The sequence below is a fragment of the Pseudomonas sp. GW821-FHT09A09 genome (assembly GCF_059418405.1).
Genome location: NZ_JBWKPU010000046.1, coordinates 1 through 45,320 on the forward strand (window position 1 = coordinate 1; position 45,320 = coordinate 45,320).

Genomic DNA, 45,320 nt, shown 5'->3' on the forward strand with positions numbered 1-45,320 from the left:
GCGGCCCACGGATTCAAGCCGGAGTGAGGGCATGCCGAGCCTAGGCGAGGCACCGAGTGTTGGGGCAAGAGCCCTTTGGTTACTTTGGGGCTCTTTTCCAAAGTGACCCGCCGTAAGGGCGGAACCAATTTCAGCCGTTACCGCAGCAACGGATATGTACTCACCCCCCACAATTCCCCCCAATCCCCTCCCCCCCAAACGCCCGCCGAACAAACCCCGTCGAATCCCCCAACGACCCATTCACCGTCCCCGAATGATCCAGCTCCGGATAAAAATGCCACTCCACCCGATCCCCCACCCCGCAAGCCTCCCTCACCAACGCCTTCTGCCCCGGCACAAACACATCACGGTCCTTACCCCCCGTCCCTAAAAACACCGGAATATCGGTTTTCAACGTGGGATACGCCGACTCACGATAAACCCGCTCCAACGCCACCTTGGGCGAACGCTTGAAACTGTTATTGAACGTCAACCCATCCGCCACCACCCGCTGCTCAATGGCATGCAAGCAATCCTCCTGGCTGGCCTTGAACGCCGGTAAAGCCTTATCAGCCAAGTAATCGGTGGGCACAAAGGAAGGATCAAGCAACGCCGCCGTACTCAGCCGCAACAGGTTGTAGGCAAACGTCGGCACCACCGAACGACGCGCCTCTTCAAGCTCAGGGCTTTTGCCGTGGGTGTGGGTCGAGGCATAAGGCGTGCCCGTCGCCACCACGCCGACAAGCTCCACCTCCGGCGCATAGGCCTTGGCCGACACCGCCGTGGCAAACGCCGCACGGCCGCCCTGGGATTGGCCAAACACCACCACCCGCCGAGACAGATTGAAATTCCCCGCACCCACCGCACGGATGCTGTCGAGCACGCCATAAGCCAACGGGCGAGTCAGCCCGTAAGGGTGCAAACCCGGCGTGCCCAACCCCTGGTAGTCAGTGGCGACAATCGCATAACCCTGGTCGAGCCAGTAGTTGAGGTAGCGCGTATCCCGCGGGCTGCGCGCGTTCAGTGACGGCGCGCACCGGTCAGCGCTGCCCACCGTGCCGTGGGCCCAGGCCATCAGCGGCCAACCACCGGCAGGCGGTGTGCCCTTGGGCACGAACAGCGCACCGGACACCGCGATGGGCGTGCGGTTGTCGAGCCCGTCGGTGGAGGAATAAAGAATGCGCAGGTTCTGCGCGGCCGACGCCAGGCTTTGTGGCGGCGTCAAGGCCTCGCTGCGTAGCAGCTTGCCTGGCACCGTCGGCACCGGGCCGTCCCAGGTGTAGAAACCCTCGGCAGCGCTGCTACCGCCCGCGATCAACACCCACAGCAACGCCCACCCACGCATCGACGATCACCAGCCTTCTTTCAACATGCGCAATTCCAGGTACTGCAACAGCATGAGGGTCTTGCCGTCGACAATCTCACCGCTCTGCACCATGGCCAAGGCCTGCTCGAAGCCCAGTTCCAGCACTTCGATGTCCTCGCCCTCCTCCTCGATGCCGCCGCCACTGCCGACCTGGTCGCCCGGCTGGTACTCACCGATGAAAAAGTGAATGCGCTCGGTGACCGAGCCCGGGCTCATGAAGGCGGAGTAGATTTTTTCCACATGATGGACGCGGTAGCCGGTCTCTTCTTCGGCCTCCAGGCGGATGCGTTCTTCGGGGCTGGCGTTGTCGAGCAAACCGGCTGCCGCTTCGATCAGGTAGCCGTGGTAGTCGTTGACGAAGGTGGGCATGCGGAACTGACGGATCAGCAGCACGGTGCGTTGCGCACGGTTGTACAACAGGATGGTCGCGCCATTGCCCCGGTCGTAGACCTCGCGGGTCTGGGCCTGCCAGGTGCCGTCCTGGCGGCGCAGGTCGAAGCTGTATTTCTTGAGGATGTACCAGTTGTCCGAGAGGGTTTCTTCGGCGTTGATGCGAACGGGGCTGTTGTCCATGGTCGGTCCTTAGCGCGTGGAAGGTGGAGCATGTGGTTGCGCCAAGGCCAGCGTCAAGCGGATCACTTGCGGCTACAATCGCGCTCCACGAAGGATCTCTCCAGGTTCAAGGAAATGATGCTGCACATCCCGACGCTACGGATAGTGGTGCGCGTCCAAAGCGCGGGGGCGCAATCGAGTTCAGGTGCCAGCAACCGTCGGAGCCGGCGCCTGCTTGATACGCGACCAGGCGGCCGCGACTTCCTCGGCGCTGTGCGCTTTTACCCGCGCCAGGTCCCGCGGGTAATCCACTCCGGGGTTTTCCGTGAACCGCGTCGCGGTGAATTGGCCATTGCTGGCGCGCAAGATATAGCCCGTGTCGTCGCACTGCGCACTGGCCAGGAATACCACGCCCGGTGTCACCCAGTCCGGCTTGAGTTCGTCCGGCTCTTCAGTCACGCCCCACATGCGGGTCTTGGCCACCGGCGAGATCGCGTTGACGCGAATACCGGCCGGCGCGCCCTCATGGCTCAGCGCATTCATGATGCCCAGTTGCGCCATCTTGCCGGCACTGTAGGCCGCCAGCCCCGTCTGCTCGTACTGCGCATACATGGCGCGGTCGGAGGTGGTGAGAATGATGCGCGGTGAGCGGGAGCGCAGCAGGTGCGGCCAGGCGTGCTTGCACAACCAGAGTGGCGCGTAGAGGTTGATATCCATGGCCCGTTGCAGGAACGCGGGGTCGAGGTCTTCGATGTTTTGGTAGCCTACCCAGCCAGCGTTGTGGATCAGGATATCGAGCTGCCCGAAGGCCTCGATCGTGTGCGCGATCAGTTGCCGGCAACCCGCTTGCTGGGATAAGTCGCCCGCTACGCCGATCACCGCCAGGCCTTCAGCCTGCAACGCCTGGGCAGCGAGCTGTACCACCGATGGGTCGGCACCTGCCCCCACCTTATCGGCCCCGATGTCACTGATTACCACCCGGGCGCCACCCATGGCCAGCGCTCGTGCATAACTGAGCCCCAACCCGCGTGCGCCACCGGTGACAATCGCGGTTTTTCCTGTGAAATCCATAGACGTGCTCTCCTGTTCAGCTGCCCACCCTAACAACCCGTGACGGGTCTGTTCAATGCTGTAACACTTTGCAAGCTATCGCCCCTGACGGTGGTCGAATTAATTCCTGCCCGCGCAAGCCATCTGGTAAAACCCGTGCTTCGCCTTTGTCCTGGAACCTTCATGTCATCTCGTTTTATGTCCCGCCTGAGCCTGCGCTGGTTTCCCCTATTGTGCATGGCGCTGTTGATCGTCGGCCTGCCGGTGGGCTGCGCCGTGCTGCAACACAAGGAGCGCGAGCTGGTGTTTCGCATCGAGCCGGGCACGGCGGGTTGGTACACCGGCTTGCCGAAAGCGGTGCAGGAGTTCGACCTCAAGCCCGCCAGTTTCAAGTCGGGGCAGAATATTCACGGCTGGTGGTGGCCGGCAGACAAGAAGGACGCCCCGGCGATCCTCTACCTGCACGGCGTACGCTGGAACCTCACCGGGCAGCTGTTTCGCATTGAGCAGTTGCACGCGCTGGGCTATTCGGTGCTGGCCATCGACTATCGCGGTTTCGGCCAGAGCCAGGGCGACCTGCCTTCGGAAACCAGCGTGTACGAAGACGCACGCATTGCCTGGGAACGCTTCCAGGTGCTGCAACCCGACCCAAGCAAGCGCCTGCTCTACGGCCATTCACTGGGCGGCGCCGTGGCCATCGACCTCGCTGCAGAGTTGAGCAAACAAAACCCGGTGCCGGTGCGCGGGCTGGTGATCGAGTCCACGTTCACCTCCCTGGCCGATGTCGCCACGGCCGTGGCCAACACCTCGTTGCCGGTGCGCTGGTTGCTGTCGCAGAAATTCGATTCGATCGACAAGATTGCCGAGGTACACATGCCGCTGCTGGTGGTGCACGGCCTCGACGATCGCTATGTACCGCCGCGTTTCAGCCAGCAATTATTTGATGCCGCCCAGGACCCCAAGCGGTTGTTGCTGGTGCCCGGTGCCAGCCACAACAACAGCATGAGCCTGGCAGGTCGCAGCTATGGCCAGGCGCTGGACAACCTGATGCGCGCGAAGGTGCCAGCACAGGTGGTGACACACTCCACAGGTCGCAACGGCGACTCCTGAAAGCACTTTTCGGCACCCGGTCTGCGCTTGGCTGTCAAGCGCAAACCCTGCCCATACTGGCCCGCGCCGGCAGTTGATCAAATATTAACCGCGGGTTAAATCGCCAACCCTGCCGGGCCTTCGTAAAGTTATCCACAGAGATACCCACGGTTTTCGTGGACAACTCTTTTTATTTTTTTACGATTTTTTTGCTCAATAAATGCTTTCGGGAAATGTACCCGACAGCAAAATTTCGCGGTTCACATCGCGTATATCGTTATAGCCGCACAACGCCATCGACACGTCCAACTCACGGGCGATGATGTCCAGCGCCTTGGTCACACCCGCCTCGCCCATCGCACCCAAACCGTACAAATGCGGCCGCCCGATCAGGGTACCTTTTGCGCCCAGTGCCATCGCCTTGAGCACGTCTTGCCCCGAGCGGATGCCACCGTCGAGCCACACTTCAATCCGTTTGCCCACGGCCTCGACGATTGCCGGCAACTGGCTGATGCTCGACGGCGCGCCGTCCAACTGGCGGCCGCCGTGGTTGCTCACCACCAATGCATCGGCGCCGGAATCGGCCGCCAGCCGCGCATCTTCCACATCGAGGATGCCCTTGATGATCAGTTTGCCACCCCAGCATTGCTTGATCCACTCCACATCGTCCCAGCTCAGGCGCGGGTCGAATTGCTGGGCGGTCCAGGATGACAACGAACTCATGTCGGCCACGCCTTTCACATGCCCGACGATATTGCCGAAACCACGGCGCTTAGTGCCGAGCATGCCCATCACCCAGCGCGGTTTGGTGGCCATGTTGAGGATGTTCGGCAAGGTCAGTTTGGGCGGCGCCGACAAGCCATTGATCAAGTCCTTGTGACGCTGCCCGAGGATCTGCAGGTCCAGGGTCAGCACCAATGCGTCCACGCCTGCGGCCTTGGCGCGCTCGATCAATTGCTCGATAAACGCGCGGTCGCGCATCACGTACAACTGGAACCAGAATGGTTGGCCGACGTGTTCGGCAATGTCTTCCAGTGAACAGATACTCATCGTCGACAAGGTGTAGCGCAGGCCAAAAGCGGCAGCGGCGCGGGCGGTGAGGATCTCGCCGTCGGCATGCTGCATGCCGGCCAACCCGGTCGGCGCCAGAGCCACCGGCATGGCCATGTCCTGGCCGATCATGGTGGCGCGGATCGAGCGCGAATCGATGTTGCGCGCCACCCGCTGGCGGAATTTGATCTGGGCAAAATCGCTTTCATTAGCCCGGTATGTGCTTTCAGTCCAGGAGCCGGAATCGGCGTAGTCGTAAAACATCCTTGGGACACGTTTTTGCGCGAGCTTGCGTAAGTCTTCGATGGTTGTGATCAACGACATCGGGGTCACCTCTCCCTGAACTGAACACAGAGAGTAAGCGTAGATCTGCGATACAACCAGCCATTGCGTTTACATCAGCCGAGGGCTAATCTCGCACAAACCCGCAAAAAGACGCATAAACATGCAAAACACCCATCAAGCAATCGACCTGCCTTCGTTGCGCAAACAGAAGATCCTGTTGCTGCTGGAGCGCGACGGCAAAGTCACCGCCGCCGAACTGGTGGAGCATTTTGCCGTGTCCCAGGACACCATCCGCCGCGACCTCGGCGAGCTTGCGGCAGCCGGTCTTTTGCAACGTGTCCACGGCGGCGCCCTGCCCCGGCCCAAAGACACCGGCAAGGATTTTTTCACCCGCGTCGGCGAGACCAACGACGCCAAGCGCCAGCTCGCGCAATTGGCCGCAGACCGTGTGGAAGACGGGCAGATCGTGCTGTTCGATTCCGGCTCGACCACCCTGAAAATCGCCCAGTCCTTGCCACGCAACATCCGCCTGACCGTGGTCACGCCGTCACCGATGATTGCCATCGCACTGGCGGATCATCCCAACATAAAAGTGATTGTGGCGGGCGGCCAGCTCAACCCGGCGACCCTGTCCACCAGTGGGCATGAAACCGTGCGGCTGATTGAGAGCGTCAAGGCAGACCTGCTGTTTACCGGCGTGTGCGCGCTGCACCCGCAGATCGGCATCAGCTCGCTGCATTTCGATGAAGTGGCGGTCAAGCAAGCCCTGCTCGACAGTGCTTCCCACGTGGTAGCCGTGACCATGGCAGACAAACTCGGCGCCGTGGAACCCTTTGTGGTGGCGCCGTGCAACCGCATCCATACGCTGATCACCGAATGGCATGTGCCAAGTGTGGAGGCCTACGAGCAGTTAGGCTTGGAAGTGTTGCGGGTAGAGGTCGAGTAGGCACAGCGCATCGGCCACCGCATGCCCGCTGGCGGTGTTATCAAAAATGCACCATGTGGGAATGCCATGTGCAACAGATGGGTCGAGCCGTCGCGCAAACGCCTGCACGCGCTCCGGGCCATAGGCGCTGTGATAGAGGTGCGGCGAACCATGCAGGCGCCAATAGCGCACGCCTTGCCATCCACTCGGGCTCACTCCGTGTTCGATCACAGGAGGGTCAGCAGCCACCCGCGCTACCTGGAAACGCTCCAACAATGCCTCGGCCTTGAGCCAACTGGCGTGACGCGGTTCAAGCACGACAGCGCCGGAAAAACGCTGGCGCAGTGTGGCGAAAAACATTGCGGCCACCACCGGTTCATAGCTCAGTGAGGGAGGCAACTGCACCAATAGGCAGCCCAGTTTTTCACCCAAGTGCAGGCATTGCCCAATGAACTCATCCAGCGCTGTTTCGCAGTGCTGCAAGCGCAGTTCATGGGTAATGTGCCTGGGCAGCTTGACTGAAAAACGAAACGTCGATGGCACCGACTGGGCCCAGCGCTCATAGGTCTTGGGCAGGTGTGGACGGTAAAATGAACTGTTGATTTCCACCGCATTCAAGCGCGCTGCATAACGTTGCAAATGCGTACCTTCGCCTTCAAAGGCTGACGCAGATTGCCGAGGCAAGCTCCAACCGGCGCAGCCCACTGACAGCGGCGCAATCAAAACAGCACCGCGGCTGCATCGCGCATGAAAATCTCAATGGTCTTGGGGCCCACACCATCGAATTCGGCAAGGCGTTTTTCAAATGACTGGCGGTCTTCACTGGCGTCACGCATCTGCGTGATGTTGCCCGCGTATTGCGCATTCAACCTGGCACTCAGGTCGAGCAGGCGTTGCGCCGTGGACTCGTCGTAACGCACGTAATGCGCACGCCCGAGCATCGCGACCAATTGAGCCGAGGTGCAATGCTGCAGCTTGCGCGCCGTATCGCAGCCCTCCTCCTCGACAATCACCCGATAAGCCTGGGCCGCGATGGGCGCTTGAATGCGCTTGCCCATGAGAAAGCTGGCGATAAACCACTTGAACAGGCTGTTGTCGTCTTCCGGCGTGAGGTCGATGCCCAGTTCTGATGCACTAATCGAACGGGCCATGGTTATTCCCCCTGCGTGGGATCAGGGCTTTTTTCATCACAGGCGAACGGGATCATGGCGATGGCTCCTGGCAGTTGAACGGCCCTTGAAACAGCGGCCTGTAAACAGCAGAGGCCCGCTCCCAGGTGATAGTTCAAGGAAGTTGCTCTGGCGGACCATCGGAGAAATAAACGCGAATTAATTTAAACCTTCGGCACACACGCCCGCTCAACAGACGGTAGTCACACCTTCCCATCCAACGTGCGCCACAGGAGACACCCCACCATGAGTTCCCGACTCACTGCCAAGAAGATCCTGATCATCACCTCCAACACCGGTATCGAGCGCGACGAACTGCTCAAGCCTCTGCAGCAACTGCGTGGCGATGGCGCGACCGTGACCCACGCCTCCAGCAAGGGCGGTACGACCCAGACCTTTGTGGGCGACACCGAGAAAGATAAGGCGGTGGAATCCGATGCCAAATTGTCCGAGGTCTCCAGCGCCGACTTTGATGCCCTGATCATCCCTGGCGGCACTGTAAATGCCGATACCCTGCGCCAGGACGCGGCAGCGCTCAAGCTGATCAATGAGTTCGTCAAAGCGGGCAAACCCGTGGCGGCCATTTGTCACGGCCCCTGGGCGTTGATCGACGCTGGCGTCATCAAGGGCAAGACCCTCACCTCGTACAAAAGCGTGCGCACGGACCTGATCAACGCCGGCGCGGCCGATTGGGTGGACGCACAGGTCAAAGAGTGCAAGGCCAATGGCTGGACGCTGATCACCTCACGCACGCCGGACGATCTGCCGGCATTCAACGACGCGATTGCCAAGGCCGTTGCCGGTTGATGGCCCACCGTTGAATGAAAACAGGCGCCCTGAGGCGCCTGTTTTTTTACCTGCTACTTCAGCTTCGACGCTGATCAGGCATCTCGCGTTTAGGCCCGAACATGGCCCAGGCGATGAGCCCGAACAGCGGCACGAAAATCAGAATGATCAGCCACAGCCCCTTGGTCTCCCAGCCACCGGTGCTGCGTAATACGATGTTGATTGCCCACAATTCCAACAGCAGCAGAATCACCGCCAAACCGATCCAGACATAGTCTATTTGCATGCGTCACCTCCTGAGGTCGTATGTATTAGGTCAAGGGATCGGCGTGAGGGTTCATTAAAACTGCCCGGCAATGGCCTTTCGTCGCGCACGGGGAAATTTTCCAAACTTTGGTTCCACACCATGACTCCCAATTAGTGAGCCGCCTTGAATTGACCCGGAGGCGACGAAACATGGAAAAGGGATCACGTCATGAAGACCGATATCTCGCGCAACATCGTGTTGATCATCTGCCTCGCCGGATGGCTGGGCAGCCCGGCCTACGCGGCCTTCGGCGATGACACCAGCCCACCGCCCAGCTTGAGCGGGGACAATGCCGCAGGCTCTGCCCTGCCGCCAGGCACCTACCCCAGCAGCCCCGCCGACAGCGACAAAAAAGCCGATTCGACGCCGAAAAAAGACAGCGCCAAACCGGCCCCCAAACCCAAGCACCGCAGCGATAAAACCCCGCCGAGCCGCACACCTCGCACCGGGAGTTAGCGGCTTATTCGCTGCCGTCGTAGTCGCCGATAAAGTCCAGGCGCTGGTCCAGCCACTGCCGGACAATTTCCCGCGCTGCCCTGCGTGCGTCATCGGCCGATAGCCCGCGCTCGCGCTGCAACCAGGTCGCCGTCACTTGCCGTGCAGGCTCGATGGCGGCCAGTGCCTGCTGACGGGATTTTTTTGGCCATAGCGCGTCATCGGTCCAGCTGCTTATAACGGCGGCGGGATCTTGCGCGGGCGCGGCCGGTGTGAGGAAGTCCCGTGGCGAGACCGTGGCACGAAGCCCCAGCACATTCCACGCGGCATAGCTGGCAAAGCGGATGGTGCCGGTATTGCCGCTGGCCTTGTCGATGGCGGGGTCGAAACCAGCTTCCAACTGGGTCCAGGGCGCCTGTTTGAACAGGTCACCCTGAGGCGCGCACACCGGGGCGAAGGTGTCGCGGGTGGAACCATACAACGGCCCGAACGCCGCGTAGGCATCAGCGCCGTGGCGACTGAACACAAAGCAGTGCACATAGGCGCGCTGGTCGCCGAAAAACGCGTACTGCGCACGCTCGATCATCATGCGCAGCAGGGTCAGCATGACCTGGTCGCGGCTGACCTTGGGGTCGTTGTCCAGGTCCTGGTAAATCCCCCAGGGGAAACTGTCGGTCTTGAGCACTGCCAACACCTGCTGGCGGTTGGCGTCGGCTTCTTCAGCGGTCACCCCGCTGGTGGGTTCGAAACGTTGCAGGTACACCAGCCACGCCGCCGCCAGCTCACTCGACGGGTAACCGCGCAAGCCTTTGGCGGCGTCGACCGGGCGGTCGGGAATACTCGCGATGATCGCGTCCAGCTCGGCAGTGTCCGGCTGAGTGAGCTTGCCCACTTCAACCACTCGCTGGCTCAACAAGGGTTGCAGGCAGGTGACGTCAACGCCGCAGGCATTGCGGGTTTGCAGCCAGGCGCGTTGGCCGTTGCGCAACGCCTCGCGTGGCGCACCTTCAAGCTTGCCCATGGCACGCCGGTAGTGCTCGCCCAGCATGGTGTCGAGGCGGCTCAATTCGGCATTGGCGCAGAGCGTCTGTTCGACGGGCGTCGTGGCTTTCCTGCAATCAAAGGAGGCGGCCCAGGCCGGTGTGCCGGCACCCAGCAATACTCCGGCAAGCCACAACAACGAAGCGTATTGTTTGACCCTGCAATCCATGGCAATCCTTGAAGGTGAGGCGTTGAAGGCGCGTAGTGTGCCGCGCCTGTTGCCGATTACAAAGCCTCATCTCGGGTGGCATCAAAGCGTTCCCGCGCCTGGCGAAACGCATCGGCGTTGTCCACCACCCAATTCCACAGCGGGAACATGTTCACCAGTAGCTGCGTGCCGAGGGATGACAGTTCGTATTCGACCTTGGGCGGCACTTCTTCGAAGTCATGGCGCAGCACCAGGCCATCGCGTTCCAACTGGCGCAGCGTGCGGGTGAGCATGCGCTGGGTCACGCCTTTCATGCGCCGGCCGATCTCGGCATGGCGCAACCGGCCGTTCACGCCCAGCACATGCACGATCCCCAGGGACCACCGGTTGCCGGCATGGGTCAGCAGCTCGCGCTTGAGGCCGTCATCGTCTGCGCTCAGGGCATCGCAGGCCGCTTGCGAGCGTCGGATGATCTCGTGGTTATCCATGCTGTTCTCCCGGTATCACTGGTGTGCCTTCTTATGCGTGGCGACTAATTCTGCAAGCATGCCACGACTTTCAACCTCGACGGAGAACCCTATGACCCCTTCTTCCATTCTGGTACTCGGCGCCGGGGAACTGGGCATGGCTGTGCTGCAAGCGCTGGCCGCTTCAGCCGCGTCACACACCACGCGAATAGCCGTCGTGCTGCGCCCTGCCAGCCTGCAATCGGCCACCGCCCGGCAGCTGCAAACATTGGGTATCGAGTTGCTCGCCGGCGACTTGCAGAACGATAGCCAAAGCACCCTCGCCGCGCTTTTCGCGCCCTTCGCCACGGTCATCTGTTGCACCGGGTTTGCCGCAGGCCCGGGCACCCAACGCAAGCTCGCACGGGCGGCCATCGAAGGCGGCGTGCAACGCTATGTGCCGTGGCAGTTTGGTGTGGACTACGACGTGATCGGCCGTGGCAGCCCGCAGGACACCTTCGATGAACAACTGGATGTACGCGACCTGCTGCGCGGCCAACAAGGCACGCAGTGGCTGATCATCTCCACCGGGATGTTCACCAGTTTCCTGTTTGAACCGTCCTTTGGTGTGGTCGATTTACCCAACAATACCGTGCATGCCCTGGGTGATTGGGACACCGCTGTCACCGTCACCACCCCAGAGGATATCGGCCGGCTGACCGCGCAGATCGTGCTGGCTGAACCGCCACTCACCAACCAAGTGGTGTTCACCGCCGGCGACACCCTGACCTACGGGCAACTGGCCGATACCGTGGACGCAGTGCTGGGCATTAGCCTCGAACGCACGCCCTGGTCAGTGCCGTTCTTGCAGGCGGAACTGGCAGAGACGCCGGACGACAACTTGAAGAAATACCGCGCCGTGTTCGCCCAAGGCCACGGCGTGGCCTGGGACCCCGCCGTGACCTTCAATGCACAGCATCAGATTGCGGTGACAGACGTCAAAAGTTGGATCCGCCAGCACCTCACGGCACCAGCAACCACCCGCTGAACTCACCCCGCACCGTCAACGGGCACCAGGCGAAATCCCCCACCGGCGTCGGCAACGGCTGACGCTCGGCAGCGGGCAACGCGTCGCCCTTCCAATCGAATACCCGCGTACCTCGCCAGGCCAGGACCACACCCCGGGCCTGGCTGTCGTCCGTGTTGACCCAGCACGCAGCCGCAGCGGCCATGAACGCTTCGATCGGTTCGTCGTCGATCTGCGTGCGATAGGCCGAGCCGAGCAGCCAGCGGCAGATATTCAGGTGATAAGTCCAGTCCAGCGGCGGCTGGTTACGGTAGGCCCAGGTCATGAAGCTGCGGAACAGGTTCAGGCCTTCCGGTGGGTCGAGCTTGAGCAACGCCGGGCAGATGTCGAACAAGGTGTGCCAATGGGGCAGCAGGCGTGCATCCAGGTGCACGAAACAACGGGAATTGCTCGGATAGTCAGGCAGAGTCGGTTCTGCGCGCAGGCGACGGGACGCCTTGCTGACCAGGCGGCGAGCGCCGGCAGGCAATACAGGGTTCATGGAACGCACTCACAGTCGTGACGATAGAACGCCCCCTGGTCACAGGAGGCCCAAGGCACACGTCAGAAAGCGGGAGAAGCGCGGGGGTTGGCCGACGGCCAGGAATATCGGGGAGGCGCCTTGCTGCGCCGTTCATGGGCCGGGCGTGGGGTTTGCCCAAGGCCGAGCAACCAGGCCAGGCCGATCAGGAACACGATGGCGACGGTCACCGCGTTGCACACCGGGCAGGCAAAGTAGTTCGAGATGTTGCTGGACGCCGGGTTACTCAACCCTTTGTCGGAAAGTGGCGCCTGCTTGCCCTCCACGGAACAGAACGCGCCACCGATCCCGTTGAGCTGCTGGCCCATCATCTGGCCATGCCCCAAACCGCAGACGAACACGTTCATCAGCACGCAGAAGTACAGGGTCCAGGCGATCAGGGCGCGGTCGGGGTGGCTCAATTTCATGGCGGCGACTCTACCACCGAAGCCGCGCCCGGATGAAGCACGACGCGCCCCTGTGGCAGAACGTCGCAGATTACGTGGGCTGGCCCGGGTTGGTAGACTGTGCACCCGCATCGTTACTCCTTTCCCAAGCCTGATGTGCAGCTCCAGAGCAATGCAGGCGTTTCACAGGATGCACAGTTGATGAGTACGTTATTCACCCGCCGCAAAGTGCTGACCGGTATGGGCCTGTTGGGCCTGGGCAGCCTGCTGGGCGGCTGTGACTACAGCCCCAAGCTGAACTTCAAGTACGGCAAGGACCTCAGTGACAAGATCATGGGCCGCACCTTCAAGCTCAAGAACACCGACGGCGAGACCGTCACCCTGAGTTCGTACCGTGGCCTGATGCCGGTGGTGTTCTTCGGTTTTACCCAATGCCCGGCGGTGTGCCCCACCACCCTGGCACGCGCCGCCCAGGCCAAGAAGCTGATGGGCCGCGATGGCGAGATCATGCAGGTGGTGTTCATCACCCTCGATCCCGAACGCGACACCCCGGAAATTCTCGACAAGTACGTCAAGGCCTTCGACCCCAGCTTCGAAGCGCTGTACGGCACCCCGGAAGAGATCGCCGTGGCCGCCAAGGAATTCGGGATCTTTTATGAAAAGATCCCCGCCGGCGACACCTATACCCTGTCCCACACCGCCACCAGTTTTGTCTTCGACACCCGTGGCAACCTGCGCCTGGGCCTGCAGGCGTCCCTTACCGCTAAAGAGTGCGCAGAAGACCTGCTCACCGTCATGGAGGTCTGCTAATGACTGCCGTTCAACACCTCAAGCGCCTGACCCTCGGCCTCACCCTGCTGGGCCTCGCCGCCCACGCCAGCGCCCAGGTGCTGGTCACCGACGCCTGGGTGCGCGCCACCGTACCGGGCCAGCCGTCCAGCGGTGCGTTCATGACCGTCACCGCCGACAGCGACAGCAAGCTGCTGAGCGTAGCCTCGCCGGTGGCCAAGGACGTGCAGATCCATGAGATGAGCATGAAGGACGACGTGATGCGCATGGGCCCGGTGGACTCGGTTGCCCTGCCCGCCGGCAAGGCGGTCACCCTCGACCCGAATGGCTACCACGTGATGCTGATGGGCCTGACCGGCCAGATCAAGGAAGGCGACCAGGTGCCGCTGACCCTCACGGTTCAAGACGCCAAAGGCGAGAAGCAGTCGATTGAAGTCAAAGCCCCCGCCCGTGCCCTCGACGGCATGGACCACAGCAAAATGCACTGATTGTAGTGAGCGGGCTTGCCCCGCGCCGCGGCGTGTCAGTCACCCAACCCCGACCTGACACACCGCTGCGTGATCGACCTGGCGCCTGGGGTTTGTCTGGCACGCCGCCGCGCGGGGCAAGCCCGCTCACTACAGGTTTGGTTGGCGCAGGAAGTCGATCAGGGCCCGCAGTTTGCGGCTGACGCGGCGGCGGTCGGGGTAATACAAGGTGTACCCCGGCAACGTCGGGCACCAGTCTTCGAACAGGCTCACCAGTTCACCTCGCGCAATCAGCGGGTCGATGTGCCCGCTGATCATGTAGCCGATTCCCAAGCCGTCCAGCACGCTTTGCACCAGCGCCGATGAGTCGTTGACGATCATCCGCCCGCTCACCGGCAACAACAGCGTTTCCTGGCCCCGGGCCAAGTCCCAACGCTCCACCACGCCACTCGACGCACGAAAGCCGATGCAGTTGTGCTGCAGCAATTCGCCCGGGTGTATGGGCCTGCCGTATCGGGCGAGATAGCCAGGGGACGCGATCACATGCATACGCAACGCCGGCCCGACCTTGACCGCCACCATGTCTTGCTCGACGAAATCCCCAAAGCGAATGCCTGCATCGAAGCCCAGGCGCACGATGTCGACCAGGGCATTTTCCAGGGTCAGTTCCAGGTCAATCTGCGGGTGGGCTTCAAGAAACGCCGATAACAGCGGTTGCAGCACCGTCAGGTAGCCGGCACGGGGCACGTTGAGGCGCAGCAGGCCGGACGGCAAGCCGCTGCTGTCGCCCACCTCCTGGGCCGCCGCCGTCAGTGCGTTCACGGCCGGCTGCACCTTGGCCAGGAAACCCGCGCCCGCTTCCGTCAGACTCACGCTGCGGGTGGTGCGGTTGAACAGCGCGACACCCAGGCGCTGCTCCAGGTTGCGGATCACCTGGCTCACCGCCGAGGGCGACACGCCCAGGCGCACGGCGGCGGCCGAAAAGCTCGCGTGTTCGGCGACACACACAAAGGTCACCAGCCCGTCGAGTTGATCCTGGCGCATAGGTTGCTCCGCAGAAAAGGCACGGTATAGCACAGCCATTGTGAAGAATGGCTTCAAAGCCTTAACGACATACACAAAAGCTCTGCGATCAACACTTACTATATATTTTCAATCTGCAAACAGACCCGATAGCCTGATTCTGCCGCCCTCGCCTGCGCGACAGCGGCCCACAATTCCAAAAATAAATCGGGTATCCCTGTGAACACATCCCCTCGCGCCCTGAAAAGCCTGCTCCACCTGGCGGTGGCTTTCGCCCTCTTCAACAGCTTCGGCGCCCAGGCGGCCAATACCGGCGAGCTGCCGTGCGCCACCACCGAACAATGCGCTGCCCAAGCGGCGAAAGTCGGCGCCACGCCCGACAGTTCGCAAACCGAACACAAAGCCAAGGGCGACCCGACCCAGACTCAGTTCGCCTGGCTGAACCGCATCAACAAGGCCTCGATTGTGATGCTCACCGAAGAAGGCATCGTCAAGCCCGAGATGGGCCAGAAGATCGCCGGTGGCGTGCGCTACGCCATCGCCCAGGCCGACCAGCCCGGTGGCACGCGCCCGAGTGACGTGCTGCAACTGGAAAAAATCATGACTGACAAGATCGGTCCCGAAGCCTCCTTGATCCACTCCGGCCGCAGCCGCCAGGACATGCTCGCCACCTACCGCCTGGCCGCCTTGCGCAGCCAGGTGCTGGCCTACAGCGAAGCCCTCAACGCCACGCGCCTGCGCCTGCTGAACATTGCCGATAAAAACGTCGACACGCTGGTGCCCGCCTACACCAATGGCGTGCAGGCCATGCCCATCAGCTATGCGCATTACCTGCTGGCCTTCGAGGCCGCATTTGACCGCGACGGCCAACGCATCCGTGAGCTGTACACGCGCCTGAACAAGAGCCCGATGGGCACGGCAGTGCTGGCGAACTCGGCGTACCCGCTGAACCGCGAGCGTCTGGCCGAGTTGCTGGGTTTTGATGGGGTGCGTGAGAACTCGCTGGATTCGAGCCAAGTGTCGACCTATGACATCCCGATTGAAGCGGCCAACCTGGCCTCGTCTTCGGCGATTCGCGTGGGCGCGATGATCGGCGACATCCACACCCAGTACCACCAGATCCGCCCCTGGCTGCTGCTGGATGAAGAAGCCACCTACACCAGCAGTGCGATGCCGCAAAAGCGCAACCCGGGTTTGTTGATGCGTGCCCGTGAGAGCGCTTCGGACGTGGTCGGCCTGGCCCAGGCGGTGACCCTGCGTGCCCACAACGTCACCACCGGCATGACCGACTACAAGTTCGCCTTCGACTCCCTGGGCGTGTTCCGCTCCACCAAGGAGATGTTCGAAGCCACCGACGCGGTGCTCGACGCGTTGCAGATCAACCCGCAGCGCGCGCTGGAAGAGCTGGAGTCGGAATGGACCACCTCGATGGAATTGGCTGACACCCTGGAGCGCCAATTCAAGGTGCCGTTCCGCATCGGCCACAGCTTTGCCTCGCTGATCGTGACCGAAGCCCGCAGCAACGGCACCACGCCGAAGACCTTCCCGTATGCCGATGCGCAGAAGCTGTATAGCCAGGCGGCGGACAAGTACAAGTGGACGCCCAACACCTTGCCACTCGATGAGGCCGGCTTCCGCGCAGCGCTGTCGCCGACCACCATGGTGCAGACCCGCAAAGGCACCGGCGGCCCGCAACCGCAAGAGGTCAAGCGCATGCTGGTGGAGGCCCGCAAGACCCTGGAAGGCGATCAGCAGTGGCTGAAAGAACGACGTGAAAAGCTGCAGAACGCCGAAGGCAACCTCGACAAAGCCTTCGACAAACTGGCCAACCCCAAAGGCTGACACCTCACCTGTAGGAGCCCGGCTTGCCGGCGATGGCGTCCTCAGGATCACCCTGAATCCAAAGGCCAAATCGCCGGCAAGCCGGCTCCTACAGTGGGTGGTGTGTCAAAAGGCTTTGGCAGGCTGGCCGACACCAAAGGCTGACACCTCACCTTGTAGGAGCCCGGCTTGCCGGCGATGGCGTCCTCAGGATCACCATTGAATCCAAAGGCCTCATCGCCGGCAAGCCGGCTCCTACAGGGGGTGGTGTGTCAGAAACGTTCGAAACGTTGGCTAACCCCAAAGGCTGACACCTCACCTTGTAGGAGCCCGGCTTGCCGGCGATGGCGTCCTCAGGATCACCCTTGAATCCGAGGGCCAAATCGCCGGCAAGCCGGCTCCTACAGGGGGTGGTGTGTCAGTTGGGTGTGTAAGGTTTCACGGTCAATTGATCGTTGCCACGCGCAGATCGCCAGGCATGCCACGCAGTTGCCGAGCACATTGGTCAACGAGCGGCACTTCATCAATCGCTCCACGCCCAGCAACAACCCGACGCCTTCCAGCGGCACCAGTTGCAGGATGTTCAAGGTCGCGATCAAGGTGAACAGCGCCGAGCCCGCCACGCTGGTGGAGCTCAACGAGGTGATCAGGCAGATCACCAGCACCGCGAGCAATTGCGGCATGGCCATTTCCACACCGGCCAGGTGGGCGAGGAACATGATCGCGGTGGTCAGGTAGAGGTTGGTGCCCGCCAGGTTGAAGGTGTAGCCGGTGGTCAACACCAGGCGTACCAATTGGCGGTCGCAACCCAGAGCTTCGAGTTTATTCACGCACCCCGGAAGCGCAGCCACGGAAGAGCCGGTGAATGTCACCAACAACAACTCTTCTTTTAAATAAACAATCAGGCTGGATAACTTAACGCCGACCCAACGCGTTATTGCGGCAAATACCACAATCACAAATAACGCACTGACCAGATAAATAACCACCACAAACTTCAATAAGGGCAATACCGAACTAACGCCGTATTTACCCACCACAAATGCCATCGCCCCAAAGGCTGCCAAAGGGGCAAATTTCAAGATAATCCGCAGTACCAAAAACAGGCCTTGTACGCCGCTTTCCAGCCAGCCCAGGCAGCGGTTGCCCACCCGGCTGCCCCGCCCCAGCAGCAACCCGCAGACAATAGCGACACACATCACCTGCAGCACCAGGCTTTGGGCAAACACGTGATACAGCGTGGAAGACGCCGACAACAGCGACAGTTCGTGCAGGAAGCCTTCAGCCGGTAATGATGGCGTCGGCAACGCGCTGTGCTCCAGGTTGAACACCCAGCCGGTTGCCATGCCCACCATCAGCGCGGCGCAGGACACCAATTGGAAATACACGATGATCCGCCGCACCACATAACGGTGATGGGGTTCGCGCTTGATCCCGGCCACACCGGTGGACACCAGCACAAACAGCAAGAACGGCATCAATAAACCGACCAACTTGATGAACGCGTCACTGAGCACTTTCATCTCGATTGCCAGGTCCGGATACGCCAGGCCCAACGTCATGCCCAGTGCGATAGCAATCAGAATCGGCAAGGTTCCATTCTGGGTATATCGGGTGAACATCGGCACTCCGGCATGTTTTTACTTATTGTTATTGTCGGCATCCGCCGCTTTCGGCATATTGACCGCCTGGCCGCTGCAGGCCGCAAATAATAAAGTCTTGTCACGGGATATACCACCATGGAACTTCGCCATTTACGTTATTTCATCATGGTGGCCGAAGAGCGACATTTCACCCGTGCCGCTGCGCGCCTGAACATGCAGCAACCGCCCCTCAGCCAACAGATCCGCGCCCTTGAAAAAGAGCTGGGCTTCGACCTGTTCAAGCGCCACCCCAAGGGCGTCGACCTCACGGCCGGCGGCCTGGTGTTTCTGGAGGAGGCCCGAGTGATCCTGGCTCGGGTCGAGCACGGCTCGCTCAAGGCTTCTCGCGCCGCACAAGGCATCGAAGGCACGCTGATGATCGGCTTCACCAGCTCCGCCGCCGCCCACCCGCTGATCCCGCGCATCATCCGTGCCTATCGCGAGCGTTACCCCGGCGTGGAGCTGTCGATCAACGAAGGCAGCGCCCAGGAAGTGACCGAGGACAGCATCGAAAAACGCCTCGACATCGGTATCCTCCGCGCACCGGTCAGCACCCACCAAAGCCTGACCTTTCACCGCCTGCTCAACGAAGAAATGCTGCTCGCACTGCCCACCGGCCACCCGCTGCTGAACGACACGGCCATCCCCCTGGTCGCCCTCAAGGACGAGCGCTTCATCCTGGTCCGCCGCCCCGGCGCGCCGGGCATGTACGCCAACCTGATCAAGGCCTGCCAGAACGCCGGCTTCGAACCCAGGATCGCCTTTGAAGTGGAACGCATGCTGACCAACGTCAGCCTGGTGGCGGCCGGCGAAGGCATCTCGGTGGTGCCCGCCTCCATGCGCGATGTGCACCGCGAAAGCGTGGTGTACTGCCGGATCAAGGACGCCCGGCCGAAGTTGCTGGCGCCGATCACGCTGGTGCGCCGTACCTTCAACCCGTCAGCACCGCTGCAAAACTTCATCGAGCTGGCGCGGGAATTGAGTGGGATCTATCGAAAGGCATGAAGCGCTTTTATCTGCGTTTCAATCCACGATAAACAGCTTCGCGCCAACAGGCGTCGACGAGCGATGCCCTTCCATGTCATTGCCCACCTGATAACTCATCCCAGGTGTGAGGACGAACTGTCGACCGTCCTCCAGCTCCGTGTGCAACTCGCCTTCGAGGCACAACAGGACATGCCCTCTCCAGCACCAGTGATCCGCCAGGTAGCCCGGGGTGTATTCCACCATGCGCACGCGGGTGGTGCCGAAGTGGCAGGTCCGCCATAAGGCACTGCCCGTGGTGCCGGGGTGAAGCTGTGCTTCGAGGGTTGACCAATCGGTGGTGCCAAACGCAACAGCAGTGAGATCCATGATGTACTCGGTCGTCAGTTAACGTGACGTGAAACTAACGGCCTGCCCGGTTGGGCGGTAGACACAGATTGGCTGCTTTTGTGGGATACAGGCCTACGCCTTCGTTATCCTGCCGCCCTTGCCTTCATCGATGCGAGCCGTAGCTGGCACCACAAAGCCCCTGTAGGAGCTGGCTTGCCAGCGATAGCGGTGGTTCAGGCAACATCTGTTTCAGCCGTGCCACCGCCTTCGCAGGCAAGCCAGCGCCCACAGGGAACCCTGATTCAGGCGTTTTCATTTCCCGCCCGGGTGAATGAATAACGGTCGATATCCGTGCGCAGTGTCCAGCCCTGCCCTTGCCAATAGCGGGCCGCGTCTGTGTTGGTCTTGAACACGTCGAGGTGGCATTTGTGGATGCCCAGTTGCTCAAGCTCCGTAAGACAACGTTGCACCAAGGCCTGGGCGATGCCCTGGCGGCGGTACGCCGGCAGCACCAGCAGGTGCTGCAAATAACCGCGACGGCCATCGTGGCCGCACATCACGCAGGCCACCAACCGGCCGCTGTCTTGCGCCACAAAACTCATGCCCGGGTTGCGCGCCAGGTAACGCTCGGTGGCCTCGCGGGAATCGGCGTCGCGCAGTGAGATACCGGGGGTGTCTTGCATCAGTTCGAGCACCGCGTCGTAGTCGGCAGTGCTCATCACGCGAATGTTGACCATGGTCCTGAAAGCCCTCTGAGTGAGGGCCCAGTGTGCCTGCACCGGCAGCAGTCGTGCACCCAGGAATGCACGACCGGATGAGCGCTTGAATCAACGCAACTGGAACCAGGTGGTTTTCAGCTGCGTATATTTATCAAACGAGTGCAACGACAGGTCCCGCCCAAACCCGGACTGTTTGCCGCCACCAAAGGGCACCGTCACATCCAGCGCGTCGACGGTATTGACCGACACCGTACCGACCTTGAGGGCACGGGCAACGCGGTGTGCGCGGTTGAGGTCGTCGCTCCACACCGACGCCGCCAGGCCATAGAGGCTCTCGTTGGCGTGCTGGATCGCCTGCTCCTCCGTGTCGAAGGCACTGATGGCGAGCACCGGGCCGAACACCTCGTCACGGGCAAGCGCCATGTCCGAGGTCACGTCGCCGAACACGGTAGGCTGGATAAAGTTTGACGAGCCGTTGATCGTCAACTGCTGCCCGCCACACAAGAGCCGGGCGCCCTCGCCCTGGGCCTGTTCGATGGCCTGCAGGATATACGCGGTTTGCCCACGGTCGACGATGGCGCCGGCAGCACTGCGCGGGTCGAGGGGGTCGCCGGGCATCCACGCGCGGGACTTGGCAATCACGCGTTCGACGAACTCGTCATGGATGGAACGTTGCACATACAGCCGCGAGTTGGCCGAACACACCTCGCCCTGGTTGAAGAAAATCCCGAAGGCGGCCTTCTCCGCTGCCAGGTCCAGATCCTGGCAGTCCTCGAACACCAGGTTCGGGCTTTTGCCACCGCACTCCAGCCACACCTGCTTCAGGTTCGACTGCGCGGAATACTGCATGAAGTATTTGCCCACCTGCGTGGAGCCGGTAAACACCAGGCAATCCACATCAGGGTGCAGCCCCAGGGCCTTGCCGGCGCTTTCGCCGAGGCCGGGCACCACATTGAGCACGCCTTCGGGGATACCCGCTTCGAGGGCGAGCTGGGCCAGGCGCAACGCAGAAAACGGCGACTGCTCGGCGGGCTTGAGCACCACGCTGTTGCCGGCCGCCAAGGCCGGGGCCAGCTTCCACGCGGCCATGTCCAGCGGGAAATTCCACGGCACCACGGCCGCCACCACACCGAGAGCTTCACGGGTAATGGTTGCCAGCGCGTTGTGGGCCGTGGGCGCGACTTGATCGTAGAGCTTGTCGAGTGCCTCGCCATACCAGGCAAACACATGAGCCGCACCGGGCACGTCGATGTTATAGGCGTCCATCACCGGCTTGCCCATGTTCAGCGAATCGAGCAGCGCCAGTTCTTCGCGATGGGTCATCAGCAACTCAGACAGCTTGATGAGGATTTTCTTGCGTTCCGCCGGCGCCATGCGCCGCCAAGGACCGGTTTCAAAGGCCTGGCGTGCGCTGCGTACAGCCAGGTCGACTTCCATTTCGCCACAGGCGGCCACCCGTGAGAGCAACTGGTGGGTGGCGGGGTTGATGGCGTCGAAGGTCGCCCCGCAGGCCGCGCTCACGGCGCGGCCTCCGATCAAGGCGGTGTTGACATAGGTCTGGCGGGCAACACGCTGTTGCCAGTAATCAAGATCGAACACGGTGTGCTCCCAATGGATTTCGGAGGGATAAGAAGGGTTATTCAGCGACCTGCAATTCGGGCATCTTCACGCTCAAGCCCCGGGTGATCCCCAGCAGGCAAAGCAGCCCCAGGCCCATCCAGCACAGGCCGATGGTGAAGGACATGCTCGACAGGCTGGTCCACAACCAGATCGTGCTGAGAAACCCCAGGGCCGGCAGCGCGGCGTACAACAGGTAGTTACGCAGGCCACGCAATTTCTGGTCGACCAGGTAATGCTTGATCACCGCCAGGTTCACCGCCGAGAACGCGAACAGCGCGCCGAAGCTGATCATGTTGGCCACGGTGTCCAGGGTGATGAACAAGGCAATCAACGAAAACAGGCTGACCAGCACAATCGCCGTGGCCGGCACGCGCTTTTTCGTCACCAGCTTGCCGAGTACCCGAGGTAATGCGCCGTCACGGCCCATGGCAAACAGCACCCGCGACACGCTGGCCTGGGACACCATCGCCGAGGCAAAACAGCCGGCGACGTAGGTGGCGGTAAAGGCGGTCACCAGCATTTCCCCGCCGACGCGGCGCATCACGTCGACCGAGGCGGAATCGGGGTCGGCGAAGCTGTTCCACTCGGGAAATACCATCTGGGCAAAATACGAGACCAGCAGGAACAACAAGCCGCCAATCAACGACACCAGCAGGATGGCCTGCGGGATGGTGCGGCGCGGGTTGGGGGTTTCCTCGGCCATGGTCGACACCGCATCAAAACCCAGGAACGACAGGCACAACACCGCCGCCCCCGCCATGATCAGCGGCGCGCTGAAGCCTTCATGGTGGAACGGCGCAAACAGCGAAACCGGTGCCGCTTGCTCGTTCAGGTTGTGCACTGACAACGCCACGAACACCACGATGAACACCAGCTGGGCCACGATCAGCACCCAGTTGACCCGGGTGATCGATTCGATGCCCACCAGGTTGAGCCCTGTTACCAGGGCAATCGAGCCGAGCACCCACACGGCCGTCGGCACGCCGGGGAAGTATTCGGACAGGTAGATGCCGATCAGCAGGTAACTGAGCAGCGGCAGGAAGATGTAGTCGAGCAACAGCGTCCACCCGGCGATAAAGCCGAAGCACGCGCCGAACGCCTTGCGGGTGTAGGAGTAGACCGAGCCCGAATAGGGATGGGCCTGGACCATGCGCCCGTAGCTGTAGGCGGTCAGCAACATCGCCGCCAGGGTCAGCATATAGGCGGTCGGCAAGTGCCCACGGGTCATCTGGGTGACCAGACCATAAGTGGTGAACACCGCCAGCGGGACCATGTAGGCCAGGCCGAACAGGATCAGCCCGACCAGACCCAGCGGCTGGCGGAAGTGTCGGCCGCTAGAAGGTGCAGCGGACGCAGGATGAGAGGGGGTATCGGCCACGTTTTTTATTGTCGTCATGGGTGACTCCTGGAAATCGGCATGCAGGGGGTCGCGGCATGCGATGAGATCGATGCCGTTCAAGCGCTGTCGGAAGGCGATCACTCACCCCTCTGCGTGGAGGGGTGAGCGGGTCACATCAGCGTTTTCCCGCGATCCGTGCGGTGCGGTCCACCGCGATGCGGGTCTTGTCGACCAGTTCATCCAGCTCCGCACGGGTGGCCACCAGGGCCGGGGCCATGATCATGCGGCCAAGGGTCGAGCGAATGATCACGCCCTCTTCGAAGCCGAAGGTGCGGCACTGCCAGGCCAGGTCGTTTTCGTTGGCGAAGCGTTTGCGGGTGCTTTTGTCTTCGGCAAACTGCAAGGCGGCAAGCAGGCCGGTGCCCTGGATCTCGCCGATCATCGGGTGGTTGCCGAACACCTCGCGCAGGATCTTTTGCAGGTACGGCCCGGTGTCGTCCTTCACCTGGCGCACGATGCCTTCATCGCGCAGGGCCTTGAGGTTGGCCAGCGCCACCGCTGCCGCCACCGGGTGCCCGGAATAGGTCAGCCCGTGGGCGAACACCCCGCCCCGCTCCACCAGCGCATCGGCGATGCGTGTGCTCAGCACCAGGCCGCCCATGGGCAGGTAGCCGGAGGTCAGGCCCTTGGCGATCGACAAGGTGTCGGGCTCGAAACCGAAGTGCTGGTGGGCGAACCACTCGCCGGTGCGCCCAAAGCCCCCGATCACCTCGTCGGCACACAGCAACACGTCGTATTGACGGCAGATGCGCTGGATCTCGGGCCAGTAGCTTTCCGGCGGGAAGATCATGCCGCCTGCACCCTGGAACGGCTCGGCGATAAAGCCCGCGACGTTTTCAGCGCCCAGTTCAAGGATCTTTTCTTCCAGCTGCAGCGCGCAGCGGCGACCGAACTCGGCCGGCGTCAGGTCACCGCCCTGGGCGTACCAATAAGGCTCGTCGATGTGCGCGACATCCGGAATCAGGCCACCCATATCGTGCATGAACTTCATGCCGCCCAACGCAGAAGCCGCCAGGGTAGAACCGTGATAGCCGTTCCAGCGGCCAATCATGATTTTCTTCTGTGGCTGGCCCTCCACCTGCCAGTAGCGGCGCACGGTGCGGATCAGCACCTCGTTGGCCTCGGAGCCGGAGTTGGTGTAGATCACGTGGCTGTAGTGAGCCGGCAGCAGGCTGAACAGCAGTTCCGACAACTCGACCACCGCCGGGTGGGTGGTGTGGAAGAACATGTTGTAGTAGGCCAGTTGGTCCATCTGCGCGGCGGCGGCAGCGGTCAGGTCCTTGCGGCCATAGCCCAGTTGCGTGCACCACAGGCCCGACATGCCGTCCAGGTAACGCTTGCCTTCACTGTCCCACAGGTACAGGCCCTCGCCCCGCACCATCACACGCGGGCCTTCGGCGTTCAGCGCTTTTTGATCAACGAAAGCGTGGATGTGGTGGGCCGCATCGGACGCCTGGTAATCCTCGGTGCGACGGTTCAGCTGGGCGGGTAGATTCATGGAGGTTCTCTCTTATTAGTGATGACGCAAGGGGGAGCAACGCCGCTCAGCGGTGCTTGCTCATGTAGCTTTCAAGGGGGTCTTTGCTCAGCACGCCCTGGGCTTCGGCGAGCGAGTCGATAAACAGGGCAAACAGCTCCGACTGCGCGCCGATATCGAGCTTGGTGTAGATGTGTTTGCGGTGGGACTTGATCGTGTCTTCCGAGACTTCGAGGCGCTCGGCCAGCGAACGGGTGGAATGGCCGCGCAGGATCAACTGGGCGATCCTGCATTCACGTTCGGTCAGGATCGACGAGCCAAAGTTGTTCAGCGCCGAGTGAATGCGCTGCTCCAACTCATTGGCAAACCGCGCGCCCTGGGCGTCCAAGCCCACAAAGTGCTTGCCCAGCACGGCCAGCAGCCACGGCGTGATGCGCTTGAACTGCTCAGTGGTGGCGGCGTCGAGCTTCTGGGTGAACGCCAGCGACACCGCCAGGCTGGAGCCATTGCCCGACTGCAGGAGGTAGTTGAGTTCATCCTCCAGGTGAGAGTGCCGGTAGAACGACTGGAAGTACTCGCTGAGTTCGAAGTGGTCGGGGGCGACGTCGGCCAGGGCATAGCAGCCCGAGCTGACGCCCTCGACGCAGGCGCCGTAGAACGGGTCGAGCAGATAGAACCCGGACAAGTATTGGCGCACGTTGCCCTGGGGCAGCCACGGCCCGTCCAGCTCGAACAAGGCGCTGGGCATGCCGTCACGCGGGTACCAATACAGTGTCGTGGCCTGGATCGGTTGCAGGTAACCGAGGGCCTCGAACAGAGTGGCCGCGAAACCCGCTTGCCCGATGCTCTCGGTGACCCGGGCCATCTGTTCAAACCACTGCGCGGAAGAAAGCCGGTCGTTTTCCACTTCGAAGACTCGCTCAAGGGACTGCGAGAATGGTCACACACCTGCCTCCTCGTCGAAATCACCCGATAGGGTGAGCCTGCATTCGATATTTATGCTCACTTCCCAGCTTAATAATATTTTATTAAAAACCGCCCTCCCCCTAGCCTTGAAGTCATGCCCAAGCTGAATCCAACTGCATTACGCAAGGACAGACACATGACCCAAGCAATAACAAAAATAGACACCCTCGTCGTGGGAGCCGGTCAGGCTGGCGTGGCCATGAGCGAGCACTTGAGCAAGCAAGGTGTGCCACACCTGGTACTGGAGCGCAGCCGCATTGCCGAGCGCTGGCGCACCGGGCGCTGGGATTCGCTGGTGGCGAACGGCCCGGCCTGGCATGACCGTTTTCCGGGCCTGCACTTCGATGACGTCGCCGACGATGCGTTTGCGCCCAAAGAACGCGTCGCGGATTACTTCGAAGCCTATGCACGCAAATTCAACGCGCCGATTCGTACCGGTGTGGACGTCACCTCCGTGGTGCGCAATGTGGGCCGCCCAGGCTTTACCGTGCACACCAGCGAAGGCGTGATTGAAGCCAACCGCGTCGTCGCGGCAACCGGGCCGTTCCAGAAGCCGGTGATCCCGGCCATCGCCCCCAAAGACACGGCGCTGCACCAGATCCACTCCGCCGACTACCGCAACCCGGCGCAACTGCCAGCCGGTGCCGTGCTGGTGGTGGGGGCTGGTTCGTCCGGCGTGCAGATTGCCGATGAACTGCAGCGTTCCGGGCGCCAGGTGTACCTGTCGGTCGGCGCCCACGACCGCCCGCCTCGCGCCTACCGCAACCGCGACTTCTGCTGGTGGCTTGGTGTGCTGGGCGAATGGGACCAAGCGGCCATGAAGCCGGGGCGTGAACACGTGACCATCGCGGTCAGCGGTGCCCACGGCGGCAAGACCATCGACTTCCGTGAGCTGGCGCAGCAAGGCATGACCCTGGTCGGCCTCACCCAGGCCTTCAACGGCAGCGTCGCCACGTTCCAGCCGAACCTGGTGGACAACCTGGCCCGTGGCGATGAGAACTACCTGGCCCTGCTGGATGCGGCCGATGCCTACATAGAACGCAACGGCCTGGACCTGCCGCTGGAACCCGAAGCGCGCCGCGTGTTCCCCGACGCCGAGTGCATCAAGCAGCCGATCCTTGAGCTGGACCTGGCCGCGGCCGGCATTACTTCGATCATCTGGGCCACCGGCTTTGCCGTGGACTACAGCTGGCTGAAAGTCGATGCCTTCGACGCCGCCGGCAAGCCCGCGCACCAGCGCGGGGTTTCCACTGAGGCCGGGATCTACTTCCTCGGTTTGCCGTGGCAGTCGCGCCGTGGCTCGTCGTTTATCTGGGGGGTGTGGCACGACGCCAAATACGTGGCCGACCACATCGCCATCCAGCGCCAATACCTTGAATACCGCGAAGCCGCCCCGGTGGTTCGCCAGTCCCCTGTCAGCGCCTGATCACCTATTGCCGGAGTTTTTTTGATGCCTACTCACACTCGCATCCGCATGTTCAACACCAAGGAAACCTACCCTAACCAGAGCCTGGACAACGACCTGTGCCAGGCCGTGCGCGCCGGCAACACCGTGTATGTGCGCGGCCAGGTGGGCACTGATTTCGAGGGCAACCTGATCGGCCTCGGCGACCCGCGTGCCCAGGCCGAACAGGCGATGAAAAACGTCAAGCAACTGCTGGAAGAAGCCGGTTCCGACCTGTCGCACATCGTCAAGACCACCACCTACCTGATCGACCCGCGCTACCGCGAGCCGGTGTACCAGGAAGTCGGCAAGTGGCTCAAGGGCGTGTTCCCGATCTCCACCGGGCTGGTGGTGTCGGCCCTCGGCCAGCCGCAGTGGCTGATGGAAATTGATGTGATCGCGGTTATTCCCGAATAAGGAGCGCCACCATGACCTTTTCAATCGTCGCCCGTTGCGCCGAGACCGGCCAGTTGGGCATTGCCATCAGCTCATCGAGCATTGCCGTGGGCGCCCGCTGCCCATGGCTGCGGCCCGGCGTGGGCGCGGTGTCGACCCAGAACATCACCCTGCCGGCCCTGGGCCCGGACGTACTCGATTTGCTGGAACAGGGCCTGGCCCCGACCGAGGCCATCGATAAAGCATTTACGAGCAACGGCTACAGCCAATACCGGCAACTGACGGCGATTGATCACCTGGGCCGCACCGTGCATTTCAGCGGCAGTGAAACCCTGGGCACCCACCATGCGGTTTCCGGTGAGCAGTGTGTGGCGGCGGGCAATATGCTCGCCGACCGCGCGGTGATCGAGGCCATGGTCACGGCGTTTGAAAGCGGCGAAGGCCAATTGGCGGATCGCCTGTTGGCCGCGATGCACGCGGCCATCGCCGCCGGTGGCGAAGCCGGCCCGGTGCACTCGGCGGCGCTGGTGGTGGTGGGTGAACTGACCTGGCCGATCATCAACCTGCGGGTGGATTGGGCCGATGAACAGCCCATCGCCGCGCTGCAAAAACTCTGGGACGCCTACTGCCCGCAAGTGCAGGACTACATCGACCGCGCCCTCGCCCCTGATCGCTCCCCGGGCTACGGCGTGGCCGGAGACGACCGATGAGCCGCAGCCGCCAACTGCTGCAAACGCTGGTGGGGTTCGACACCACCAGCCGCGAGTCGAACCTGCAGTTGATCGAGTTCGTACGCGATTACCTGGCCGAGTTCGGTGTGGTCAGCGAGCTGATCTACAACGAGGAACGCAGCAAGGCTAACCTGTTCGCCAGTATTGGCCCGGTTGAATTGCCGGGGATTGTGCTATCGGGGCATACCGACGTGGTGCCGGTGGACGGGCAGCCGTGGACGCTGCCGCCCTTCGAGCTGACCGAGCGCGACGGCAAGCTGTTTGGCCGTGGCACAGCGGACATGAAGGGCTACATCGCCTGCGTACTGGCGCTGGTGCCGGCGTTGGTCGAGGCGACTTTGCGCCTGCCGGTGCATATCGCGCTGTCGTATGACGAGGAAGTCGGTTGCCTGGGTGTACGTTCGTTGCTCAGCGTACTGGAGCAACGGCCGGTGAAACCGATGCTGTGCATCATCGGCGAACCGACCGAGCTCAAACCCGTGCTGGGTCACAAGGGCAAGCTGGCTATGCGTTGCGACGTGCATGGCGAGGCGTGCCATTCGGCGTACGCGCCTTATGGCGTGAATGCGATTGAGCATGCCGCCGAGTTGATCGGTGAACTGGGGCGGATTGGGCAACGACTGCGAGACACCCAAGATGCGCGGTTTGATCCACCGTTCAGCACCGTGCAGACCGGGGTGATCAGCGGCGGCAAGGCCTTGAACATCGTGCCGGCGGATTGCCGGTTTGATTTCGAGGTGCGGGCGTTGCCGTCCCAGGATCCAGACGAAGTGGCGATTGAACTGAAGGCGTACGCCGAGCAGCACGTGTTGCCGCGCATGCAGGCGGTGAGCGCGCAGAGTGCGATTCGTTTTACCGAATTGTCGGCATACCCCGGTTTGGTCACTGACGAGCGCAGCCAGGCGGCGGAATTGATCGCGGCGTTCTCCGGCTCGCGGGAGTTTGGCACCGTAGCGTTTGGCACCGAAGGCGGGTTGTTTGACGCCAAGGGCATTCCCACGGTGGTGTGCGGGCCCGGAAGCATGGACCAGGGGCACAAGCCGGATGAGTTTGTGAGGGTGGAACAGCTGGCAGCTTGTGATGCCATGCTGCAAAGGATGCTGGACTCGATCCGCACGTAACGTGTTAGACGCCCCCTTGTAGGAGCCGGCTTGCCGGCGATGGCGGTGCATCAGCCAGCACAGTGGTCGGCTGGTGTACCGCTATCGCTGGCAAGCCAGCTCCTACAGGGGATTTGTGTTAGCCCAGAAGTCTTGTCAGTTCTCCCGGCAAAAATCCACAAACAGCTGCACCCTCCTAAGCCGAACACCGGCCCCTCACCCAATGCAAAACTCTGTGGGAGCTGGGCTTGCCCGCGATGGCGATAGGTCAGTTGGCAAATGTGCTAACAGATCCACCGCTATCGCGGGCAAGCCCGCTCCCACATTTTTGCGCTGTGTTTAACCCAGGAGTCTTGCGAGCTCTTCGCGGCAGTAATCCACAAACAGCTGCACTGGCTTGGTCAGCGGCGCGCGACGTAGCCACACGGCCGACAAGCCGGAGCCGGTCACGGTTTCGGCCAGCGGTACACACACCACCTTCTGCCCATCGTAGGTGTACTCGGTGAACGGCTTGGTCACCAGGATCGAAAACCCGAACCCCCGTCCCACCATCCCCCGCACCATTTCGATGGACGGCGAGCTGAACACGATGTTCGGCGTCAGCCCGCGCTCTTCAAAGATGCTCACGAAGTAGGTGCGGCTGGGCAGCACGTCGAGCAAGATCATCGGTTCCAGCACCAGGTCCGCCAGCGAGACCTTGGCCTGCTGCGCAAAGCGGTGATCGGCCGGCAGCAGCGCGTAAGGTTGCTGCGGCGGCATCAGCGGCGTGGTTTCGATGGTGCCGCCCAGGTCGTGCTCGAACAGCATCGCCACGTCGATACTGCCCGCCGTCAGCGCCTGCACCAGCTCCTGCTGCTCGCCGTCGCGGATGCGAATTTCCACCCCCGGCCAGAGCGCCTTGAACCCGGCGATCAGACGCGGCAGGTACAACGGCGCAACGGTTTCAAAGCAACCGATATCGATCTGCCCGGCCACCACATCATTGTCGGCCAGGGCGTTCTGCTCGAATTCGTGGGCCACCCGCAACAGCTCCAGCGCCTTGCGATAAAACCGCGCGCCGCTGGGCGTCAGCGACACACCCTGGGCGTGATGGCGGATAAACAGCTGCACGCCAAAGCTGTCCTCCAGCTGCTTGATCGCGGTGGAGACAGACGGCTGCGCGATGTAGAGCTTGCGCGAGGCCTCGGCGACGCTGCCGCACTCGGCCGTGGTGACGAAATATCTGAGTTGGCGCAGGTTGTAGGCAGCCATCGGGACCTCCAGAAACGCGGGACTTCGCCCATAGACACAGGTAGGCAACATACCGGAGCACGCTCACGCGCGAGCTATATTTTTTAAGGTCTATAGCAACAAACTTACTAATTTACCTCCCTGCGCCCATTGCAGATGATCACTCCAACAACAAAGCGCCCGCCCGTGCGGCGCACAGCGAAGTACGTCAACGTACTCACCTTGCCTTGGAGCTCGTCATGGTTACCACTGCAACATCCTCCGCCCCGCTCATCGAAAAACACACGATAGGATACGTGCCCCCGGAAGATCGCCATGGAAAGGTAAGAGACCTGTTCACCCTGTGGTTCGGCGGCAACATCGCGCCGCTGCCGATCGTCACCGGTGCACTGGGTGTGCAACTGTTCCACCTGAACCTGCTGTGGGGCATCGTCGCGATCCTCGTCGGCCACCTGGTCGGCGGCGTGCTGATGGCCTTGCACTCGGCCCAAGGCCCGCAAATGGGCATCCCGCAGATGATCCAGAGCCGCGCCCAGTTCGGCTCCCTCGGCGCCTTGCTGGTGGTGGTGATCGCCGGCGTCATGTACATCGGTTTCTTCGCCTCCAACATCGTGCTGGCGGGTAAGTCCCTGCACGGCGTGGTCGACAGCGTGCCGGTGCCCGTGGGCATTGTGATCGGCGCCATTGGCTCGGGCATCATCGGCATCATCGGCTACCGCTTTATCCACGTGCTCAACCGCATTGGCACCTGGGTGCTCGGCGCCGGCATCGTGCTGGGCTTCGGCTACATCTTCACCCACGTACAGACCACCGACTTTCTGACCCGCGGCGAATTCAACATCTCCGGCTGGTTGGCGACCGTGTCGTTGGCGGCCCTTTGGCAAATCGCCTTCGCCCCCTACGTGTCGGACTACTCCCGCTACCTGCCAGCCGACGTACCGGTGGCGTCGACCTTCTGGACCACCTACCTGGGCTCTGCCCTGGGCTCCAGCCTGGCCTTCATCTTCGGCGCCGTCGCCGTGCTCGCCACGCCCGTGGGCATGGACACCATGGACGCCGTCAAACTCGCCACCGGCGCCATCGGCCCGCTGATGCTGGTGCTGTTCTTGCTCAGCGTGATCAGCCACAACGCCCTCAACCTGTACGGCGCCGTGCTGTCGATCATCACCCTGATCCAGACCTTCGCCTACCGCTGGATCCCCACGGCCAAGAGCCGCGCGGTAATCTCCACCCTGGTGCTGGCGGCCTGCGCCATTGCCGCGGTGTTCGCCTCCAAGGACTTCATCGGCCACTTCGTCGACATGGTGCTGGTGCTGCTGGTGGTATTGGTGCCGTGGACGGCGATCAACCTGATCGACTTCTATGCGATCCACAAAGGTAAATACGACATCGCCTCGATCTTCCGCGTGGATGGCGGGATCTATGGTAAGTACAACCCTCAGGCGCTGCTGGCGTATGCGGTGGGGATTGCGGTGCAGATTCCGTTCATGAACACGCCGCTGTATGTGGGGCCGATCTCGGCACACATTAACGGCGCGGATTTGTCGTGGGTGGTGGGGTTGGTGGTGACGTCGCCGTTGTATTTCTGGTTGGCGAGTCGGGACAGTGCTTATAAGCGCCGGATGGAGGGGGGGAAGTTGGTGGGTGGGGTTTGAGAGTTTCAAACGCATCCGCAACATAAAAGCCTTTAGCACCGCCCTAAACAAGGATTTTACGTAATCCGGGAGGTGCTATTTGGCAGACTGGAAAAAATTAGCCTTTCTAGAACCCTAAAGGACACACCCACATCAACTTACTGTCACTATACTTTCTAAAAAACCAATTAAATCAAAAGCACCCATAACTCAATAAAAACCGCACCACCCCACATAAATCAAGAAAAAATCAAACCTCGAATAAACTTACGCAAGCTCCATATCAAGACCTTTTTGATCCGAATTAGGATTTGCCAAGAAACTATTATATTGTCATTTCTCAACTGGATCATAAAGCTGCCCCACAATAAAATCCGAAGCGATGAACTCCAGTCACCCAACCAAAATTAAATTACTTAATTTCAGATCGGAAAATCTGATATCTCAGCCCTTAACTTCCTTAGAGAAATCTGATATCGCCTTAGATGCGCACGAGAAAAGGAGGAAAACCTGGCGCACGACCTTACTTTCGCTTTTATTGACTCACCAAGAAACATACGAAATGCTTGATCTCCCTCTGCCTCTTCAAATTTAAGCACCAAGTCATTCAATTCAAGAAGACTGCGAGAAACCTTTTTACGCAACTCACTTGACTCTATCCTTTTTAAAACTGTCGTCCCATTATAAATCTTATGAAGAAGAGCAACAGTTAGATCCGTCTCAGCCCCACCATGTAGGTTTATTATTACAACGTCCTCGGACGGAAAAGTCGAAAAAACATAATCCAACTTACCCTCAACAGCGGCATCAGTTGTACAATTCAAAATCTCATCATGCACATCACCTTTTATGTTATTGCAATGACCGCAAGACCAAAAAAGATTACCCCAGGCAAATTTTAAATCTCTATTTCCTTTATGAGACATTAAATGCTCAACATTCACGGACTGTGGCGAATCCTCACACAAATAGCACCTATTAAAAAAATCAGATTTCAACTGTGTGAGAACCGACTCAATACGGTAGCTTCCGGCATTTTTCTGCTTTTCCAACAGCAGATCATCCTCAGGCCCAGGTAAAGTTTTTGGGAAGTATTGCATGATATTACTCGATATTTTTTAAGGCCAAATTTATAGAACTCAATTCAAGCGCCAGCTCAGAGGACGACTGCATTGAAAAACCTGACGACTCCAGCTTCTGAGTTAAATTCGCCAGTAGAGATTTAGCCTTTTGCAGCTCCTGAAGATTCAAGCACAATTTAATACGCTCCACCTCCATTTTTACATCAAAAGAATACTTATCTACAAGCATGTACTCCTCCAAAATAGCCTCATAAGAAAACTTAGAAAAATCCTCATAGACTTTACCATCCTCAAGATTGAGAATCTTCGCATTACTCAAAGAGGAAATAACAAATGGAGAATGAGTTGATACGACAAACTGAAAATGCGGAAATGCATTTATCAAAAAGGGTAATATCTTTTTTTGCAGTGATGCATGCAGATGAGTTTCAGGTTCATCTATAAGAACCACCCCACCAACATTACTATTATTCCTCGCTGCGGCATCAACGCGCAGCAAAAGCTCAGCATAAATACTTAAAATTGCAGACTGCCCACTAGACAAATTGCTAAACGAGTACTCTTTACTACCTTCAACTATGGAAAAATTCAACTCCTGCCTGTTAAACTTTAGTTTAAGCTCGGCACTCTCAAAGACCTCGCACAATGCATTTTGAAATGATTCAAACCAATCATCAATATATTTAACAGATTCATCATCCCCATCATCACCAGCGAAAGCCCGTTGAGCTTTTAGATTCACTAGATGCTGCAATATCATAGAGTTAAACGCAGGAGTACTGGCCTTTGACAACGAAAGGGTCGGCACGGTGATTGTTTGCGGGATATTGGGTTCTAGAGAACGATTCGCGGTAAAAAAAACACACACTCCAGCATCGCTTAGGAACTCCAGCTCCCCCGACAACTCTATGGATAAGTTAGCATAATCATACTGCTTATAAAAATTCAACTGAACCAAATTACTGGAATTGGGATTTTTTAAATACTCCTGTTCAACCCCGCGTCTTTGCGCCCGCATAACATTAACATTGCCACTAGTAGTCTTTAAGAGACCAAGCTCACACTGTATCTCCTTCAATATAGATGTTTTACCACTACCATTCCTCCCAGTAATTATTAAATGAGACCTCTCATCACCTAAAAATACAGACACTTCCTTAACATTCTTAATAGACTTCACAGAAAACGATTTTATATAAATCAAGTCAGACACATTAGATCTCCCAAACAATAAAACACAATTAACACCCCACAAGCTTTCAGCCCATATAAAACAATAAAAACACCAACCACTTTAATTTGATAATACGTCGAGCCTGCTTTACATTCCCTCCCGCTAAGGCTTTCACTTTTCTTTGATCACAAATTTTCACATAACATGCTCTGCTAGTGAGCCAGCATCAAACCTATTATCATAAAGCGGCAAACTTATAAACCTTTATTATCAAATCAGGCTGATCTAATTTTGCCGCATCGAGTACGGCGTTGCGAACATATAGTCTGCAGTTTATAGTTCGCCCCGTCGCCAACCTCGGTCTGCGACAGGGTTTCGCAGCCCTACCAAAATAGAATCAACCTGCACAGTCATCAGACCCTCAGGCGGAGCCCGCCTGCGTCTCGCTTTATGGCGGCTGTGCGTGGGAGACCTTCGGGTCTGCCGGGGGTGATTCTTCCTGGTCTGCGAACCCGCGCACAGTTGCCACCCAATCTGTTTCGCAGCAGCAAGGTGGCCGTTCTTTTTACCCAAAATAGAATCGAACCTTATGACCAATCAAAATCCGCCCCGCCGCTTCACCCCCATGTCCCAAACCGCAACCGACTACCCCGTTTTGCTGATCGACAGCGACGCCCCACTCAGCGAACTGCACGCCTGGGCCAGTGAACGCCTGAACGCCGCCCTGGCCTACCTGCATCTGATGGCCTGTTCCAACGTCTCCGACTACGCCGAGCACGATATCAATACCGTCGCTAATACCGCCCGGATAATGGTCCAGGATGTGGCGGATGTGTTTTCGGTGATTGAGCGGCGGGGGTTTGATTCGCCTGTCGTGGGTTGATGTGATTTGAGCTGTTAGGAAACCCGCTTTGGCGGGTTTTCTGGTTTTTGGTAACCGGGATATTTGGATTTGAGGGGAGATTTGTGGTGCCTGGGCTGCCGCCTTCGCAGCCTCGCCTGGGCTCGTCAGCTCCCACAGGAGGCCAGCGGGCGATCAAGAAATGTGGGAGCCGTCGAGCTTTAGCGAGGCCGCGAAAGCGGTGGCATGGCTGGCAGTGATCTGGCTTGATGCCTATGATGTGGCCTTTCGCTTAACACCCCAGGAAATACCCATGCCCGCCCTCACCTTCCGCAATGCCCTGCCCGCCGACGCCGCCCGTTGCTTTGAAATCGAAATCAGCGCCTACGAAGGCGACGAAGCCGCAACGCTGGAGAAGATCGCCACCCGTATCTCGCAGTACCCGCAGGGCTTTCTGATCCTGGAAGCCGATGGCGTGGTGGTGGGCTTCATCAACTGCGGTTGCGCGTTTGACGTGGTGATGTCGGATGAGGCCTTCAAGGAACTGGTGGGCCATTCGCCCGAGGCGCCGAATGTGGTGATCATGTCGGTAGTGGTCGACCCGGCGCAGCAGGGTAAGGGTTATTCCAAGGTGTTGATGACCGAGTTTGTGCAGCGCATGCGTGACATGGGCAAGCAGACGATTCATTTGATGTGCAAGGAGCAGCATGTGCCGCTGTATGAGCGCATGGGGTATGACTACGTGCAGCCGTCGCCGTCGGATCATGGAGGGATGGCGTGGCATGAGATGGTGAGAAGCCTTTGATGCCGGCGCCGCAGATTGAAATCAGTGACCAACCCAACGCCGAAGCCGAGCAACTCCTGGGCAGCGGGTTGGCGACGTTCAATGAGGCAGTCGCCGGTTACAACGACCGGCGCTTGCTGACGGTACTGATCAAAGACCCCGTCACCCAGCAAACCCTCGGCGGCATCACCGGCAAGACCACCTTGGGCACGGCGTTTCTCGACCTGTTCCACCTGCCCGAATCCCTGCGTGGTTCAGGCCTGGGCAGCCAATTGCTGCAGGCGTTTGAAGACGAAGCCCGGCGCCGGGGTTGCCGCAATGCGGTGTTGTACACCTTAAGTTTCCAGGCGCCGGGGTTTTACGAGAAGCACGGCTGGGTGCGGTTTGGCGAGGTTCCTTGTGAGCCGCAGGGCAGTTGCCGGGTGTTTCTGTCTAAGCCGTTGTAGCGCCCAGGGTTTTGCCAAACAGCCGGTTCTCGTGGGTTTCCCCTTGAAATGTATAAGTGGGCGAACCCAGCTCCAGATACCCGCGCCGGGGGTAAAAACCCAGCGCCCGTTCATTCCCCACCCACACGGTCGCCCATAGCAGCGAAGCCCCGCCCGCAGCCGCTTGCTGTTCCGCCGCGTCGAGCAACTGCTGGCCAATGCGCTGCCCCGTGAAGCGCTCCTGGATGTACAACCGCTGCAACTCGGCAACGTCACCGGCCTCGATCATCGAGTGGCGGGCGTTAAGTGTGAGCTGGGCGAACCCCACCAGATGGTTGTTCACTTCTGCCACCAGCAACAATGTGCCGGGCTGATCGATCAGTTGGGCGATGGACTCGGGTGCAAAGGCGTGCAGGGCCTCTTTGGCAATCGCGCAGCGAATGCCTTCGGTGGCGTAGGTGTCGAGGAACACCTGCATGCCCAGCACACCGATGCACAGGGCGTCCCGGGGGGCGGCCTGGCGGATCACGGCGCTCAACCCTGCTGCCCCGGTACGGGGAAGATGACTTCCTGGGTGTCCAGGTTGCGGATGCTCGAATAGGTGCGGTATTCGGTACTGTAGTTAGGGCCAACGCCCTTGGTACTGGCGGTCAGGCGGAAGGTCACCACATAACGCTGGCCGGGCTTGAAGTCGACGTCGTCGGCGCCGTTGTTGCAGAACGCGCCGCCGGTGCCCAGGGCATTCATCGACACGTTGCACCAACGCAGCGAGTGTTTGCCGGGGCTGAGTTTCAGCGCCTGTTCGCCGGTGACGTTGAGGATCGACGTGCGCCCGGCGCCGGGCAGCTTGACGCCGTCCACTTCGAAGGCCAGCACCAAGCGGTGGAACGGAATGCCCAGCTCACGCTCGCGCCACGTGTCGAAGTACACCAATGCGGCGTCGGGGGCGTTGTTGGAGAGGTCGACGGGGTGCAGTTTTTCCGGGGCCCAATCGCCCTGGTAATTCTTGTAGTGGTAGTCCGAGGAACAGGCGCCGAGCAGTGGCAGGGTCAAGACGGCGGCGAGTTTCAGCAGTTTCATCGAGTGACGGTCCTTGTGAGCGATGAGATCATATCGACATGATCCCTGATTCCTTGAGGCAATTGCCACTGCTGGTTTGCCGCAGTAGGGTTGTCGCCTCGTCCACCGTCCAGGAGCCCGCCATGAGCTTTTTTTCCGACCCCGATGCCGTTGCCCGTTACGCCGAAGGCCCTGTGCGCCTGGTGCCGGGCTTTGAAGGCCTGCAACGCATGACCACGTTGCTGCTGCGCGAAAGCGTGCCGGCCACGGGCAATGTGCTGGTGCTGGGGGCTGGCGGCGGGTTGGAGTTGAAGCGGTTTGCTGAGGCCGAACCGGGTTGGCGTTTTGTGGGGGTGGACCCGTCGGCAGAGATGTTGAAGCTGGCGCATGCGACGTTGGGGCCCTTGTTGGAACGCGCGCAGTTGCATGAAGGGTACATCGACACGGCGCCAGCGGGCCCGTTCGATGGAGCCACGTGCCTGCTGACCCTGCACTTCATCCCGGCCGAGGAGCGCCTGCAGACGCTCAAAGCGTTATGGCAACGCTTGCGGCCTGGGGCGCCTTTGATTGTGGCGCACCACAGCTTCCCCCAGGCGTCAGATGAGAAAGCCCGGTGGTTGAAGCGCTACGCCGCGTTTGCGGTGGATTCAGGTGTGCCGGCGGCGGATGCCGAGCGAGCGATAGCGGCGATCAGTGAGAAGTTGCCGGTGTTGTCGCCCGAGGCGGATGCGGCCTTGCTAGTTGAGGCCGGGTTCGAAGGCGTGGAGCTGTTCTACGCTGGCTTCAGCTTCAAGGGCTGGATCGCCCACAAACCCTTGTAGTGAGCGGGCTTGCCCCGCGCTGCGCCCCACCTGATGGAACGCGTCGCCCCAGCCCGGGCGCCGTGTTTTTTTCAGGGGGAACTGCGTCGTCCGCGGCGCGAGGCAAGCTCGCTCACTACAAGTGCGAGGAATCATTTACCAGCTGCCGGAGGCTCCGCCGCCGCCGCTGGAGCCACCGCCACCCGAAGAACTGCTACTGCTGGAGCTGGAACTGCCTGAACTCGAACCCGACGAGCCACCGCCCGACCCCGAACCGCCCTCGGAAATGCTCTGCACAAACACGATAAACGCCACGATCGAGGCCGCCGGTATCGCGACCAGCCAGTCCTGGTAGCCATGGCCCAGCAACATCCCCACCGCCACGTACACCGCCGCCACCGCCAGCACCCGTACGATGAAAAAGCGCGGGCTTTTTCTCCAGGATTCGCGGATGACAAAGAACAACCCCGCGTATAACCCCAGCACCAAGGCGCCACCCAGTGGCATCGCCAGCCAGCGCACGAAGTCCACTGCCACGAAGTGATCCACCCCCAACAACCCGACGATATACGCCAGCACCGCGACCACGCTGTAAAACACCACGCGCGCCATCCACAATGCGCCGAAGGTGGCGCCGCCAATCAGCAGGGTCAACGGCAACACCAGCAAGTACATCGGCCAGTCAGGGCCACCGCCGTAAATGGTCAGCAACACCGTGGCCGCCACGCTGGCAATCAACGCACGGCGCCAATGCAGCTTCCCGGCTGCCATCAGCACGCCGCCGATGGCCCCGGCGATAAACGCCAGCAGTAGCGCAATGAACTGAGGGTTAACCTCTCGTGCAGCCGGCGCCGGCAGATCACCGCCGTCCACCAGCAGGGTCAAATCGTTGACCGCCTGCTGCACGCCGCCCGCAAAGTCGCCCTGGCGAAACGCCGGGGTGATGTGTTCTTCGATGATGCGGTGGGCCAGCAGGTCAGTCACGGTGCCTTCAAGGCCGTAACCCACTTCGATGCGCACCTTGTGGTCTTCCTTGGCCACCACCAGCAGGATGCCGTCGTTGACATCCTTGCGCCCCAGCTTCCAGGCGCGAAACAGCTGGTTGGCATAGTCCTCGATGCTTGCGCCGCCGGTGGTGGGCACCAGCAATACCGCGACTTGCGCGCCTTTACGCTGCTCAAGGGCGGCGAGTTGATCTTTGAGACGGGTGGTCGTGCCCGCGTCGAGGGTGTTTGTAAGGTCGATCACCCGCTGGTCAAGGGCAACACCAATGGGCGAACTCTGCGCCTGGGCGGTGCTCAACAGGCCGATGAACAGTATTGCCACCAGGCTCAAGATGGATTGCCGCAAAATCGCCATCATGCTTTGTTACCCGAAGTTTCTTCCTGAAGGTGCCGACTTTACCTTATCGACCTACAACACGTACGTCCTGCTCCCATTACCAACTGCCGGAAGCCCCGCCACCGCCACTGGAACCGCCTCGGCCCGACCCGCCGCCACCGGAGGAACCACTGCTGGAAGATCCGCCGCTGGAGGAGCCGCCGCTGGACCTGAAGCGCACACGACGAGATCCACCGCCCGACCCCGAGCTGAAATCACTGGGGCTCAGGCAGAAGATGAACAGCCCTGCAAACGCAGCAATCGGCACCGCCAAGAACCAACTGTCAGGGCCAGCCTCCGCGTCCAGCCCGGCCGTTACATACACCCCCACCGTCAGACACAGTCGTACGAAAAACCCTATTCGGCTTTTTCCCCAGGCGAACCTCATGACCACCGACGCGACCCAGAACAACCCCAGCAAAATGGCTGAACCCACCAGAATGTGAAACCAGTCGATAAAGTTGACGTCGCCGTATTGGTTCACCACGAGCAGACTCACGACGTAAACCAGTAACGCCAACGCGCAGTAGAACAGCCTGGGAAACCGCCACAACATTGCGAATGCCACAGCGCTTACAAGCACGTTCGATGCAAACACCAAGGGGTACAACGGCCAGTCCTGATACAGGGTTAAAACCCCTACCAGCAACGTCAGCACCAGCGTGGCCATCACGGCGTAGCGCATGCGCAGCCTGCGGCTCACCACCAGCACACCACCCGCTGCTCCGATCACAAACGCCAGCAACACAGCAGTGACGCCCAGCGGCGACGCTTGCTCAACCAGTTTGAACGAGCCGGCATCTTCCACCAGCGATACCAGGGCATTCACGCCATCGGTAATCCCCCCCGCATAGTCGCCCTGACGAAAAGCCGGTGTGATGCGCTCCTCGATGATGCGCTTGGCCAGCACGTCGGTGACGGTGTTTTCCAGCCCGTAGCCCACTTCGATGCGCACGTTGCGGTCGTCCTTGGCGACCACCAGCAGAATGCCGTCGTTGAACGCCTTGCGCCCCAGTTTCCAGGCGCGGAACACCCGGTTGGCATAGTCTTCGATACTCGCACCCTCGGTGGTGGGCACCAGTAGAACCGCCACTTGCGCACCGTTGCTTTGTTCAAGCGCCGCGAGTTGGTCGGTGAGACGGGTGACGACGCGGGTGTCGAGGGTGTGGGTGAGGTCGATCACCCGCTGGTCGAGGGCCACGCCAATAGGCGAAGCGTCCGCCAGGGCGACGCGCAACAGGCCTGTGGCCATTAGTACCAGCAGACTCAAAATAGATGGGTACAACCACCGCCTCATGCTTTATTACCTGAAGTTTCTTCCTGAAGGCGCCGACTTTACCCTATCGGCGCTATAACGCGTGACCCCACGCCTTTGACTATCTAAACTCCCAACACGCTAGCAATACGCCATAACCGAGAAGCCCATGGACCTACGACACCGCAACAACGTCAGTGTGATGGGCCACGGCACCTCGACCCTGGTGTTTTCCCACGGTTTCGGCTGCAACCAGGCCATGTGGAACTACCTGGCGCCGCAATTTTTCGAGCGCTTCCGGGTGGTCATGTATGACCTGGTCGGCGCCGGTCTCTCGGACCTGGGTGCATTCGACAAGGCCAAGTACAGCACGCTGGACGGCTATGCCCGAGACTTGAACGAGCTGATCGACGCCTTTGCCGTCGGCCCGGTGATCCTGGTCAGCCATTCGGTCAGCGCGATGATCGGCACCCTCGCCGACCGCCAGGTGCCCGCGCGTATCGCCGCCCATGTGATGATCGGCCCTTCCCCGCGCTATATCGATGACGTCGGCTATGTCGGCGGATTCACGCGCAGCGACATCGACGACCTGCTCGACACCCTCGACAGCAATTACCTGGGTTGGTCCAGCACCATGGCCCCGGTCATCATGGGCGCGCCTGGGCAACCGGCGCTGAGCGAGGAACTGACCGACAGTTTCTGCCGCACCGAGCCGGAGATTGCCAAGCAGTTTGCGCGGGTCACCTTCCTGTCGGATAACCGTCAGGACGTGAGCGGCCTCACCACCCCGGTGCTGATTCTGCAATCGAGCGATGACCTGATCGCTCCGGTCGCCGTGGGCGAATACCTGCACAGCGTGTTGCCCAACAGCACCTATTGCCTGGTCGATAACGTCGGCCATTGCCTGCACATGAGCGCGCCACAGGCGTGCGCGGCGGCCATGGAAGTGTTCCTGGCGCCGTGGGCGGTCGCCCATGCCAGTTGACCTGTTCGACAGCGCCGCCTGTGCCCTGGCGGTCACCGCCGAAGACGGCACGATCGTGCAAGCCAACGCCCGTTTCAGCGACTGGTTGGGGTTCAGCACCGCCGAGCTGTGCGGCCGGCGCTTCCAGGACCTGCTGACCATGGGCGGGCGGATCTTCCACCAGACTCACCTGGCGCCCATGTTGCGCATGCGCGGCAGCGTCACCGAAGTGAAGCTCGACATGCTGCACCGGGACGGGCACAAGGTGACCGTGCTGCTCAATGCTCTCAAGCGCGAACAGGCCGGCGGCGTGGTGCATGACCTGGCATTGTTCGGCACCACCGACCGCGACAAGTACGAGCGCGAGTTGCTCAACGCGCGCAACCTGGCCGAGGCGCTGCTGCAGGAAAAAACCGCCACCGAACTGGCCCTCAAAAACGCCCAGGCCGAACTCAGCGAGGCGTACGCCATCGCCCAGCGCCGCGCGCTGTTTGCCGAGCAGATGGTGGCGATCGTCAGCCATGACTTGAAAAACCCGCTGACGGCCATTCGCATGGCGTCGGACTTTCTCAACCGTGGCGAGCGCACCGCCAAGGAGCGCCAGTTGCTGGGGCATATCGGCCAGTCCTCCGAGCGTGCGCAACGGATGATCGCCGACCTGCTGGACTTCACCCAGGCTCGGGTCGGCCAGGGCATTACCATCAAGGCCGCGCCGCTGGATTTGCACGCGGTGATTCATCGCGCCGTGGACGAGCTGCGCGTGGCCTTCCCCAAGGCCACGCTGGAACACACCGCCGACGGCAGCGGCGAGGCTTGCCTGGATGCCGACCGCGTGCAGCAGATCATCGGCAACCTGGTGGCCAACAGCGTGGCGTATGGCGACCTGCTGCGGCCGATCACCATCACCTCACGCCTGGGCGACAGCGGCTGCGAAGTGTCGGTGCACAACCACGGCGCAGCCATCCCGCAAACGTTGCTGGCCGGGCTGTTCGAACCCATGACCCGCGGCACCGACCAGGGCAGTGATGTGCGCAGCGTGGGCCTTGGCCTGTACATCGTGCGCGAACTGGCCAGGGTGCACGGTGGCGACGTGGCCGTGAGTTCCTGCGCCACCCAGGGCACCACCTTTACCGTAACGTTCTAGAAACCGCAGGCAGTGCCCTGCATGATCGGCTCCACGCGGCCGGTCAACACCACGCCGCCCTGCCCGTCCCATTGCACGGTGACGCTGCCGCCGTCGCACTGCACCTCGACGCGGTCGTCCAGCAACCCACGGCGGATGCCGTTGACCACCGCCCCGCAGCAGCACGACCCCGAGCCCAGCGGCACGCCGCCGCCACGTTCCCAGATGCGCAGGCGGATGCGGCCACGGTCGAGCACCTGCACGAAATGCACGTTGGTCTTGGCCGGGAACAGCGGGTGAACTTCCAGCACCGGGCCGAGTGCCGCGACGTCGACCGTGTGGATGTCCTCCACAAAAAACGTGAGGTGCGGATTGCCCATGCTGCATGCGGCCGGGTTGCCCTCGATGGGTAACACGCAAGTGTCCAGCGCCTCGGCCAGGGGCACGGCCGCCCAGTCCAGGGAGGGCTGGCCCATGTCCACCGAGACGCACTGCCCGCTGGCACGTTCGCAGGTCAACAGGCCACGATCGGTGCGCAACACGACGGTGTCGGTGCCGGCTTCGTGCATCAGGCGGTCGGCCACGCCACGGGTGGCGCTGCCGCAGGTCGCCAGGGGCGTACCGTTGGGGTTCCAGAACTTGATGCGCGCAGCGGCGTCGTCGCAGTCGAGCACTACGGCCAGCTGGTTGAAGCCGATGCCGGTGTGGCGGTCGCCGAGCGTGCGCGCGACCTGCGCGGTGATGGGGTCGTGCAGGCCACGGCGGTCGATGATGATGAAGTCGTCGCCATGGGCGTGCATCTTCACAAACGGCAAGGTCATGGGCGCTCCTGTGGGCGAGCTGAACGGGAGCCTAAGCATACGGCAGTTTCATCTCGGCGGATTCGGTCGCGTGCTAGCGTATTTTGGTGCCAATCCTGCCGAGCCCTTCATGAACAAAATTGCCTTTGCCCTGGCTGCCGTGCTGGCTGCGCTGTCCCACGCAGTCTTGGCCGCCGACCTGTGCCAGCCCACCGCCACCAACCCGACGAACAAAGCCCTGCTGGCCGCTGCCGAACGCCATCTGGGCGACCAGCCTCACCCGCTGGCCCACCTGCACACCGAAGGCACCCTGCCCCATCAAGGGATTCGCGAGCAGAGCATTACTGCGGAAAAAGACTGGCCGATCCTGCGCCAAGCGGCCCTGGCCTGGCGCTTGAGCGGCGATGCGCGTTACCTCAAGCAGGTCGATGACTACCTCGCCGCCTGGGCCGAGGTGTACCAGCCGGACTTCAACCCGATCGACGAAACCAACCTCGATATGCTGATCAATGCCTACGCGCTGACGGCCGACCACCTGCACCCGCAGACCCGCGAGGCCGCCCGCCAGTTGATCAGCCGCCTGGGCAACGGTTACATCGCGCATATCCAGCAGTTTCACGGGCAGAAAAAAGGTACCCAGACCAACAACTGGCAGAGCCATCGCGTCAAGTTGGTGACCGTGGCGGCCGCCGCGCTGGGTGACCGGGCGATGCTGGAGCAGGCCCATCAACTGTTCAAACAGCAGATTGCCGATAACGTGCTGCCTGACGGTTCGGTGACGGACTTTCAGGACCGCGACGCCTTGCATTACGTGGTCTACGACCTCGAGCCCCTGGTGCAGGCCGCGTTGGCGGCCAAGCCCTACGGCGGCGACTGGCTGACGCTCAGCGCCAATGGCGCATCACTGGGCGCCGCGCTGGATTGGCTCGTGCCCTATGCCACCGGGCAACGCAGCCACGAAGAGTTCGTGCATACCCACGTGCAATTCGACAAAGACCGCGCCAAGGTCGGCGAGGCCGGGTACGCCGGCACCTGGCAGCCCAAGAGCAGCGCCACGCTGTTCTGGTTGGCGGCGCAGTTGGACCCGCGTTACCTCCCCGTGGCCAAACAACTGGCCGAACACCCGGCCGATTGGATCAACGCCTGCTATTTGAAATAACCTGTTGTAGTGGGGGGGGGGGGGGGGGGGGGGGGGGGGGGGGGGGGGGGGGGGGGGGGGGGGGGGGGGGGGCGGGGGGG

48 protein-coding genes are annotated in these 45,320 nt (G+C 61.0%); 21 read left to right on the plus strand and 27 right to left on the minus strand.

Annotated elements, in window-relative coordinates; genetic code table 11:
* Window positions 1–160 precede the first annotated feature (160 nt).
* The 3 genes from AC07OV_RS27415 to AC07OV_RS27425 form a co-directional block, all read right to left on the minus strand.
* On the minus strand, window positions 161–1,324 hold the full coding sequence (locus AC07OV_RS27415) for a lipase family protein (RefSeq protein ID WP_495093362.1): 1,164 nt from the start codon (window positions 1,322–1,324) through the stop codon (window positions 161–163).
* A gap of 6 nt (window positions 1,325–1,330) precedes the next feature.
* Window positions 1,331–1,918, minus strand: a complete 588-nt coding sequence (locus AC07OV_RS27420) for an NUDIX domain-containing protein (RefSeq protein ID WP_178922128.1) — start codon at window positions 1,916–1,918, stop codon at window positions 1,331–1,333.
* Window positions 1,919–2,098: 180 nt separating this feature from the next.
* Window positions 2,099–2,968 carry an SDR family NAD(P)-dependent oxidoreductase gene (locus AC07OV_RS27425; protein ID WP_495093363.1) on the minus strand — a complete coding sequence of 290 codons (870 nt, stop codon included), beginning with the start codon at window positions 2,966–2,968 and terminating at the stop codon, window positions 2,099–2,101.
* A 162-nt stretch (window positions 2,969–3,130) separates the two neighbouring features.
* On the opposite strand from AC07OV_RS27425, the gene AC07OV_RS27430 reads away from it, so the two are divergent.
* Window positions 3,131–4,057 (plus strand): alpha/beta hydrolase, encoded by a 927-nt coding sequence (locus AC07OV_RS27430; RefSeq protein ID WP_495093364.1) that lies wholly within the window; start codon window positions 3,131–3,133, stop codon window positions 4,055–4,057.
* A 192-nt stretch (window positions 4,058–4,249) separates the two neighbouring features.
* On the opposite strand, the gene AC07OV_RS27435 is transcribed toward AC07OV_RS27430, so the two are convergent.
* Window positions 4,250–5,410 (minus strand): alpha-hydroxy acid oxidase, encoded by a 1,161-nt coding sequence (locus tag AC07OV_RS27435; protein WP_495093365.1) that lies wholly within the window; start codon window positions 5,408–5,410, stop codon window positions 4,250–4,252.
* Window positions 5,411–5,531: 121 nt separating this feature from the next.
* Here AC07OV_RS27435 and AC07OV_RS27440 point away from each other — a divergent pair, with 121 nt between their 5' ends.
* The gene (locus tag AC07OV_RS27440) at window positions 5,532–6,317 is read left to right on the plus strand and encodes a DeoR/GlpR family DNA-binding transcription regulator (RefSeq protein WP_495093366.1); all 786 of its coding nucleotides are present in this window, start codon (window positions 5,532–5,534) and stop codon (window positions 6,315–6,317) included.
* Here the strand turns inward: AC07OV_RS27440 and AC07OV_RS27445 are convergent.
* Both AC07OV_RS27445 and AC07OV_RS27450 read right to left on the minus strand, forming a co-directional pair.
* A complete protein-coding gene (locus AC07OV_RS27445; RefSeq protein ID WP_371319336.1) occupies window positions 6,282–7,019 on the minus strand; it encodes a DUF72 domain-containing protein in 738 nt (245 codons plus the stop codon). The genes AC07OV_RS27440 and AC07OV_RS27445 overlap by 36 nt on opposite strands.
* The gene (locus AC07OV_RS27450; protein WP_494998846.1) at window positions 7,016–7,447 is read right to left on the minus strand and encodes a DNA methylase; all 432 of its coding nucleotides are present in this window, start codon (window positions 7,445–7,447) and stop codon (window positions 7,016–7,018) included. Before AC07OV_RS27450 ends, AC07OV_RS27445 begins: the two co-directional genes overlap by 4 nt.
* A 264-nt stretch (window positions 7,448–7,711) precedes the next feature.
* Between AC07OV_RS27450 and AC07OV_RS27455 the strand changes: the two genes are divergently transcribed.
* Window positions 7,712–8,272, plus strand: coding sequence for a type 1 glutamine amidotransferase domain-containing protein (locus AC07OV_RS27455; RefSeq protein ID WP_176995698.1), 561 nt, complete (start codon window positions 7,712–7,714; stop codon window positions 8,270–8,272).
* Between the two features lie 58 nt (window positions 8,273–8,330).
* Here the strand turns inward: AC07OV_RS27455 and AC07OV_RS27460 are convergent, their stop codons facing one another.
* A complete protein-coding gene (locus AC07OV_RS27460) occupies window positions 8,331–8,537 on the minus strand; it encodes a PLDc N-terminal domain-containing protein (RefSeq protein WP_176995697.1) in 207 nt (68 codons plus the stop codon).
* A 189-nt stretch (window positions 8,538–8,726) separates the two neighbouring features.
* On the opposite strand from AC07OV_RS27460, the gene AC07OV_RS27465 reads away from it, so the two are divergent.
* Window positions 8,727–9,014 carry a hypothetical protein gene (locus AC07OV_RS27465; RefSeq protein ID WP_494998843.1) on the plus strand — a complete coding sequence of 96 codons (288 nt, stop codon included), beginning with the start codon at window positions 8,727–8,729 and terminating at the stop codon, window positions 9,012–9,014.
* A gap of 4 nt (window positions 9,015–9,018) precedes the next feature.
* Here AC07OV_RS27465 and AC07OV_RS27470 read toward each other — a convergent pair whose 3' ends face one another.
* Together AC07OV_RS27470 and AC07OV_RS27475 are read right to left on the minus strand one after the other, a co-directional pair.
* Entirely contained in the window at window positions 9,019–10,203 is a 1,185-nt protein-coding gene (locus tag AC07OV_RS27470) for a lysozyme inhibitor LprI family protein (RefSeq protein ID WP_495093367.1), read from the minus strand.
* A gap of 56 nt (window positions 10,204–10,259) precedes the next feature.
* On the minus strand, window positions 10,260–10,670 hold the full coding sequence (locus AC07OV_RS27475; RefSeq protein ID WP_176995694.1) for a winged helix-turn-helix transcriptional regulator: 411 nt from the start codon (window positions 10,668–10,670) through the stop codon (window positions 10,260–10,262).
* A 91-nt stretch (window positions 10,671–10,761) separates the two neighbouring features.
* Here AC07OV_RS27475 and AC07OV_RS27480 point away from each other — a divergent pair, with 91 nt between their 5' ends.
* The gene (locus AC07OV_RS27480; protein WP_176995693.1) at window positions 10,762–11,676 is read left to right on the plus strand and encodes an aromatic alcohol reductase; all 915 of its coding nucleotides are present in this window, start codon (window positions 10,762–10,764) and stop codon (window positions 11,674–11,676) included.
* Here AC07OV_RS27480 and AC07OV_RS27485 read toward each other — a convergent pair.
* Entirely contained in the window at window positions 11,651–12,196 is a 546-nt protein-coding gene (locus AC07OV_RS27485) for a putative natural product biosynthesis protein (protein ID WP_176995692.1), read from the minus strand. The genes AC07OV_RS27480 and AC07OV_RS27485 overlap by 26 nt on opposite strands.
* Before the next feature lie 62 nt (window positions 12,197–12,258).
* Window positions 12,259–12,642 (minus strand): DUF2946 domain-containing protein, encoded by a 384-nt coding sequence (locus tag AC07OV_RS27490; protein ID WP_259174804.1) that lies wholly within the window; start codon window positions 12,640–12,642, stop codon window positions 12,259–12,261.
* A gap of 180 nt (window positions 12,643–12,822) precedes the next feature.
* Between AC07OV_RS27490 and AC07OV_RS27495 the strand changes: the two genes are divergently transcribed.
* Both AC07OV_RS27495 and AC07OV_RS27500 read left to right on the plus strand, forming a co-directional pair.
* On the plus strand, window positions 12,823–13,431 hold the full coding sequence (locus AC07OV_RS27495; protein WP_034106413.1) for an SCO family protein: 609 nt from the start codon (window positions 12,823–12,825) through the stop codon (window positions 13,429–13,431).
* Complete coding sequence (locus AC07OV_RS27500) at window positions 13,431–13,898, plus strand: copper chaperone PCu(A)C (protein WP_495093368.1); 468 nt, start codon at window positions 13,431–13,433, stop codon at window positions 13,896–13,898. The genes AC07OV_RS27495 and AC07OV_RS27500 overlap by 1 nt, the downstream gene beginning before the upstream one ends.
* 129 nt (window positions 13,899–14,027) lie before the next feature.
* Here the strand turns inward: AC07OV_RS27500 and AC07OV_RS27505 are convergent, their stop codons facing one another.
* Window positions 14,028–14,921: a LysR family transcriptional regulator gene (locus tag AC07OV_RS27505; protein WP_495093369.1), complete on the minus strand. Its 894-nt coding sequence runs from the start codon at window positions 14,919–14,921 to the stop codon at window positions 14,028–14,030.
* Between the two features lie 198 nt (window positions 14,922–15,119).
* On the opposite strand from AC07OV_RS27505, the gene AC07OV_RS27510 reads away from it, so the two are divergent.
* Entirely contained in the window at window positions 15,120–16,742 is a 1,623-nt protein-coding gene (locus tag AC07OV_RS27510; RefSeq protein ID WP_494998838.1) for an argininosuccinate lyase, read from the plus strand.
* A gap of 380 nt (window positions 16,743–17,122) precedes the next feature.
* Here the strand turns inward: AC07OV_RS27510 and AC07OV_RS27515 are convergent, their stop codons facing one another.
* The gene (locus AC07OV_RS27515) at window positions 17,123–18,343 is read right to left on the minus strand and encodes a cation:dicarboxylate symporter family transporter (RefSeq protein ID WP_495093370.1); all 1,221 of its coding nucleotides are present in this window, start codon (window positions 18,341–18,343) and stop codon (window positions 17,123–17,125) included.
* 117 nt (window positions 18,344–18,460) lie between these two features.
* Between AC07OV_RS27515 and AC07OV_RS27520 the strand changes: the two genes are divergently transcribed.
* A complete protein-coding gene (locus AC07OV_RS27520; protein WP_176995685.1) occupies window positions 18,461–19,369 on the plus strand; it encodes a LysR family transcriptional regulator in 909 nt (302 codons plus the stop codon).
* Between the two features lie 18 nt (window positions 19,370–19,387).
* Here AC07OV_RS27520 and AC07OV_RS27525 read toward each other — a convergent pair whose 3' ends face one another.
* The 6 genes from AC07OV_RS27525 to AC07OV_RS27550 all read right to left on the minus strand — a co-directional run bounded on the left by AC07OV_RS27525 (window position 19,388) and on the right by AC07OV_RS27550 (window position 25,758).
* Complete coding sequence (locus AC07OV_RS27525) at window positions 19,388–19,717, minus strand: DHCW motif cupin fold protein (RefSeq protein WP_494998836.1); 330 nt, start codon at window positions 19,715–19,717, stop codon at window positions 19,388–19,390.
* Window positions 19,718–19,980: 263 nt separating this feature from the next.
* Window positions 19,981–20,415, minus strand: coding sequence for a GNAT family N-acetyltransferase (locus tag AC07OV_RS27530; RefSeq protein ID WP_494998835.1), 435 nt, complete (start codon window positions 20,413–20,415; stop codon window positions 19,981–19,983).
* A gap of 90 nt (window positions 20,416–20,505) precedes the next feature.
* Window positions 20,506–21,996: an aldehyde dehydrogenase gene (locus tag AC07OV_RS27535; protein WP_495093371.1), complete on the minus strand. Its 1,491-nt coding sequence runs from the start codon at window positions 21,994–21,996 to the stop codon at window positions 20,506–20,508.
* Between the two features lie 37 nt (window positions 21,997–22,033).
* Window positions 22,034–23,413, minus strand: a complete 1,380-nt coding sequence (locus AC07OV_RS27540) for an APC family permease (RefSeq protein ID WP_495093372.1) — start codon at window positions 23,411–23,413, stop codon at window positions 22,034–22,036.
* 118 nt (window positions 23,414–23,531) lie between these two features.
* The gene (locus AC07OV_RS27545) at window positions 23,532–24,914 is read right to left on the minus strand and encodes an aspartate aminotransferase family protein (RefSeq protein ID WP_495093373.1); all 1,383 of its coding nucleotides are present in this window, start codon (window positions 24,912–24,914) and stop codon (window positions 23,532–23,534) included.
* A 46-nt stretch (window positions 24,915–24,960) separates the two neighbouring features.
* Window positions 24,961–25,758 (minus strand): helix-turn-helix domain-containing protein, encoded by a 798-nt coding sequence (locus AC07OV_RS27550; RefSeq protein ID WP_495093390.1) that lies wholly within the window; start codon window positions 25,756–25,758, stop codon window positions 24,961–24,963.
* Window positions 25,759–25,953: 195 nt separating this feature from the next.
* Here AC07OV_RS27550 and AC07OV_RS27555 point away from each other — a divergent pair, with 195 nt between their 5' ends.
* From AC07OV_RS27555 to argE, 4 genes are read left to right on the plus strand one after another with little or no spacing between them, the layout of a single operon-like run.
* On the plus strand, window positions 25,954–27,285 hold the full coding sequence (locus AC07OV_RS27555) for a flavin-containing monooxygenase (RefSeq protein ID WP_495093374.1): 1,332 nt from the start codon (window positions 25,954–25,956) through the stop codon (window positions 27,283–27,285).
* A gap of 24 nt (window positions 27,286–27,309) precedes the next feature.
* Window positions 27,310–27,720 carry a RidA family protein gene (locus tag AC07OV_RS27560; protein WP_016969085.1) on the plus strand — a complete coding sequence of 137 codons (411 nt, stop codon included), beginning with the start codon at window positions 27,310–27,312 and terminating at the stop codon, window positions 27,718–27,720.
* An 11-nt stretch (window positions 27,721–27,731) separates the two neighbouring features.
* The gene (locus AC07OV_RS27565) at window positions 27,732–28,409 is read left to right on the plus strand and encodes a DUF1028 domain-containing protein (protein WP_495093375.1); all 678 of its coding nucleotides are present in this window, start codon (window positions 27,732–27,734) and stop codon (window positions 28,407–28,409) included.
* On the plus strand, window positions 28,406–29,551 hold the full coding sequence (gene argE / locus AC07OV_RS27570) for an acetylornithine deacetylase (protein WP_495093376.1): 1,146 nt from the start codon (window positions 28,406–28,408) through the stop codon (window positions 29,549–29,551). The genes AC07OV_RS27565 and argE overlap by 4 nt, the downstream gene beginning before the upstream one ends.
* 318 nt (window positions 29,552–29,869) lie before the next feature.
* On the opposite strand, the gene AC07OV_RS27575 is transcribed toward argE, so the two are convergent.
* Complete coding sequence (locus AC07OV_RS27575; RefSeq protein WP_010171799.1) at window positions 29,870–30,781, minus strand: LysR substrate-binding domain-containing protein; 912 nt, start codon at window positions 30,779–30,781, stop codon at window positions 29,870–29,872.
* A gap of 218 nt (window positions 30,782–30,999) precedes the next feature.
* On the opposite strand from AC07OV_RS27575, the gene AC07OV_RS27580 reads away from it, so the two are divergent.
* Entirely contained in the window at window positions 31,000–32,415 is a 1,416-nt protein-coding gene (locus tag AC07OV_RS27580; RefSeq protein ID WP_495093377.1) for a purine-cytosine permease family protein, read from the plus strand.
* A gap of 401 nt (window positions 32,416–32,816) precedes the next feature.
* Here the strand turns inward: AC07OV_RS27580 and AC07OV_RS27585 are convergent, their stop codons facing one another.
* Together AC07OV_RS27585 and AC07OV_RS27590 are read right to left on the minus strand one after the other, a co-directional pair.
* Window positions 32,817–33,494: a hypothetical protein gene (locus AC07OV_RS27585; protein WP_495093378.1), complete on the minus strand. Its 678-nt coding sequence runs from the start codon at window positions 33,492–33,494 to the stop codon at window positions 32,817–32,819.
* Between the two features lie 4 nt (window positions 33,495–33,498).
* On the minus strand, window positions 33,499–34,689 hold the full coding sequence (locus tag AC07OV_RS27590) for an AAA family ATPase (RefSeq protein WP_495093379.1): 1,191 nt from the start codon (window positions 34,687–34,689) through the stop codon (window positions 33,499–33,501).
* Window positions 34,690–35,239: 550 nt separating this feature from the next.
* On the opposite strand from AC07OV_RS27590, the gene AC07OV_RS27595 reads away from it, so the two are divergent.
* The 3 genes from AC07OV_RS27595 (at window position 35,240) to AC07OV_RS27605 (ending at window position 36,721) form a co-directional block, all read left to right on the plus strand.
* Window positions 35,240–35,533 carry a fructose-bisphosphate aldolase gene (locus tag AC07OV_RS27595; protein WP_495093380.1) on the plus strand — a complete coding sequence of 98 codons (294 nt, stop codon included), beginning with the start codon at window positions 35,240–35,242 and terminating at the stop codon, window positions 35,531–35,533.
* Window positions 35,534–35,804: 271 nt separating this feature from the next.
* Complete coding sequence (locus AC07OV_RS27600; protein ID WP_495093381.1) at window positions 35,805–36,296, plus strand: GNAT family N-acetyltransferase; 492 nt, start codon at window positions 35,805–35,807, stop codon at window positions 36,294–36,296.
* Entirely contained in the window at window positions 36,296–36,721 is a 426-nt protein-coding gene (locus tag AC07OV_RS27605) for a GNAT family N-acetyltransferase (RefSeq protein WP_495093382.1), read from the plus strand. The genes AC07OV_RS27600 and AC07OV_RS27605 overlap by 1 nt, the downstream gene beginning before the upstream one ends.
* On the opposite strand, the gene AC07OV_RS27610 is transcribed toward AC07OV_RS27605, so the two are convergent.
* Together AC07OV_RS27610 and AC07OV_RS27615 are read right to left on the minus strand one after the other, a co-directional pair.
* On the minus strand, window positions 36,708–37,178 hold the full coding sequence (locus AC07OV_RS27610) for a GNAT family N-acetyltransferase (protein ID WP_495093391.1): 471 nt from the start codon (window positions 37,176–37,178) through the stop codon (window positions 36,708–36,710). The genes AC07OV_RS27605 and AC07OV_RS27610 overlap by 14 nt on opposite strands.
* A 56-nt stretch (window positions 37,179–37,234) precedes the next feature.
* Entirely contained in the window at window positions 37,235–37,780 is a 546-nt protein-coding gene (locus AC07OV_RS27615) for a hypothetical protein (protein ID WP_495093383.1), read from the minus strand.
* A 122-nt stretch (window positions 37,781–37,902) separates the two neighbouring features.
* On the opposite strand from AC07OV_RS27615, the gene AC07OV_RS27620 reads away from it, so the two are divergent.
* Window positions 37,903–38,580 (plus strand): class I SAM-dependent methyltransferase, encoded by a 678-nt coding sequence (locus AC07OV_RS27620; protein ID WP_495093384.1) that lies wholly within the window; start codon window positions 37,903–37,905, stop codon window positions 38,578–38,580.
* Between the two features lie 135 nt (window positions 38,581–38,715).
* On the opposite strand, the gene AC07OV_RS27625 is transcribed toward AC07OV_RS27620, so the two are convergent.
* Both AC07OV_RS27625 and AC07OV_RS27630 read right to left on the minus strand, forming a co-directional pair.
* Window positions 38,716–39,921, minus strand: a complete 1,206-nt coding sequence (locus AC07OV_RS27625; RefSeq protein ID WP_495093385.1) for a TPM domain-containing protein — start codon at window positions 39,919–39,921, stop codon at window positions 38,716–38,718.
* 76 nt (window positions 39,922–39,997) lie between these two features.
* On the minus strand, window positions 39,998–41,236 hold the full coding sequence (locus AC07OV_RS27630; RefSeq protein ID WP_495093386.1) for a TPM domain-containing protein: 1,239 nt from the start codon (window positions 41,234–41,236) through the stop codon (window positions 39,998–40,000).
* Between the two features lie 127 nt (window positions 41,237–41,363).
* Between AC07OV_RS27630 and AC07OV_RS27635 the strand changes: the two genes are divergently transcribed.
* The gene (locus tag AC07OV_RS27635) at window positions 41,364–42,179 is read left to right on the plus strand and encodes an alpha/beta fold hydrolase (protein WP_495093387.1); all 816 of its coding nucleotides are present in this window, start codon (window positions 41,364–41,366) and stop codon (window positions 42,177–42,179) included.
* Window positions 42,169–43,302: a PAS domain-containing sensor histidine kinase gene (locus AC07OV_RS27640; protein ID WP_495093388.1), complete on the plus strand. Its 1,134-nt coding sequence runs from the start codon at window positions 42,169–42,171 to the stop codon at window positions 43,300–43,302. Before AC07OV_RS27635 ends, AC07OV_RS27640 begins: the two co-directional genes overlap by 11 nt.
* On the opposite strand, the gene dapF is transcribed toward AC07OV_RS27640, so the two are convergent.
* The gene (gene dapF / locus AC07OV_RS27645; protein WP_494998817.1) at window positions 43,299–44,102 is read right to left on the minus strand and encodes a diaminopimelate epimerase; all 804 of its coding nucleotides are present in this window, start codon (window positions 44,100–44,102) and stop codon (window positions 43,299–43,301) included. The genes AC07OV_RS27640 and dapF overlap by 4 nt on opposite strands.
* A gap of 109 nt (window positions 44,103–44,211) precedes the next feature.
* On the opposite strand from dapF, the gene AC07OV_RS27650 reads away from it, so the two are divergent.
* Window positions 44,212–45,240 carry an alginate lyase family protein gene (locus AC07OV_RS27650; RefSeq protein ID WP_495093389.1) on the plus strand — a complete coding sequence of 343 codons (1,029 nt, stop codon included), beginning with the start codon at window positions 44,212–44,214 and terminating at the stop codon, window positions 45,238–45,240.
* The last annotated feature ends 80 nt before the right edge of the window (window positions 45,241–45,320 follow it).

What these genes read in the sequence shown, in the direction of transcription:
- AC07OV_RS27555 (WP_495093374.1), top strand. Translation starts at nt 25,954, where the DNA reads ATGCCCAAGCTGAATCCAACTGCATTACGCAAGGACAGACACATGACC.
- AC07OV_RS27620 (WP_495093384.1), top strand. Translation starts at nt 37,903, where the DNA reads ATGAGCTTTTTTTCCGACCCCGATGCCGTTGCCCGTTACGCCGAAGGC.
- AC07OV_RS27640 (WP_495093388.1), top strand. Translation starts at nt 42,169, where the DNA reads ATGCCAGTTGACCTGTTCGACAGCGCCGCCTGTGCCCTGGCGGTCACC.
- AC07OV_RS27465 (WP_494998843.1), top strand. Translation starts at nt 8,727, where the DNA reads ATGAAGACCGATATCTCGCGCAACATCGTGTTGATCATCTGCCTCGCC.
- AC07OV_RS27635 (WP_495093387.1), top strand. Translation starts at nt 41,364, where the DNA reads ATGGACCTACGACACCGCAACAACGTCAGTGTGATGGGCCACGGCACC.
- AC07OV_RS27600 (WP_495093381.1), top strand. Translation starts at nt 35,805, where the DNA reads ATGCCCGCCCTCACCTTCCGCAATGCCCTGCCCGCCGACGCCGCCCGT.
- AC07OV_RS27560 (WP_016969085.1), top strand. Translation starts at nt 27,310, where the DNA reads ATGCCTACTCACACTCGCATCCGCATGTTCAACACCAAGGAAACCTAC.
- AC07OV_RS27470 (WP_495093367.1), bottom strand. Translation starts at nt 10,203, where the DNA reads ATGGATTGCAGGGTCAAACAATACGCTTCGTTGTTGTGGCTTGCCGGA.
- AC07OV_RS27460 (WP_176995697.1), bottom strand. Translation starts at nt 8,537, where the DNA reads ATGCAAATAGACTATGTCTGGATCGGTTTGGCGGTGATTCTGCTGCTG.
- dapF (WP_494998817.1), bottom strand. Translation starts at nt 44,102, where the DNA reads ATGACCTTGCCGTTTGTGAAGATGCACGCCCATGGCGACGACTTCATC.
- AC07OV_RS27440 (WP_495093366.1), top strand. Translation starts at nt 5,532, where the DNA reads ATGCAAAACACCCATCAAGCAATCGACCTGCCTTCGTTGCGCAAACAG.
- AC07OV_RS27650 (WP_495093389.1), top strand. Translation starts at nt 44,212, where the DNA reads ATGAACAAAATTGCCTTTGCCCTGGCTGCCGTGCTGGCTGCGCTGTCC.
- AC07OV_RS27580 (WP_495093377.1), top strand. Translation starts at nt 31,000, where the DNA reads ATGGTTACCACTGCAACATCCTCCGCCCCGCTCATCGAAAAACACACG.
- AC07OV_RS27595 (WP_495093380.1), top strand. Translation starts at nt 35,240, where the DNA reads ATGACCAATCAAAATCCGCCCCGCCGCTTCACCCCCATGTCCCAAACC.
- AC07OV_RS27430 (WP_495093364.1), top strand. Translation starts at nt 3,131, where the DNA reads ATGTCATCTCGTTTTATGTCCCGCCTGAGCCTGCGCTGGTTTCCCCTA.
- AC07OV_RS27435 (WP_495093365.1), bottom strand. Translation starts at nt 5,410, where the DNA reads ATGTCGTTGATCACAACCATCGAAGACTTACGCAAGCTCGCGCAAAAA.
- AC07OV_RS27575 (WP_010171799.1), bottom strand. Translation starts at nt 30,781, where the DNA reads ATGGCTGCCTACAACCTGCGCCAACTCAGATATTTCGTCACCACGGCC.
- AC07OV_RS27540 (WP_495093372.1), bottom strand. Translation starts at nt 23,413, where the DNA reads ATGACGACAATAAAAAACGTGGCCGATACCCCCTCTCATCCTGCGTCC.
- AC07OV_RS27565 (WP_495093375.1), top strand. Translation starts at nt 27,732, where the DNA reads ATGACCTTTTCAATCGTCGCCCGTTGCGCCGAGACCGGCCAGTTGGGC.
- AC07OV_RS27480 (WP_176995693.1), top strand. Translation starts at nt 10,762, where the DNA reads ATGACCCCTTCTTCCATTCTGGTACTCGGCGCCGGGGAACTGGGCATG.
- AC07OV_RS27615 (WP_495093383.1), bottom strand. Translation starts at nt 37,780, where the DNA reads ATGAAACTGCTGAAACTCGCCGCCGTCTTGACCCTGCCACTGCTCGGC.
- AC07OV_RS27495 (WP_034106413.1), top strand. Translation starts at nt 12,823, where the DNA reads ATGAGTACGTTATTCACCCGCCGCAAAGTGCTGACCGGTATGGGCCTG.
- AC07OV_RS27525 (WP_494998836.1), bottom strand. Translation starts at nt 19,717, where the DNA reads ATGGATCTCACTGCTGTTGCGTTTGGCACCACCGATTGGTCAACCCTC.
- AC07OV_RS27530 (WP_494998835.1), bottom strand. Translation starts at nt 20,415, where the DNA reads ATGGTCAACATTCGCGTGATGAGCACTGCCGACTACGACGCGGTGCTC.
- AC07OV_RS27550 (WP_495093390.1), bottom strand. Translation starts at nt 25,758, where the DNA reads ATGGCCCGGGTCACCGAGAGCATCGGGCAAGCGGGTTTCGCGGCCACT.
- AC07OV_RS27515 (WP_495093370.1), bottom strand. Translation starts at nt 18,343, where the DNA reads ATGTTCACCCGATATACCCAGAATGGAACCTTGCCGATTCTGATTGCT.
- AC07OV_RS27420 (WP_178922128.1), bottom strand. Translation starts at nt 1,918, where the DNA reads ATGGACAACAGCCCCGTTCGCATCAACGCCGAAGAAACCCTCTCGGAC.
- AC07OV_RS27625 (WP_495093385.1), bottom strand. Translation starts at nt 39,921, where the DNA reads ATGATGGCGATTTTGCGGCAATCCATCTTGAGCCTGGTGGCAATACTG.
- AC07OV_RS27630 (WP_495093386.1), bottom strand. Translation starts at nt 41,236, where the DNA reads ATGAGGCGGTGGTTGTACCCATCTATTTTGAGTCTGCTGGTACTAATG.
- AC07OV_RS27475 (WP_176995694.1), bottom strand. Translation starts at nt 10,670, where the DNA reads ATGGATAACCACGAGATCATCCGACGCTCGCAAGCGGCCTGCGATGCC.
- AC07OV_RS27490 (WP_259174804.1), bottom strand. Translation starts at nt 12,642, where the DNA reads ATGAAATTGAGCCACCCCGACCGCGCCCTGATCGCCTGGACCCTGTAC.
- AC07OV_RS27450 (WP_494998846.1), bottom strand. Translation starts at nt 7,447, where the DNA reads ATGGCCCGTTCGATTAGTGCATCAGAACTGGGCATCGACCTCACGCCG.
- AC07OV_RS27605 (WP_495093382.1), top strand. Translation starts at nt 36,296, where the DNA reads ATGCCGGCGCCGCAGATTGAAATCAGTGACCAACCCAACGCCGAAGCC.
- AC07OV_RS27610 (WP_495093391.1), bottom strand. Translation starts at nt 37,178, where the DNA reads ATGCAGGTGTTCCTCGACACCTACGCCACCGAAGGCATTCGCTGCGCG.
- AC07OV_RS27485 (WP_176995692.1), bottom strand. Translation starts at nt 12,196, where the DNA reads ATGAACCCTGTATTGCCTGCCGGCGCTCGCCGCCTGGTCAGCAAGGCG.
- AC07OV_RS27520 (WP_176995685.1), top strand. Translation starts at nt 18,461, where the DNA reads ATGGAACTTCGCCATTTACGTTATTTCATCATGGTGGCCGAAGAGCGA.
- AC07OV_RS27415 (WP_495093362.1), bottom strand. Translation starts at nt 1,324, where the DNA reads ATGCGTGGGTGGGCGTTGCTGTGGGTGTTGATCGCGGGCGGTAGCAGC.
- AC07OV_RS27425 (WP_495093363.1), bottom strand. Translation starts at nt 2,968, where the DNA reads ATGGATTTCACAGGAAAAACCGCGATTGTCACCGGTGGCGCACGCGGG.
- AC07OV_RS27545 (WP_495093373.1), bottom strand. Translation starts at nt 24,914, where the DNA reads ATGAATCTACCCGCCCAGCTGAACCGTCGCACCGAGGATTACCAGGCG.
- AC07OV_RS27500 (WP_495093368.1), top strand. Translation starts at nt 13,431, where the DNA reads ATGACTGCCGTTCAACACCTCAAGCGCCTGACCCTCGGCCTCACCCTG.
- AC07OV_RS27455 (WP_176995698.1), top strand. Translation starts at nt 7,712, where the DNA reads ATGAGTTCCCGACTCACTGCCAAGAAGATCCTGATCATCACCTCCAAC.
- AC07OV_RS27505 (WP_495093369.1), bottom strand. Translation starts at nt 14,921, where the DNA reads ATGCGCCAGGATCAACTCGACGGGCTGGTGACCTTTGTGTGTGTCGCC.
- argE (WP_495093376.1), top strand. Translation starts at nt 28,406, where the DNA reads ATGAGCCGCAGCCGCCAACTGCTGCAAACGCTGGTGGGGTTCGACACC.
- AC07OV_RS27585 (WP_495093378.1), bottom strand. Translation starts at nt 33,494, where the DNA reads ATGCAATACTTCCCAAAAACTTTACCTGGGCCTGAGGATGATCTGCTG.